This window comes from Myxococcus eversor, assembly GCF_010894455.1.
Lineage (GTDB): Bacteria > Myxococcota > Myxococcia > Myxococcales > Myxococcaceae > Myxococcus > Myxococcus eversor.
In genome coordinates this window covers 115,344-171,912 of record NZ_JAAIXY010000022.1, presented here as the reverse complement: position 1 = coordinate 171,912, position 56,569 = coordinate 115,344, and the positions used below count along the sequence as shown (strand labels likewise).

General features: G+C 68.8%; 45 protein-coding genes. 21 read left to right on the top strand and 24 right to left on the bottom strand.

Going from position 1 to position 56,569, the window contains the following annotated elements; translation table 11 throughout:
- Positions 1–101: 101 nt before the first annotated feature.
- Both G4D83_RS35715 and dacB read right to left on the bottom strand, forming a co-directional pair.
- Complete coding sequence (locus G4D83_RS35715) at positions 102–2,279, bottom strand: prolyl oligopeptidase family serine peptidase (protein WP_163869368.1); 2,178 nt, start codon at positions 2,277–2,279, stop codon at positions 102–104.
- Between the two features lie 160 nt (positions 2,280–2,439).
- On the bottom strand, positions 2,440–3,939 hold the full coding sequence (gene dacB, locus G4D83_RS35710) for a D-alanyl-D-alanine carboxypeptidase/D-alanyl-D-alanine endopeptidase (protein ID WP_163869367.1): 1,500 nt from the start codon (positions 3,937–3,939) through the stop codon (positions 2,440–2,442).
- A 228-nt stretch (positions 3,940–4,167) separates the two neighbouring features.
- On the opposite strand from dacB, the gene G4D83_RS35705 reads away from it, so the two are divergent.
- Positions 4,168–5,115, top strand: a complete 948-nt coding sequence (locus G4D83_RS35705) for an SH3 domain-containing protein (protein WP_163869366.1) — start codon at positions 4,168–4,170, stop codon at positions 5,113–5,115.
- Positions 5,116–5,179: 64 nt separating this feature from the next.
- Here the strand turns inward: G4D83_RS35705 and G4D83_RS35700 are convergent, their stop codons facing one another.
- The 3 genes from G4D83_RS35700 to G4D83_RS35690 all read right to left on the bottom strand — a co-directional run bounded on the left by G4D83_RS35700 (position 5,180) and on the right by G4D83_RS35690 (position 8,593).
- A complete protein-coding gene (locus G4D83_RS35700) occupies positions 5,180–7,213 on the bottom strand; it encodes a DUF4114 domain-containing protein (RefSeq protein WP_163869365.1) in 2,034 nt (677 codons plus the stop codon).
- Between the two features lie 258 nt (positions 7,214–7,471).
- Positions 7,472–8,122 (bottom strand): hypothetical protein, encoded by a 651-nt coding sequence (locus G4D83_RS35695; RefSeq protein WP_163869364.1) that lies wholly within the window; start codon positions 8,120–8,122, stop codon positions 7,472–7,474.
- Positions 8,123–8,290: 168 nt separating this feature from the next.
- Positions 8,291–8,593 carry a hypothetical protein gene (locus tag G4D83_RS35690; RefSeq protein ID WP_163869363.1) on the bottom strand — a complete coding sequence of 101 codons (303 nt, stop codon included), beginning with the start codon at positions 8,591–8,593 and terminating at the stop codon, positions 8,291–8,293.
- Positions 8,594–9,966: 1,373 nt separating this feature from the next.
- Here G4D83_RS35690 and rdgC point away from each other — a divergent pair.
- The 4 genes from rdgC to G4D83_RS35670 all read left to right on the top strand — a co-directional run bounded on the left by rdgC (position 9,967) and on the right by G4D83_RS35670 (position 14,925).
- On the top strand, positions 9,967–10,614 hold the full coding sequence (rdgC, locus tag G4D83_RS35685) for a recombination-associated protein RdgC (RefSeq protein WP_163869362.1): 648 nt from the start codon (positions 9,967–9,969) through the stop codon (positions 10,612–10,614).
- The gene (locus tag G4D83_RS35680) at positions 10,601–11,290 is read left to right on the top strand and encodes a hypothetical protein (RefSeq protein ID WP_163869361.1); all 690 of its coding nucleotides are present in this window, start codon (positions 10,601–10,603) and stop codon (positions 11,288–11,290) included. Before rdgC ends, G4D83_RS35680 begins: the two co-directional genes overlap by 14 nt.
- Before the next feature lie 162 nt (positions 11,291–11,452).
- Positions 11,453–13,879: an ABC transporter permease gene (locus G4D83_RS35675; protein ID WP_163869360.1), complete on the top strand. Its 2,427-nt coding sequence runs from the start codon at positions 11,453–11,455 to the stop codon at positions 13,877–13,879.
- Positions 13,880–13,944: 65 nt separating this feature from the next.
- On the top strand, positions 13,945–14,925 hold the full coding sequence (locus G4D83_RS35670) for a GlxA family transcriptional regulator (protein WP_163869359.1): 981 nt from the start codon (positions 13,945–13,947) through the stop codon (positions 14,923–14,925).
- A 96-nt stretch (positions 14,926–15,021) separates the two neighbouring features.
- On the opposite strand, the gene G4D83_RS47000 is transcribed toward G4D83_RS35670, so the two are convergent.
- From G4D83_RS47000 to G4D83_RS35655, 3 genes are all read right to left on the bottom strand, one after another.
- Entirely contained in the window at positions 15,022–16,218 is a 1,197-nt protein-coding gene (locus tag G4D83_RS47000; protein ID WP_163869358.1) for a M57 family metalloprotease, read from the bottom strand.
- Positions 16,219–16,475: 257 nt separating this feature from the next.
- Positions 16,476–17,342, bottom strand: coding sequence for a hypothetical protein (locus G4D83_RS35660; protein ID WP_163869357.1), 867 nt, complete (start codon positions 17,340–17,342; stop codon positions 16,476–16,478).
- Positions 17,343–17,609: 267 nt separating this feature from the next.
- Positions 17,610–18,050 carry a hypothetical protein gene (locus G4D83_RS35655; protein ID WP_163869356.1) on the bottom strand — a complete coding sequence of 147 codons (441 nt, stop codon included), beginning with the start codon at positions 18,048–18,050 and terminating at the stop codon, positions 17,610–17,612.
- A 220-nt stretch (positions 18,051–18,270) separates the two neighbouring features.
- Here G4D83_RS35655 and G4D83_RS35650 point away from each other — a divergent pair, with 220 nt between their 5' ends.
- Positions 18,271–19,278 (top strand): cupin-like domain-containing protein, encoded by a 1,008-nt coding sequence (locus G4D83_RS35650; protein ID WP_163869355.1) that lies wholly within the window; start codon positions 18,271–18,273, stop codon positions 19,276–19,278.
- An 18-nt stretch (positions 19,279–19,296) separates the two neighbouring features.
- Here the strand turns inward: G4D83_RS35650 and G4D83_RS35645 are convergent, their stop codons facing one another.
- Positions 19,297–19,464, bottom strand: coding sequence for a hypothetical protein (locus G4D83_RS35645; protein WP_163869354.1), 168 nt, complete (start codon positions 19,462–19,464; stop codon positions 19,297–19,299).
- A 57-nt stretch (positions 19,465–19,521) separates the two neighbouring features.
- Between G4D83_RS35645 and G4D83_RS35640 the strand changes: the two genes are divergently transcribed.
- Both G4D83_RS35640 and G4D83_RS35635 read left to right on the top strand, forming a co-directional pair.
- Complete coding sequence (locus G4D83_RS35640) at positions 19,522–20,577, top strand: cupin-like domain-containing protein (RefSeq protein WP_163869353.1); 1,056 nt, start codon at positions 19,522–19,524, stop codon at positions 20,575–20,577.
- Positions 20,574–21,473 carry a hypothetical protein gene (locus G4D83_RS35635; protein WP_163869352.1) on the top strand — a complete coding sequence of 300 codons (900 nt, stop codon included), beginning with the start codon at positions 20,574–20,576 and terminating at the stop codon, positions 21,471–21,473. The genes G4D83_RS35640 and G4D83_RS35635 overlap by 4 nt, the downstream gene beginning before the upstream one ends.
- Here G4D83_RS35635 and G4D83_RS35630 read toward each other — a convergent pair.
- From G4D83_RS35630 to G4D83_RS35620, 3 genes are all read right to left on the bottom strand, one after another.
- Positions 21,442–21,819, bottom strand: coding sequence for a hypothetical protein (locus tag G4D83_RS35630; RefSeq protein ID WP_163869351.1), 378 nt, complete (start codon positions 21,817–21,819; stop codon positions 21,442–21,444). The two genes, G4D83_RS35635 and G4D83_RS35630, sit on opposite strands and share 32 nt — an antisense overlap.
- An 8-nt stretch (positions 21,820–21,827) precedes the next feature.
- The gene (locus tag G4D83_RS35625) at positions 21,828–23,099 is read right to left on the bottom strand and encodes a hypothetical protein (protein WP_163869350.1); all 1,272 of its coding nucleotides are present in this window, start codon (positions 23,097–23,099) and stop codon (positions 21,828–21,830) included.
- Positions 23,100–23,183: 84 nt separating this feature from the next.
- Entirely contained in the window at positions 23,184–25,949 is a 2,766-nt protein-coding gene (locus G4D83_RS35620; protein ID WP_163869349.1) for a CHAT domain-containing protein, read from the bottom strand.
- A 209-nt stretch (positions 25,950–26,158) separates the two neighbouring features.
- Here G4D83_RS35620 and G4D83_RS35615 point away from each other — a divergent pair, with 209 nt between their 5' ends.
- Positions 26,159–27,109 carry an FAD-dependent oxidoreductase gene (locus tag G4D83_RS35615; protein ID WP_163869348.1) on the top strand — a complete coding sequence of 317 codons (951 nt, stop codon included), beginning with the start codon at positions 26,159–26,161 and terminating at the stop codon, positions 27,107–27,109.
- 2 nt (positions 27,110–27,111) lie between these two features.
- On the opposite strand, the gene G4D83_RS35610 is transcribed toward G4D83_RS35615, so the two are convergent.
- Entirely contained in the window at positions 27,112–28,854 is a 1,743-nt protein-coding gene (locus G4D83_RS35610) for an N-acyl-D-amino-acid deacylase family protein (RefSeq protein WP_163869347.1), read from the bottom strand.
- 211 nt (positions 28,855–29,065) lie between these two features.
- Between G4D83_RS35610 and G4D83_RS35605 the strand changes: the two genes are divergently transcribed.
- Positions 29,066–29,398, top strand: coding sequence for a hypothetical protein (locus G4D83_RS35605; RefSeq protein WP_163869346.1), 333 nt, complete (start codon positions 29,066–29,068; stop codon positions 29,396–29,398).
- An 83-nt stretch (positions 29,399–29,481) separates the two neighbouring features.
- Positions 29,482–30,222 carry a peptidoglycan-binding protein gene (locus tag G4D83_RS35600; RefSeq protein ID WP_163869345.1) on the top strand — a complete coding sequence of 247 codons (741 nt, stop codon included), beginning with the start codon at positions 29,482–29,484 and terminating at the stop codon, positions 30,220–30,222.
- Between the two features lie 12 nt (positions 30,223–30,234).
- Here the strand turns inward: G4D83_RS35600 and G4D83_RS35595 are convergent, their stop codons facing one another.
- The gene (locus G4D83_RS35595; RefSeq protein ID WP_163869344.1) at positions 30,235–31,509 is read right to left on the bottom strand and encodes an endonuclease/exonuclease/phosphatase family protein; all 1,275 of its coding nucleotides are present in this window, start codon (positions 31,507–31,509) and stop codon (positions 30,235–30,237) included.
- 256 nt (positions 31,510–31,765) lie between these two features.
- Between G4D83_RS35595 and G4D83_RS35590 the strand changes: the two genes are divergently transcribed.
- The 3 genes from G4D83_RS35590 (at position 31,766) to G4D83_RS35580 (ending at position 34,660) form a co-directional block, all read left to right on the top strand.
- Positions 31,766–32,575: a hypothetical protein gene (locus G4D83_RS35590; protein WP_163869343.1), complete on the top strand. Its 810-nt coding sequence runs from the start codon at positions 31,766–31,768 to the stop codon at positions 32,573–32,575.
- A gap of 277 nt (positions 32,576–32,852) precedes the next feature.
- Positions 32,853–33,674 (top strand): serine aminopeptidase domain-containing protein, encoded by an 822-nt coding sequence (locus G4D83_RS35585; protein ID WP_163869342.1) that lies wholly within the window; start codon positions 32,853–32,855, stop codon positions 33,672–33,674.
- Positions 33,671–34,660, top strand: a complete 990-nt coding sequence (locus tag G4D83_RS35580; RefSeq protein ID WP_163869341.1) for an alpha/beta fold hydrolase — start codon at positions 33,671–33,673, stop codon at positions 34,658–34,660. The genes G4D83_RS35585 and G4D83_RS35580 overlap by 4 nt, the downstream gene beginning before the upstream one ends.
- Before the next feature lie 55 nt (positions 34,661–34,715).
- Here G4D83_RS35580 and G4D83_RS35575 read toward each other — a convergent pair whose 3' ends face one another.
- The 5 genes from G4D83_RS35575 to nth form a co-directional block, all read right to left on the bottom strand.
- The gene (locus G4D83_RS35575; RefSeq protein ID WP_163869340.1) at positions 34,716–35,276 is read right to left on the bottom strand and encodes a hypothetical protein; all 561 of its coding nucleotides are present in this window, start codon (positions 35,274–35,276) and stop codon (positions 34,716–34,718) included.
- 80 nt (positions 35,277–35,356) lie between these two features.
- A complete protein-coding gene (xdhB, locus tag G4D83_RS35570) occupies positions 35,357–39,160 on the bottom strand; it encodes a xanthine dehydrogenase molybdopterin binding subunit (protein WP_205522799.1) in 3,804 nt (1,267 codons plus the stop codon).
- 5 nt (positions 39,161–39,165) lie between these two features.
- Positions 39,166–39,999 (bottom strand): xanthine dehydrogenase accessory protein XdhC, encoded by an 834-nt coding sequence (gene xdhC / locus G4D83_RS35565; RefSeq protein WP_163869338.1) that lies wholly within the window; start codon positions 39,997–39,999, stop codon positions 39,166–39,168.
- A gap of 148 nt (positions 40,000–40,147) precedes the next feature.
- Positions 40,148–41,470: a DUF418 domain-containing protein gene (locus tag G4D83_RS35560; protein WP_163869337.1), complete on the bottom strand. Its 1,323-nt coding sequence runs from the start codon at positions 41,468–41,470 to the stop codon at positions 40,148–40,150.
- 90 nt (positions 41,471–41,560) lie between these two features.
- Positions 41,561–42,193, bottom strand: coding sequence for an endonuclease III (gene nth / locus G4D83_RS35555; RefSeq protein ID WP_163869336.1), 633 nt, complete (start codon positions 42,191–42,193; stop codon positions 41,561–41,563).
- Between the two features lie 428 nt (positions 42,194–42,621).
- Here nth and G4D83_RS35550 point away from each other — a divergent pair, with 428 nt between their 5' ends.
- Complete coding sequence (locus tag G4D83_RS35550; protein ID WP_163869335.1) at positions 42,622–42,930, top strand: hypothetical protein; 309 nt, start codon at positions 42,622–42,624, stop codon at positions 42,928–42,930.
- A gap of 88 nt (positions 42,931–43,018) precedes the next feature.
- Here the strand turns inward: G4D83_RS35550 and G4D83_RS35545 are convergent, their stop codons facing one another.
- The gene (locus G4D83_RS35545) at positions 43,019–44,185 is read right to left on the bottom strand and encodes an acyl-CoA dehydrogenase family protein (RefSeq protein ID WP_163869391.1); all 1,167 of its coding nucleotides are present in this window, start codon (positions 44,183–44,185) and stop codon (positions 43,019–43,021) included.
- 503 nt (positions 44,186–44,688) lie between these two features.
- On the opposite strand from G4D83_RS35545, the gene G4D83_RS35540 reads away from it, so the two are divergent.
- Positions 44,689–46,134 (top strand): ice-binding family protein, encoded by a 1,446-nt coding sequence (locus G4D83_RS35540; RefSeq protein WP_163869334.1) that lies wholly within the window; start codon positions 44,689–44,691, stop codon positions 46,132–46,134.
- Positions 46,135–46,229: 95 nt separating this feature from the next.
- On the opposite strand, the gene G4D83_RS35535 is transcribed toward G4D83_RS35540, so the two are convergent.
- Both G4D83_RS35535 and G4D83_RS35530 read right to left on the bottom strand, forming a co-directional pair.
- Positions 46,230–46,664 (bottom strand): DUF6624 domain-containing protein, encoded by a 435-nt coding sequence (locus G4D83_RS35535; RefSeq protein ID WP_163869333.1) that lies wholly within the window; start codon positions 46,662–46,664, stop codon positions 46,230–46,232.
- A gap of 162 nt (positions 46,665–46,826) precedes the next feature.
- On the bottom strand, positions 46,827–47,372 hold the full coding sequence (locus G4D83_RS35530; protein WP_163869332.1) for a hypothetical protein: 546 nt from the start codon (positions 47,370–47,372) through the stop codon (positions 46,827–46,829).
- A gap of 227 nt (positions 47,373–47,599) precedes the next feature.
- On the opposite strand from G4D83_RS35530, the gene G4D83_RS35525 reads away from it, so the two are divergent.
- Together G4D83_RS35525 and G4D83_RS35520 are read left to right on the top strand one after the other, a co-directional pair.
- Positions 47,600–47,971, top strand: a complete 372-nt coding sequence (locus tag G4D83_RS35525) for a hypothetical protein (protein WP_163869331.1) — start codon at positions 47,600–47,602, stop codon at positions 47,969–47,971.
- Between the two features lie 10 nt (positions 47,972–47,981).
- A complete protein-coding gene (locus G4D83_RS35520; RefSeq protein ID WP_163869330.1) occupies positions 47,982–48,398 on the top strand; it encodes a hypothetical protein in 417 nt (138 codons plus the stop codon).
- A 43-nt stretch (positions 48,399–48,441) separates the two neighbouring features.
- On the opposite strand, the gene G4D83_RS35515 is transcribed toward G4D83_RS35520, so the two are convergent.
- Positions 48,442–49,815 (bottom strand): DUF2314 domain-containing protein, encoded by a 1,374-nt coding sequence (locus tag G4D83_RS35515; protein WP_163869329.1) that lies wholly within the window; start codon positions 49,813–49,815, stop codon positions 48,442–48,444.
- Positions 49,816–50,770: 955 nt separating this feature from the next.
- On the opposite strand from G4D83_RS35515, the gene G4D83_RS35510 reads away from it, so the two are divergent.
- The 3 genes from G4D83_RS35510 to G4D83_RS35500 all read left to right on the top strand — a co-directional run bounded on the left by G4D83_RS35510 (position 50,771) and on the right by G4D83_RS35500 (position 54,655).
- Positions 50,771–52,885 (top strand): hypothetical protein, encoded by a 2,115-nt coding sequence (locus tag G4D83_RS35510; protein ID WP_163869328.1) that lies wholly within the window; start codon positions 50,771–50,773, stop codon positions 52,883–52,885.
- Positions 52,879–53,283, top strand: a complete 405-nt coding sequence (locus G4D83_RS35505) for a hypothetical protein (protein ID WP_163869327.1) — start codon at positions 52,879–52,881, stop codon at positions 53,281–53,283. Before G4D83_RS35510 ends, G4D83_RS35505 begins: the two co-directional genes overlap by 7 nt.
- Positions 53,284–53,389: 106 nt before the next feature.
- Complete coding sequence (locus G4D83_RS35500; protein ID WP_163869326.1) at positions 53,390–54,655, top strand: cytochrome P450; 1,266 nt, start codon at positions 53,390–53,392, stop codon at positions 54,653–54,655.
- Positions 54,656–54,684: 29 nt separating this feature from the next.
- Here G4D83_RS35500 and G4D83_RS35495 read toward each other — a convergent pair whose 3' ends face one another.
- Positions 54,685–56,061, bottom strand: coding sequence for a DUF8189 domain-containing protein (locus G4D83_RS35495; RefSeq protein ID WP_163869325.1), 1,377 nt, complete (start codon positions 56,059–56,061; stop codon positions 54,685–54,687).
- Positions 56,062–56,569: the final 508 nt, after the last annotated feature.

Below are 56,569 nucleotides of genomic sequence, written 5' to 3'. Positions count from 1 at the left end.
GGTGTCCGTGGGCGCCGTTCGACATGACGAGGCCCGCCGAGAGCCCGGAGTATCTCCTCCGGGCCCAGGCGGGCCTCACGACAGCGCGAAGGCGCGGCGCGCTACTGCGGCTTGGGCGCCGCCACCTTCTTCGCGGGCGGCAGGTACTTCACGCCGAGCTGGCTGAAGATGAAGGAGTACGCGTCCACCTCCTCCTCGATGCGGGAGTTGAGCGGGGTGCCGGAGCCGTGGCCCGTCTCCGCGTCGGCGCGCAGGAGGATGGGGTTCTTGGCCGACGTGGCCGTCTGCATCCGGGCGACCATCTTCCGCGAGTGGAACGGGTCCACGCGCGGGTCATTGGCGCCGGAGGTGAAGAGCACGGGCGGGTACTTCACGCCGTCCTTCACGTTGTGGACGGGCGAGTACGCCAAGAGCGCCTTGAACTGCTCGGGGTCCTTCACCGTGCCGTACTCGGTGACGTTGAACTGGCCGTTGGACGTGCGCTCCGAGCGCAGCATGTCGTAGAGGCCCACGCGGGCCACCACGGCGCCGTACGCCTCCGGGTGCTGGGTGACGACGGCGCCCATCAGCAGTCCGCCGTTGCTGCCGCCCTGGATGGCCAGCTTCTTGGGCTGCGTGTACTTCTGGTCCACCAGCAGCTTCGCGCAGGCGTAGAAGTCGTCGAAGACGTTCTGCTTCTTCGTCAGCGAGCCCTCGGCGTGCCACTTCTCGCCGAACTCCGAACCGCCGCGCAGGTTGGCGATGGCGTAGACGCCGCCCTGCTCCAGCCACAGGCCCGCCAGCGGGCTGAAGCCCGGGCTGATGGAGATGTTGAAGCCGCCGTAGCCGGTGAGCAGCGTGGGGTTGTTGCCGTTGAGCTTCGTGCCCTTCTTCTTGAGGATGGTGAGGGGGACCTTGGTGCCGTCCTTCGACGTGGCCTCGGCGCGCACCACCTCCACGTCACTGACGTCCAGCGGCGAGGTCTTGGCCAGGGCCGTCTTGGTCACCTTGCCGTCCGCGGCGGTGAAGCGGTACCAGGCCTGCGGCTGCACGAAGCTGGAGTTGCTGAAGTAGATGTCGTCGCCACCCGCGCTCACCAGTCCGCCCACCGAGGACACCGGCGGGGTGGGGACCAGGCCCAGGTCCTTGCCCTTCAGGTCCACCATGCGCAGCTGCGACGGGCCGCCGAGCTGCTCGCTCACATACAGCCGCGACTTCGTCGGGAAGAAGCCCTGGACGCTGGCCTCACCCTCGGGCAGCAGCACCGTGGCCTTGTCCAGCGTCGGCGTGGCCAGCGCCAGGCGCAGCACCTTGCCGCGCGGCGTGTCCTGCCGGCTGAGCAGGTAGAGGGCGCCGTCGTGGCCGAACCGGGCGCGGATGACCTTGTCCGCGAACTTCGTCACCTGCGTCCACTTCCCGTCGGGGCCGTGGAGGTACAGCATGAACTCGCCGCCGTCGCCGTTGGCGACCATCGCCTTGACGTACTTGCCATCGGGCGACGTCTCCAGCTCCGTCATGGCGATGCGCGGGAAGTCCTTGCCCAGCGCGTACGTGTCCTGCTCCGTGGGCGTGCCCAGCTTGTGGAAGTACACCTGCTGGAAGAAGTCGCGGTCCGCCGCGGGACGCTCCTCGCCGCGCGGATAGCGGGTGTAGAAGTAGCCCGTCCCGTCCGCGTTCCACGCGAGCCCACCGCCCGCCGTGCCGCCGTTGACGCGGGGCACCACCTCGTTCGGCAGCGGCTTGCCCGTGGCCACGTCGTAGACGGAGACGTCACCGCTCTCCGTGCCGTTCTTCGACAGCGACACCGCCAGCTTCTTGCCGTCCAGCGTGGGCTCGATGAAGTCGATGGTGGTGTGACCCGACGGGTCGATGACCATGGGGTCCAGCAGTGAGCGCTCCTTCGACGTGTCGTCCGGGGAGCCGATGACCACCACGTACGGCTGCTGCCGGGGCGGCTGCATCTTGATGCCGACGAGAGTGCCGTTGGCCTCCGTCAGTCCCCCGTAGCCCGGGGACTTCCAGGACAAGAGCTCGGAGACGCGCTGACGGATGCCCTCGCGGCCCGGCAGCTTGTCCAGGATGGCTCGCGTGTGGGCGTTCTGCCCGTCGTTCCACTGCTTCACCTTCGCGTCGTCGGTGGCCTCCAACCACTGGTAGGGGTCCTTCACCTCCGTGCCGTGGTAGGTGTCGACGACCTCCTGCTTCTCGGTGACGGGCGGCTTGGACGCGCCCTTGCCGGCGGCCGGGGACGTGAGTGGCAGCAGCAGTGCCGCCGCGGCCATTGCGGTTGTCAGCTTCATGTTCACCTCGAGGATGGGAAAGCGGGCGCAGCCTGCCACGTCCCATCTCCCATGGCGCTCTTCCCGACAGGGGAATGTCGTGATGGGACGGGTGTTCCCTCGGGTTGCCGCCAGGCGTGCGGTGCGTCAAACCCGCCGGGGAATTCGAGGACGCCCCACGTCAGGGCGCGCGCAGGGGCAGCTCCACCAGCGCGGCGGCGAAGCGGTCGAAGGCCTCATTGGCGGGGAGGGCGGTGCTCTCGTCCATGTTGCCGAGCATCAGGGCGAAGACGACGCGGGGATGCTCGGCGTCGCCGGGTCGGTCCACCACGCCCGCGAAGCACTTCTGGCCGGAGAGCGTGCCCGTCTTGGCGCGGATGCGGCCCGCGGTGAGGGGCGTGACGGGGCGGGTGGCCAGCGTGCCGTCGACGCCGGCCACGGGCAGGCTGTCCACCAGCGCGTCACCGTAAGGCTCTCGCAGGCTGGTGAAGAGCACGCGCGCCAGGCCTCGTGCCGTGGCCAGGTTGTAGCGGGACAGGCCGCTGCCATCGACGGGGCGCAAGTCGCGAGCGGGGATGCCGCGACGGGTGAGCTCGTCCGCGAGCGCGGTGCTCAGCGTGGCGTAGCCCTCCGTGCCGCTTCTCTCGCGAGCGAAGCGCAGGCCCAGGCGCTCCGCGTAGAGGTTGAGGGACTCCTTGTTGGTGGCCTTCACCAGCTCCGACAGGGGCGGGCTGACCAGCGTCACGAGCGGCTCCGGCACGGGCGGACGCAGGGGGCCGGGGGCCTCCAGGGTGGCGGGGAGCCGGGGGATGCCGCGCTTGAGCAGGGCCTCCTCCACGCAGGCGGAGAAGAGGATCTGGGGCTCGTCCACGGAGAGCCTCACGGCGGCGGAGCGGGGGCACTGGTTGACGGGAGAGCGCCACACACAGCGCACGCCCGGGGCGCCGCGCTGGCGCGTGCAGGAGAGGCTGGCGCGCTCCGCGTTCGCGTCCACGCGGACGATGGCGGAGAGGGTGGCGAAGGCGGGGGTGAGCTGCACGGTGGGAGGCAGCGCGCAGTCGGCGCCGTCCGCGCGAGACAGCGCGAGGTCCACCACGTTCTCCCGGAAGACGAAGGGCGTGGGCGCGGCGCTGTACGCATAGGCGGCGTCGTCCCAGGCCCAGCCCGGACCGAAGGCGGCCTCCACGTCGTCGGTCCCGCGCACGCGCACCTGTCCGCGCCACTGCTGGACACCGCGCGCCTGGAGCGCGTCCGCGACCTGCTCGCAGGCCAGCGCCGTCTCCGGAAAGCGCCACGAGCCCAGTGACGGGTCGCCCGACGGGTCCACCACGAGGTCTCCGAGGTAGAGCCCGTTTGTCAGCGTGCCCTCCAGCGTCACCGGCGTCTGGAAGCGGAAGTCCGCCCCGAGCGCGGAGAGCACCGACGCGGTGGAGACGACCTTCATGGTGGACGCGGGCAGCAGGCGGACGTGCTCACGGTGCGCGTACAGCGGCTCACCGGTTCGAGCGTCCAGCACGAAGGCGCTCGCGAGCGCACCCTCGTCCTCCAGGGTGGCGAAGAGGCTGCTCGCCACCGAGCCCACGGTGCGCGCTTCGGGGTGCTGTGCATGGCGACAGCCGGACAGCAGGGAGGAGGCCAGCAACAGGGAGAGGGGCAGGGCGCGGCTGATCACCCGCGCCACGCTAACGCTTCGCGGACGTGGGTGTCATGCGACGCGGTGTCGAAGCGAGGGCGGCAGGCCACCCCGGCCGTCCGGTATGCGACCCCGCCGCTCAGGCTCCGTGGGATGGGGGCGGATGTGCCCCAGGCGAATGCGAGGAATTGGGAATCGGGGGGATGCCTTGATTCGGAGGCGCGGGTTGTCGCAGAAAGGGCCCTGCTCATTCTTGCCCTGGATGGATGGTTTCCGATGACGCCCGGCTTGATGCTGTCGCTGCTCCTGTCGCAGACGCCCGTGCCCGACATCCACTACACCGCCGCGACGGTGGAGGAGGGCGAGCAGCGCACCCTGGAGAGCTACTCCTTCACGGAGTGGGAGCCTTCCGAAATGAAGGAGCCCCTCTACGTGGGCGTGGATGAAGCGAACCTCCGGCAGACCGCCTCGGCTGAAGGCGCGGTGGTCGCCACGCTGCCCCTGGGCGCGGCCGTGCGGGTATTGGAGAAGGGCAAGGAGCGTCTGAAGGTGGGGGAGTACGTCAACCACTGGTACTCGGTGGAGTACGTGGACGCGAAGGGCACGGCCGATGCCGCGGACGACGTGGTCTCCAAGGGCTGGCTCTTCGGCAACACGCTGACGCCGTTCCGCTTCGAGGAGGACTTCGACGGGGACGGGGAGAAGGAGGTCGCCACGGTGGTGATGAGTGGAGACTTCAAGATTCGCGTCCGCGTCCTGGAGCCGAACGTGAAGCCGCCGCGACGGGTGAGCAGCGTGGACGTCTCGCCCTCGGGCGAGGGCTACCTCAGCGTGAGTGGAGGCCGGGCGGAGGTGAAGCTCGTCCCCGCGAAGAAGGCGGGCGTCGTCCTGTTGCAGGTGGATTCGATGCCGGAGGCGTGCGCCGACTTCAGCACCACGTACGTGAGCTACACGGGGCAGGGGAAGAAGAAGGGCGTGCTGGGCAAGGCGAAGGTGGCGCTGGGCCTGGTCGGCCTGTCGGACCCTCCGAACAGCTCCAAGTTCAAGGTCTCCTTCCATGCCGGGAAGAAGCAGGCCACGGTGGTGCGGACCACGGTGGATGACGTGGATGAGGAGACCGGCAAGGAGCAGACGACGAAGGAGCAGACGCGCTATCAGCTCAACGACGGCGTCTATTCCGCAGTGAAGCCCGCGGGCTCCTCCGTGGCGGAATCGAAGCCTTGATGGACGACGAGTCCCGGTACGCAGGGACTCGTCGCCTCATGTCAGTGTTTCGCGAGAGCTGGACTCAGGGCACGAAGTTCAGCTCGTAGCCGATGTTCATGTGGAAGAGCTCCGGCCGGCACGTCGGATCCAGGCTGCGCACGGTGGCCTTCCAGCAGAGCTGGTCCCCCGAGGACGGCGAGAGGTCCAGGATGGTTGAGGACTGTCCCTCGGCGAAGGGAACCGGCATCCACGAGGGCGAGGGGTTTCGCTGGCAGAAGACTCCCGTGCACACCTTGCAGTCGGTGGCGATGGCATAGGAGAACTCGGTGCCCGTCGGCGCCGTCTGGCAACTCTGTAGATTCCCGTCCGCCTTTTCGATGCGCACGCGAGAGATGGCGCAGTGGCCAAGCGCGTTGTCGCTGAGGACATGGGAGCGCACGAGCCCTGTCGTGGAGCTCGCCTTGAGGAGGAACGTCACGTTGTTGAAGTTCCGGTCGCCTCCTCCATTGAGGTCCTCGAAGCCGAGGAGCCACGTTCCAGGAAGCGTGGTCGCCGTCCCAATTTCCAGGTGCGGCATGCTGCCGTGGCTCGCGGCGAGCACGCCGCTGCGCTCCTTGGGCAGGACGATGTTTCCATAGCCAGGTGTCCGGAGCCGGTAGTAGGCCGAATCGTCCAGCCAGCCGCAGAGCCGCTGACTCGACCCGCCCAGTGCGCAGGAGTAGTTGTTGGGGTCCTGGGGGGTGCATCGCTCGTCCGCAATGCAGCCCATGTTGTGCTCGGCCACGGGAGTGGTGCCCACGGAGTCCTGGTCCAGATTCCAGCGTGACTTCGAGAAGAAGACGGACGTGGGGGACCTCAGGTGCAGTGTGCATCGGCCATCCACGGCCTTCTTGAGACACGGGTACACCGTGCCGTCGTCGTTCGGAAGATGGGTGGGGTCGTAGTAGGCGATGAGGAAGAAGACGAGCTCCCGGCCACCCTGGACGAGTCCCAGCTTCACCGTGCGGTCGAACGAAGTGATTCCAGGGTCCGGATTGGTGGCCCGGCGCAAGCCCGAGGGCGTGTATGCGGAGACGTCGTAGTCGGGGATGCCTTCGGACCAATCGTCGCTGTCGTTGACGGGAGCGAGCCGCTTGAAGGTGGTGAAGTTGGAGTCGTCGTCGGTGAGCAGAAAGGGCAGATTCCCCAGTCCCTTGTTTCCGTTCTCGGGCGCGGCGGGCTCGAGCAGGTTGGGAATGCGCGGAAAGAGTCCTCCATCGGAGAATGCGCCGTTGGGGACGTTGGAGGAGAGGAGGGCGCCGACGACATCCACCGGGATGCGCTCCGACGTCCGTCCCGGCCGGGCATCGTCCAGGGTGAGCCGCGAGAAGGCCGTGGAGCAACTCGCGTTCAGCGCGAGGTCCGGCACGCCGTAGTTGAAGCCACCCGAGTAGAACGTCTGGAGGCAGCGGCGCGCCTTGCCAACGTAGGGGCGCGCCTGGGAGCCGTTGAATGGGGCGAGGTTGTAGAGGTCCTCGTGGAAGTCCGTGATGCCGTTGCCGTTGGTGTCCACCAGGGTGTCGTCGGAGGAGTCAGGAGTGCCCTTCGTATCGACATAGCCTCGGGCGACAACGTCGTCGTAGTCCAGCCACCCCATCGAATGAGATGCCACGGAGGTCTGGCTCAGGAACGTGAGCGAGACGTCGTGCTCCGTGGGGAAGACGATGTTCTCGGCGCCCAGTGCGAACGGCTCGGGGTATGGGTTTGGGTACTGGAGCGCCCCGTTCGACGTGAGGACCATGTTCAGGGGCCGCTCGAACTGGCCTGTCGCGAACGGGGCCTGTTGGTTCTCGTAGAGGGTGGGCCCCACGTGGAAGGAGAAGTCCACTTCGGCGGAGAGGCCGTGTGCGTTGGTGACGGTGACCTTCACGGGAGAGGTGCCGGGGATGATGCAGTCCGGAGCGGTCCAGGTGACCTCGCTGATGCCCTCGCCGTGAACCGGCTCGTCGAGCTCTCCCGTCGTGGCTGTCCAGGTGAAGATGAGCCTCCCGCCCTGGGAATCACGCGCCCTCGCCACCAACTGCACGGTGCCGCGTGAGGGCACGACTGACTGGGACTGGCTGATGCTGAGAATCACGGGCGGTGGCGGGTTCCTCGCTGCGGCTGCCCGGGTGCCCGTGGTCAGCAATACAAGCGTGACGACGAAAGCCAAGCAGCTTAGAACTTGAGTTGGAATCAATGACAAGACAATCCCCCTCGGATTGACGGTTGATGGATGCGGCCCCCGGGCTGACTCTAGCCTTTCAAGGGCGCGCTCATCGACGTCGCGCCATCAGCCGACTGACGGTGACGGCTCGTGCCGCGACGCCACGTTTTTCTGAGGGAGTGGGTCGAATCAGAACCGGCCGACGAGTCCCGCGAAACCGCCAGCCCTCGACGCGCCCACGGTGGGGGCGAGCAGGACTCCCTCATCTCGATGCTGGCTTCGCGCGGAGAACCCACCCCCGCTGAATCGGTGTGACAGCTCGTTGAGCAGGAGCGCGCCCGCGGTGGGAATCAGCAGGCTGAGCGCGATGTGGGTGCCTCCCTCGGTCACGAACGGTTCGCCCGGCGCGTTGGTTCCCGTCATCAGGGCCACGACCACCGTGCCGAGCCCTCCACCCAGCACGCTGAGCGCGAAATTGCCGTTGCTCCCGAGGGCCCGGCCCGTGGCGAAGACCCCCACGCCCGAGCCGGCAGACATGCCGATGTAGATGGGAATCAGGCTCTGTCCGCAGTGGATGGTGCCCGGAAAGGAGCCGCAGCTCGTGAGCCTGCCCATGGAGAAGAGTCCTCCGATGGTTCCGCCAGCGGCGGTGCCCGCGGCGCCGCCCAGGAGCGTCCCCGCGAGTCGGACGCGGGTATCGATGGGCGCGGAGGAACCCTCCACTCCGCTCGGGGTGTCTTCGGTCGCCGAGGTGAGGGGAGGGGGGCTGAGTCCCTCCTGGGCGAGGACGGGGAAGGACAGCAACGCGACGACGAACAGCGTCGAGAGACGAGCGGTCATGACAGGCACCCGAAGCTCGTGCGCCCGGCCGGGCACTTCACTTCAGGGTGGGATGTGGGAGTCGCCAGGAATGACATGCGCGAGTGGCCCGGGTCCGCGCATGACTGGCAACCCCACGATAGCTGAAAGCCAGGTGGCCCAGGCAAGGCGTCGGAGGTCATGTCTCGGCTAGAGCTGGCCGGCGACGCCACCCATCCGTCCGCCGTGCGGTGTCACTCCGAAGGTGAACGTGGGCATCGGCGCACCCAGACCGCGTGTCTGGGATAGGCGAGACACCATGGGCGGCTCCGAGCGGGAGAGTTCATAACCCATCACGGCGCCGAGGGGTGGGAGGGCCAGGATGGAGATGATTCCGAAGAGGTCGGCTCCATCCCGGGCGAAGAACCCCAGCACGCCCGCGCCCGTGCCCGCCAGGGTCGCCAGGAGCGAGCCCCGTCCCTTCATCAGCGCACCCGTGTCCCACTTCTCCAACCCGAGCGTGAATCGTGAACCTTGGCCTATTCTTGTCACGGAGAGGTCCGAGCCCGCGCACACGCATGTTCCGGCCAATACCCTCCAGGCGTCCGATGCCGAGCGCCAGTTGGAGGGCCGCGCCGAGGTCCTCGCAGCGGCCCGGCGTTCCCATGCGGAGTTGGAGCTGCTGCTGTCGGGCTGGGGGTGGCGGCGCGCGCTGACACGAAGCCCTGAGTGGGTGCCTGAGCTCGTGGAAGGGGCGGCTGCGCTGACGGAGGCGCTGGAGCGAGTCCATCGCCGCGCGGAACTGGACGCATGGCCCGCGACGATTCCCGTGCTGCGAATGGCGCGGGAGTTGTCGGCGCGGCGTGAGCGGCTCCTGGCCCTCGCGCGGCGCAGGCTGGAGGCGCTGGGTGTGTCGCCGGGGCATGGGTCTCTCGAAGAGACGCTGACGAGACTGGAGGTGCTGGCGCGTCAGTCCGCGAGCTGGGAGTTGGATTCTCGCGAGGTGCTCGTATTCGAGACGGATGCGCGTTGGAGTCGCCAACGGGAGGTCTCTCAGAGGGACTCTGGCCGCATGGCGACCCTGTTCGGGCCGTACGCAACCTGGCGCGGGTGGGTGCCGGGCTCGGGACAAGCGCGGCTCTCCAACGAGCGGTTGATCTGGCGCTCCTCGTTCGGTGGGCCCCGAAGCGTGCGCCTGGATGACCTTCCCGCGGAGGGACTCCGGCTCGACGCGAACACGCGGGAGGTTCGCGCAAGCGGGGATTGGGGCGTGATCGCTCGGCGGAGCGTCGACGCCGTGAACATCGCGGCGTTGGTGGAACTGGTGCGCTGGCCTCGCCTGCGCGACGCGCTCCGCTCCGGCAGGCGGTTGGAGTCAAGAGCCCTCTTTCCCGCGAGGCTCGAGGGCGCGCCGGGACACTGTGTCCTCGGCCTCGAGCACCTGTCCTTCATCTCCGCGGGGCAGGGTCCGCAGACGCTGGGTGCCATCACTGGCAGGACGGCGTCCCTTCCGGCGTTCGACGCGGACCGACTGGTGGAGCTGCTGCGGTGGCTGCCGGAGGCGGAGTTCGATTCAGCCCTGGGCCGCGTGCTGGCTGTCACCGCCAGCCGGCGCTGGAGCCGTGCGCAGGTGGTCCGCATCGAGCAGGAGTACGTGGGGAGACAACCGATGCCCCTGGTGGACTCGCTCCGGTTGGAGTGCGGCGGTGAACGCTTGCTCGGCTTCCCGAAGGATTCCCAGGAGGTGGTGGCGGATGGGCTCCTGCGAAATTTCCCCCGGAGGCAACAAGGACCCTGGGCCCTGAAACGTCCGCCGCCGTCGATCGGCGGGCAGCACCAAGAGTGCCTTGACGCCTTGGCTCGGGCCCCCCATCCTGCCGCGCCCCATGCCTGTCCTTCGTGGTGCCGTCACCTTCTCGCGCTTCCGGGTCGAACCCGCCAAGGAAGCGCCTTCCGACATCAAGCGCTGGCTGACCCGTGGTCTCAAGGCGCACGCGTTCGAGCCCATCGACCGTCGCTCCGAGGATGACCGCGCGGCCGGCTTCGTCGAGCTGGAGAACGCGGACGCCGTCGACTTCTCCGTCGGCCGTGTCTTTTACGGAGAGTACGTCCTCTTCTCCTTCCGCATCGACTCGCTGAAGGTCCCCGCGTCGGCGATGAAGGAGGAGATGGCGAAGTGGTCAACGAACTTCGAGGCGGAGAATGACCGTCCGCCCAGCCGTGGCGAGAAGACGCAGGCCAAGGCGCAGATCAAGCAGATGCTCCGCACGCGCGCCACGCCGCGCACCAACGTGCTGGACGTGAGCTGGAACCAGAAGACGCAGCAGCTTCAAATCTGGGCCGCGTCGCGCAAGGTGGTGGAGGAGATCCTCATCGCGCTGGAGAACGCGCTGGGCCTGAAGCTCGTGGGCTTGACGCCGGCCGCCATCGCCCAGACGTCGGGAATCGACGAAAACGCGCTGGGGCCCACGGCGGAGCTGATTGGCATGGACCTGCCGGCGACGTCGGCGGAGGTGGCACATGGCGAAGCGTGAGCAGGCGCGGGCGGATGCCGCCTTCGCGCGAGGTGATGTGGGCGTCGATGGCGCCGCCACCGAGGAGACCAAGGACGTCGCCGAGGTGGAACGAGGGCAGGCGCGCGAGCAGCTCCTGCGAGGCCGCGCGTACCTGGGCCGCGAGCTCCTGACGTGGATGCTGTGGCGCTCGGAGACGGGCGACGCGCTGGTGGAGCTGGAGGGCACGGGCGTCAACGTGCTCTTCATGGGTCGCATCACCCTGCGCGGCGTGGCTGGCGACGTGACGGAGTTGAGCGCGAAGGGCACGCTGGCGCCGTACTCGGAGCAGGTGAAGCACGCGTTGGACAAGGGCCTCCTGGTGGCCCAGGCGCGCATCCGCTTCACGCACGGCGAGAAGGAGTACGAGGCCACGCTCGACTCCGAGTTCCTCGACGTGCGCGCCGCGAAGCTGCCCGCGCTGATGAGCGAGGAAGAGGACGACCAGCTCAACGAGCGGCTGTTCCTCACCGAGCAGCTCTCCGCGATGATCGACGCGCTGGTGGGCGACTTCCTCAAGATTCGCGTGGGGAAGACCTGGAGCAAGCAGGTGGTGCCGGCGATGAAGGAGTGGATGCGCGGCGACGAGCAGGGCGCCAACGCCCTCTCCAAGGCCGCGCGCGCCCGGGGCCGTGACGCCCGCGCCGCTCGGCACTGAGCAGGCGGGCTCGAGGGTGGACGTCCGGAATCGTCGGGACAACGTCATTGTCCCGGTCCGGGCGTCCGCCTATCCCTGAGCCTTCGGTGGTCGCTGCTCGCGCACTTCAGTGAGAGGAGACCACCCCGTGGTCCGGGTACTGCCCGGAACAGGAGGCAGGTGGTGCTCGAATCCCTCTGGCAGGACCTTCGCTACGGCACGCGCATCCTCGTCCGCAGCCCGGGCTTCACCGTGGCCATCCTGGTGACGCTGGCGCTGGGCATTGGTGCGAACACCGCCATCTTCAGCGTCATCCATGGCGTGCTGCTGAGGCCGCTTCCGTATCCGGACGGAGAGCGGTTGGTGCACCTGGAGCAGCCGGTGGCGCGGCAGGGAGGCGAGAGCGCGGGCTTCTCGCCGCTCGAGCTGGAGGACTACCGGCAGCGCCTCACGGGCATCCAGCGGCTGGTGGAGTACCACTCCATGCCGTTCAACATCGTGGGGCAGGGTGAGCCACGGCGGGTGCAGACGGCCGTGGTGTCCTCCGGCTTCTTCGACACGCTGGGCGTCCGCCCACTGCTCGGTCGCACGTTCCTGCCCGACGAGGAGAAGCCTGGCGCCGCGCCCGTGCTCATCCTCAGCCATGCGTACTGGCAGCGCGAGCTCGGTGGGGACCCGACCATCGTCGGAAAGACCTTCACCATGAACGGGCGCACGCACACGGTCATCGGTGTGCTGCCACCCGTGCCCCAGTACCCGGGGGAGAACGACGTGTACATGCCCGTCTCCGCATGTCCGTTCCGCTCGGGTGAGCACTGGGCGCATGCCCGCACCAGCCGGGGGCTCACCGTCCTCGGGAGGCTGGCGCCCGGCGTGTCGATTGTGGAGGCACGCGCCGAACTGGAGAGGGCCGCCGCGAGCCTTCATCAGGCCTGGCCCGAGGCCTATCCAGAGGCCCAGGGATTCACCGCCACCGCTTCACGCATCCAGGACAGGCTCGTGGCCCGTGCGCGTCCCACGCTGCTGCTCCTGTTCGTCACCGCTGTCTTCCTGCTGCTCATCGTCTGCGCCAACGTGGCCAACCTCACGCTGGCTCGGCTGGCGCGCCGCGAACATGAGCTCGCGGTTCGGGTCGCCGTGGGCGCGGGCCAGGGTCGGCTCGCGAGGCAGTTGCTGACGGAGCATCTGTTGCTGTCGTTCCTGGGCGGACTGCTCGGGCTCGTGGTGGCCGTCGCCGGGATGGAGCTGCTGGTGGCGTTCGTCGCTCGCTACACGTCCCGCGCCGTCGAAGTGGAGGTGGGCGCGCCCATGCTCCTCATCAACCTGGGGTTGTCGCTCGGCACGGGGCTGGTGCTCTCGCTGCTGCCGGCGCTTCCCGCCCGCACGCTGTTCGGCGCGGTGGCCAAGAACGGTTCCAGTGGTTCACGGGTGAGCCCGCGGTTGCGAGGTTTCTTCATCGTCTCGCAGGTGGCCCTCTCTTGCGTGCTGTTGGTGGGCGCGGGGTTGATGTTGCGCAGCATGGTGAGGCTGCATCGGGTGGACCCGGGGTTCGACCCGGAGAACGTGCTCACCGCGCGGGTGGACCTCGGGTGGGACCGCTATCGGGAGGATGACAAGGTCCGTGCCTTCGCCGAGCAGTTGGTGCCACGCCTGGAGGGGCTGCCGGGTGTGACGGTGGTTGGCCTCGCCAACGAGCTCCCGCTCGGAGGCAGCGAGCCGTGGACGATGGCGTTGCAGGTAGAGGGCGAGGAGGTCTCCGCCGGACAGGTGCGTCCGCGAGCGGACCTGCGCAGCGCGACCAGTGGCTACTTTCACGCCCTCGGAGTGCCCTTGTTGAAGGGTCGCCTCTTCGAGCCTGGAGACCGTCCGGACACTGCTCCCGTCGTCGTGGTGAACCAGGCCTTCGCGCGCACCTATCTCGCGGGCGGGGAGCCGCTGGGGCGGCGCATCTCGTTCGATGAGGGGCGCAACTGGGTCACGGTGGTGGGGGTGGTGGGAGATGTGCGGGAGCGCGGGCTCGGAGAGGATCCACCGCGCGAGGTGTATCTCCCCTTCGCGCTGCAGCCCTTGCGGGACATCCGGGTGCTCGTGCGCACGAGCGGAGCTCCGATGGCGCTCGCGCCACACGTGCGTGAGCTGGTGCACGAGCTGGACTCCGTGCAGCCGGTGACGGACGTGCGCACCCTGTCGAGTCTGCGGAGCGAGTCGCTCGCGGCGCCGCGCCTGATGACGTTGCTCCTCGGCTTCTTCGCGGTGCTGGCGTTGGTGCTGACCTGCACGGGATTGACGGGCGTGGTGGCGTTCTCCGTGAGCCAGCGGGTGCGAGAGCTCGGTATCCGTCTGGCGCTCGGAGCCGAGCCCTCCAGTGTGCTGAGCCTGGTGCTGCGTCAGGGCATGAGCCTGGTGCTTGCCGGCCTGCTGATGGGGACGGCCGGCGCACTGGGGCTGTCGTGGCTGATGGAGGGGCTGCTGTTCGGAGTGGAACCCACGGACCCTGTGACTCTCGTGGGAGTGGTGTTGTTGCTGGGCGGTACGGGAGCGGTGGCTTGCCTGCTGCCCGCCTTGCGTGCCGCCCGGACGGACCCGGCCATCGCCCTGCGGAGCACATGATGCCCATGGTGTAGGTGCCCCATGGCCCGGCGGGCGGGATTACGATGCCGGGTCTCGAGGTGCACATGGCATCGGCGGTGCGGCGTGTGGGCATTGTTTGCTACGAGGCTCTGGAGGCCTTGGACCTCGTCGGGCCGCTGGAAGCGTTCTCGAAGGTCCAGACCGACGGACAGCGCCACTATGAGGTGGTGCTGGCGGGCCTTCACCTGGGGGAGTTCCGGTCCGAGTCAGGGCTCGCCTTCAAGCCGCATGTCCTGCTGGAAGAAGCCAAGGGGCTGGACACGCTCATCATTCCAGGAGGCGCGGGACTCCGGAGACCCGAAGTCAGGGCACCGGTGGTCCGTTGGCTCAGGGCTCATGGACATACGCTCAGGCGAGTCGTCTCTGTCTGCACGGGCGTCTACGCACTCGCGGACTCGGGCCTGCTCGACGGTCGGCGGGTGACCACGCATTGGCAGTTCGCGGAGGACGTGGCGGCTCGCTTCCCGAAGGTCCGTGTCGAGCCAGATGCCCTGTTCATCAAGGACGGTGCGTTCTACACGTCCGCGGGAATCACCGCGGGCATCGACCTGGCGCTCGCGTTGATTGAAGAGGACCACGGTCCACGTGCGGCCCTCTCCGTGGCGCGTGAGCTGGTGATGTACCTCAAGCGCCCGGGAGGTCAGGCCCAGTACTCGGAGCCACTGCGCTTCCAGGAGGAGGGCGGTGGGCGCTTCGGAGACCTGACGAGCTGGATGGTGGTCAACCTCGCCGGAGACCTGTCCGTGGAGGTGCTGGCACGCCGTGCGTGTCTGAGCCCACGACACTTCGCCCGGCAGTTCCGGACCGTGTTCGGGCAGACGCCCGCTGCCTATGTGGAACGGCTTCGTCTGGAGGAGGCGCGTCGCAGGCTGGTGGATGGAGATGGCGGCATCGAGCAGGTGGCCCTCTCCGTGGGGTTCCAGAGCGCGGATGTCTTTCGCAGGGCCTTCGAGCGCCGCTTCGGTGTAGCTCCGAGCACCTACCGTCGAGGCTTCGGCACCCCTGCGTTCCTGTCAGTGGAGTGACCGCGAACAGTGCTGTCCGTCGAGGTGGCAATGCCCAGATGGAGCCATCCATCTGGGACATCAAGACATGGTTGAGGCCAGCGCCGTGCGGAGACGTCACTGCATGAAGAGGACGAACGTCTCCCAAGCGCCGACCGCGGGGCGGTCGGCGTTCACCGCGCCCGAGTAACCGCCGCCGCCGCCGTTCTCGGCCACCACGTATTGTCCATTGGAGGCTTGCAGGGCCACGCGGTCTCCGGTCTGGAAGCGGCTCCGCCCTTCGATGTTGACGAGGCGGAAGGACTCCCAGCCCTGGGCGACGGGGCGGTTGGCGTTGACCACACCGCCGCCACCGTTTTCGGCCGTGACGAACTGGCCGTTGAAGGCGCGCAGGTTGATGAGGTCATTGTTGAGCAACTCGCCGCCGTTCAAGTCGACGTAGCCGAAGCTCTCCCAGGTGCTGATGGCCAGACGGTCAGCGCCCACGAACGAGCCGCCGCCGTTCTCCGCGACCAGGAAGTGGCCCGTGGCGGTACGGAAGGCCAGGGTCGCTCCGCTCCGGGGATACATCGCGAGCAGCGCGGTGACATCGCTGCCCGTGAACTCTCCGGTCTCCGACGAGCGGAAGCATGCATTCATGATCGAACCCCCGACCACCGCGTTGGTCGGCGTGCCGGGAATGTGGATGGCACCGACGCCCGCGGTGCCCTCGTTACCGCCAGTGCCGCAGCTGATGGTGCGGTTGTAGTAGTCCGAGTGACGGAAGCCGATGGTGTGGCCGAGCTCGTGAGTGATGACATGCTCGATGACGTCGACGCCGTACTGGCTGAGCAGGCCGCCAATGGTGATGGACCCGAACGGCAGGCCATTGGCGGGGAATCCCGCCACGCCGCCGTTCATGTTCGGGTCGATGTTGGCGTTGATGGTGAAGCTGCAGCCGGTGCTCGGCGTGCGCGCCATCGAGAATCGGAGCGACCGCTCCGAGTAGTTCTGGATGGCCAGGTTGAGGGCCGTGCTGAACACCCCGGTGAAGGCAGCGCCATTGACGCAGATCTTCGTCACTGCCGGGCCGACGAGGTTGGTCGTGCGGTATTGCTCCTCGGAGGTGGGGGCCTCCAGCATCTCGCGAGAGGCCTCCAGGCTGACCTCCGCGTCCCTGCCGACATAGACGGTCTCTCCCGCGACCTGGATGTCATTGGCCGGGAAACCGGCCTGTATCAGATTGTCGACAATCTCCTGTGTCTGTGCGGGCTGCTCTCCGCAGCCGACGACCAATGCGCTGCTCGCGACGAATGCGAGAATGAAGCCCTTCAAGGTCCTGGGGGTGTGGTTCACAGACAATCCGGTCGTGAAGGCTGGGCGGATGAGACATCGCCTGCTCGAGCCTTCTCGCGAGCAGGTTGGCCACTGCCCTATCGACCTTCATGTTCAGCGGCGACGAATTCGCGGGTGCTCCGCGCCCGTGTGTCGTCTGGAACTTCACGGCGTCATCGCGGGACGCAATTGTGTTCCTCAAAGACACACTGTCGTTGTCGCGGCGCGCGGCTCGTGGGTTGTCGGCGCCTGCGGGCTCACGGTGCGGGAGGAGAGAGCGCCCGGAATCCCTCCGCGAGCGCGAGGCCGATGTTGCCCATCAGGTCCTGTCGCGCGTTGACTACATAGAGATGGGGCGTCAGCGCCCACACCTCTCGGACGATGCGGCGCGGAGGGGGAGGGGGCTGAGTGCTCAGCTCCGCCTGGAGCAGCGGCAACACCTTGTCGGACAGCCGCAGTGCCGTATCCATCACGAAGACCGCCACGTGCGGACGCAGCGCACGCACGCGCCGGAAGAAGGCTCCTACTTCATCTGGCGCAAGGTGCTTGGGTGGCGAGGACTTCATCTCCAGATAGACGAGCCGTCCCTCCGCCGCGCCCACGACGTCCAGGTCTCCGCCGACGTCGGGCGCGTGGAACTTCACGCCCGCAGCCACGTCGAAGCCGAACCGGCCTCGCAGCTCGTGCGCGACGTACCACTCCAGCGTGCCGCCGAAGCTCGCGGCTGGGTACACGAGTTGGTATCGGCCATCCGCCTCGCGCGTGGCCAGGTCCAGGGACACCAGGTCCTCGGCGAAGGCGGTGGCGCCGGCCTCCTCCAGATATCGCGTGGCCTCCACGGGCGTGAAGCTGCCGTGTCGCAGGATGGCGCCGCGCAGGAAGAGGCGGAACGCATAGTGGCCCAATCGCTCCACGAGCCGCTCCGCCCGCGCGCCGCTCACGTCAGCGGGGAAGGGCAGGTCCAGCGGCGCGACGGTGGCCTGGAACCCCCGGCGCGCCAGCATCGCGAGGGGCTCGTTGCCGGGTGCCAACAACAGGCGCGGCGTGGGCGATGCGCTGGCCTCGCCCAGCTCCAGCTCACGCGCCGTGGGAAGGTCCTCCTCGGGGGGCGGCTGCTCCGTCATGGCCTCACCCTAACCCGGGGCGCGACAACGTGCGCCACTTGGGGCAGGACGTCAGACGATTCGCGTGCTCCATCGAATGACACCACCTCGACCATGTCGCATGCTCCGCGCACGACCTTCGAGTTATCGCGCGACGTTCCATGGTTCGCCCAGGTCGACCCTCGGCTCACGCTGAAAGGTGAGGTCGACGCTTACGAGCTGTCGCGCAACGCTCCGTCGTCCAACACGGAGCGATGCCTGGCTCACGATGAAAGAGGAGGTCGACGCTCACTGCACGTAGACAGGGCAGTAGCGCAGGAACTCCGTCACGGGAGGCTGGCAGAGCTGGAGGATGCGCGAGTCGTCACCGAAGCTCTTGCTGCGTGCCTGGAGGTAGCAAGCCGCTGGGTCATCGTCGTTCGTCGCGAACTGACAGAGCTGGAGCGCCTGTGCCTGGGTCAATGAGCCCTCGTCCTGGACGCGCAGGAAGCACTTCGCGGGAGCATTGGAGCGGGCGCCGCGACAGAGCTGGGTGGCCACGTAATCGTCGCTGAGGCCTCCCTGGCTGGCGGCCGAGTAGCAGGAGACCTGGGGGGCGAGCGCCACCTCGCCGTCATCGTCGTCCTGCGCGAGCCCGCTTGCCGGAGCGACGAGCAGGAGCAACGCACCCAACCCTCCCGTGCTGGCGAGCGACAGGCACGACCGGAACCTCAAGCTGGATGATTTCATCGCGGGCCTCGTCCGGAGAATCTAGGACTCCGTCCGCCCACGGGACTCGCGGCCCGTGCAGTCGCCCCCCGTCGGGACAGGCGGGAAGGCGCCACCCGGGCCTCGTGCCGCCTACCGCACGGAAGAAAACGCACACCCGCTGAAACCGTCTGTCCCCTGGCCTGCCCAGGATGACCGAGCGCCTTGTACAGTGCCCGGCGCGCAGGGCAGCGGAGGGGACATGGCCAACGTGGCATCCAGCCTGGGCTCGGAGTGGCGGGCATGGCTGGCGGAGAACGTGGTGCGAGGCGTGTCCTCGGCGCGACTCGTCGACACGCTGGTGTCGGCGGGCATGCCGCTCGCGAACGCTCACGCGGAAATCGAAGCCACCCGTGCGCACCCGGCCGTGGCGGCGGGTCTACGTCGCATGGGTCCCCACGAGGACATGCTCTCGCTGCTCGACACCCGCGTCGCGCTGCACCGTCACTCCGGACGCCACCAGCGCCTGGAGCGCCAGGAACACCTGGCCGTGCCCACGCTGATGGAGCGCTACTACCTGGCGCACGAGCCCGTGCTGCTCGCGGGCTTCATGCGGGACTGGCCTCTCATGGCGAACTGGCGGCCAGAGGCGCTCTCACGTCGCTACGGAGACGTGGAGGTGGAGGTCATGGCGGGCAGGGAGTCCCGCGCGGACCACGACGTGGAGCCGGATGCCTGTCGCGCGGTGATGCGCCTGGGCGAGTTCCTCCGCAGGCTGGAGGAGGGCGGCCCCACCAATGACCTCTATCTCACGGCCCGCAACTTCGCCCTGGAGCGAGAGGAGCTGCGCGGGCTGCTCGACGACGTGCGCTATCCACCGGGCCTGTTGCGCGCTTCGGCGCGGGCCGGCGCCGTGAAGCTCTGGGTGGGTCCCGCGGGCACGCGGACGGAGCTGCATCACGACCTGGGCACCGTCCTCTTCGGACAGGTCTTCGGCCGCAAGCGCTTCCGACTCATCCCCTCGTTCCACACCCACCACGTCTACAGCCACCTCGAGGTGTGGAGCCAGGTCGACGCCGACCGTCCCGACCTCACGCGCTTCCCCGCATACCGCGAGGCGGACGTCCTCGAAGTCATCGTCGAGCCCGGAGACATGCTGCTGATTCCCGCGGGGTGGTGGCACTGGGTGCACGCGCTCGACGTCAGCGTGTCCGTCACCTTCCAGGAGTTCGACGTCCCGGAGGGCAATACGTGGTGGAAGCTGGGATGATGCCCATGCTCCGCGCCGTCATTTCTCCAGCGGCGGCGTGGTGGGCGGCGGGGTGGGAACGGCGCGCTCCTCGGGCGGCGCGGAATGACCTCCCGGGTTGGGGACGATGCGCGGCGCTATCCGCGTGGCCGGGTTGGGTGGCGGGTTCGGGACGATTTTTGGAGCAGGATCCTTTGAAGTCGTCATGCGGTCCCCAATGCAACGGTGTGGCCTACCCGAGTGGTATATCGCACCGCGCGAACCATGACTCCTGACGAGCGCGAGAGCCTGCCGCCCCCGGTGCGTTCCTGGCTCGCTGAAAACTTGACCGCGGGCGTGGACCCCTCACGGCTCGTCCAGGCGCTCCAGGCCCGTGGCCTGTCCGAACCACAGGCGCGTGAAGCGGTGGACGCCGTGGCCTCGCACCCCGCGGTGCGTCACGGCCAACAGGCCCATTTCCGGCGCCGGGAGCTGGAGGGGCTGCTGGAGACGCGGGCCCGACTCCATGCCCAGCGCCACCCTGGCACCCCTCCAGTCGGCGTGGAGCGACAACGCCACCTGGCCCCCAAGGACTTCTTCGAGCGCTATTACGTCACCAACCAGCCCGTCATCCTGGAGGGATTGCTGGACGACTGGCCGGCGCTGACGCGCTGGAGTCCGGAGTGGCTGGCCGAGCGCTTCGGTGACGAGGAGGTGGAGGTCATGGCGGGCCGCGACGCGGAGCCGGACCCGGACTTCCATGCGGAGCGCCTGCGCCGGACGCTGCCCCTGCGCGAGCTGGTGTCCCACGTGCGCGACACGGGTGTGTCGGACGACGTGTACCTGGTGGCACGCAACAGCCTGTTGCTGCGCGCCGCGTTCCGTCCGTTGCTCGACGACCTGACTCCACCCAGGGGCTTCATCCATCCGGACCTGAGCGCCCCGGACAGCGTGCACCTGTGGTTCGGCCCCGCGGGGACGGTGTCGAACCTCCACCACGACCACCTCAACGTCCTCTTCTGCCAGGTGCTGGGCCGCAAGCGCTTCTGGTTGGCGCCGCCCTGCGAGACGCCTCGGCTCTACAACGACAGGGGCCTCTACAGCGCGGTGGACATCCTCGCGCCGGACCTGGGCCGCTTCCCGGACTTCGCGCGCGTCACGCTGCACTCCTGCGTGGTGGGGCCGGGTGACGCGCTGCTGATTCCGGTGGGGTGGTGGCACGCGGTGCAGGCGCTCGACGTGAGCCTGTCGGTGACGTTCGTCAGCTTCGACCGGCCGGAGCGCAACGTGGAGTGGCGCGACTATTGGATTGGCCCCAGGCCAGAGAAGGTCCACCGATGACGGATGCGGACACGCGCGCTCCTGGAGCGCGAACGACGGGCTCGCTGGCGCCGGAGTGGCGGCGCTGGGTGGTGGAGAACCTGCTGCGCGGCGCGGAGCATGACGACCTCGTGGCTGTCCTGGAGCGCTCGGGCGTCGACGCGTCGCTCGCTCGCGCGGCCGTGCGGGCCGAGGCCGAGGACCCCTGCTACCTGGGCGCCGCGCGCGCCGTCGCGATGCAGCGCAAGCTGGAGGGGCTGCTGGACCTCTACGCCGACCTCCATCGCCAGTCGGCGGGCCCGACGCACGTCGCACGCCACGACGCCTTGTCGCCCGAGGACTTCTTCGAGCGCTACTACTTCCAGAACCTCCCCGTGCTGGCCCCTGCCACGGTGCTCATGGACGCGGTCTCGGAGGACATGGGTTCGCGGCTGGCCACGCTCGCGAGCGGAGCCAACGCCACGAGCGAGGCACCCGGCGCCTTCGTCGTGCCTCCGGGCTCCAGCGAGCTGTCGCGCATCTCGGTGATTGCGCCCCCGGGCCTGGTGACGGCGGAGGCCCCCGCGGGCCTGTGGTGGGACGAGCCGGGCGCGGAGGTGCCCCTGCGGCCCTCGCGCCGCAACACCCTGGTGTGTCAGGTGCGAGGGCACCGCGGGCTCCAACTCGTGCCCGCCCATGCGTTGCATCGCGTGCTGGGCGCCACCTCGGTGCCGGACGGCGTGCCGCGCCTGGAGGTGGAGCTGTCGCCCGGTGAGCTGCTGCTGCTTCCCGTGGGGTGGTGGTTCTCGCATCGCTCGCCAGAGGGCGGCGCAGCGATTGTCTTCGAGTCCTTCGCCGCGCCCGAGCCCAACGTGTCGTGGACACCCCGGCCGGAGTCCCGCGAGCCTACGCCTCCTCCTCGCTCTCCAATCGACTGAGGAGTTGTCGGGCCAGCTCCCGCAGCGCGGGAGCGGAGGGCTCGCGCTCCAGTCGCACCAGGTCCTCTCGGATGAGGGCGAGCCGTCCCGCCTGCGCGAGAATCTTCAGCGCTCGCGACTGCACCAGCTCCTCGGGGGGCATGGAGTGGGGGACGGGCGGTTGTCCTCTCAAGGGGACACGGCCTCGCTGCGCCAGCAGCTCCACCAGCACTCCCACGTCGGCGTCCTCCAGGGGGCCGACCTCCATCTGCTCCAGGGCCCCCATCAGCTCCCCCCAGGCGAAGCCGCGGGACGGAGGTTTTCGCTCCGCCACCATCCGCCTGAGCTGTTCGCGTGTCGTCGGCATGACAACTCCTAGCGTGTCCACATGATGTCTATCTCCGGGACCTGCTCCGTCCCGACGGTGATGCCGAACTCGTTGCGCCCCAGGTCCACCTCCCAGAGTCTTCCGTTCGCGCGCAGCGTCCCCATGAGGAAGGGCAGCGTCGGATGCAGGTAGCGGCGTCGGAAGGAGGACTCCGCGCCCAGTCTGACGGGGCGGCCATCCGCCGAGGGCAGCGGCATGTCCAGCTCCACCGCCTCTGTCCGGAAGCAGGCGTCGTAGAGATACAGCCGCCCTGAATCCTCCAGGAAGTTGAGGCAATGGCCGTCGTCCCAGCCAGCCATGAAGACATACCGGGACTCCACGCGGCCCAGCAGCTCCACGGGTTCGTCCGGCGCGAAGGGATAGCGCACGCAGTCATGGAAGCGCCCCTGCAGGCGCGTCAGGCGGCTGGGCTCGAGCTGGTTGATGCCCGGCGCCACCGCCACCATCGCCTCCCAGCGCACCTCGTCCGTGCGCGGGTCGTCCTTGGGCACCAGGTGCAGCGTGCGGCCCTCCAGCGTCACGCCCTGACAGTTGGCCAGCTGCTGGAAGAGCTGATACCAGCCGCCGCACATGCCGCCGCCCACCGTCAGCATGTGGCGCACCGTCCACGCGGGCACGCCGTAGCGAAGCCCCGTCTCCGGCAGGCCTCGCAGCAGCGCGTCGCAGATGTCCTTGCGCGACTCCAGCCCCGCGCACCAGCGGGAGGACCAGCGCACCAGCGGCACATAGGCCCCGGAGGGCGGCGCACCCGCGCCTCCTTCGCGCATGGGCGCGCCGGTGGTGAACAGCTCATGTCGGCTGTTGCCCAGGAAGAGCTGGCGCGCGCTGCCGTCCGCGTCCGTCCACTCGGCCACCCACTGGAGCTCCAGCGAGTGCGTGCCGATGTGGTTGGGCAGCGGCCGGTTGAAGGGCACCGGCTCCGCGAGCGTGCTCCAGCCCGCCGTGCGCTCCAGCGTCACCGGGTGCGGCCCGAGCCAGCGGATGGGCGTGTCCGGGCCATGGGCCGGGGACAGAGAGCGGCCGAAGGCGCTCAGCTCGAACGACGCGGGGACGAAGTGGTTCGCGAGCAGGGAGACCTGGACGGAGGGCCGCGCGCCGCGCACGTAGGCGATGGGCTCGGCGCGGTGGTCCCGAATCCACTCCGGCTGTTCTCCCAATCGGGTGTCGGTGATGGGGCTCCACAAGGCAACCGTGCCGCTGTCCGCGTCTCCTCGGTCGAAGTGCAGGCTGTAGATGGCCAGCGGTTCCGCGATGTGCATGTCCACCCCCCCCTTGCCCGTGCCGGAGGGGCACGGACACTGCGTCACGGCCTCCGGCGACACCCCCACGGGCCGCCGGTGGTCCTACTCATACAACAAGACGCGCGTCACCCACGGCGCGCCCTTCACCTCGCGCAGCCAGCGCAGCCGCTCCGCGCGCAATGCCACCGCCGGTGTCGCCCCCGCGTGGATGCGCTCCCGGACGCCCTGGAAGAAGCGGCCCGCCGAGTCCGGGATATCCACCGTCGCCGCGAACACCGCGCGTGCCCCCGCGCCGACGAAGGCCTGGGGCAGTGATGACGTCTGATGCAACAGGGGCGGCAGCCGCGCCGCGCTGCAAGCGCCCAGCAGCACCACCGGCGAACCCTCCAGGCGCACCTGCTTCAGCGCCTCCGAGGTCAACGCGTAGCGCCCGTCATATTCGGGAGCCAGGGCGATGACGGGGGCTTCGGACAGGCTGCGGTCCACCACTCCGTGCGCGTGGAACTCGATGTCGGTGGCCCGCGCCATCGCCTCCAGCACGCGCGAGGGCGTGGCCTGCGCGCCGGACAGCTCCATCGACTGGCCGATGGGCGCGGGCGTGGACTCCCACGAGGACAGTCGCGCCAGCCCCAGTCCCGAGGGCGTCTCCACGTTGGCCACCACCAGGTGCAAGGGCGGGGGCGGCTTCGTCTTCGGCTCCGCCGCGACGCCCGTGGCCACGCGGTAGCTCCACGCCATCTCCGGCGGGAGCAGTCCGGCCCGGCTGTCCAGCGGAGGCGCCGCGAGCACGTCCACCCGAGGGCACGTGCGCAACAGCGTCAAGAGCTTCTCCGGCACCAGCCCGGACAGGTCTTCTCCCAGCGGCTCCTTGCGGGAGGCGTCATGGTGACCGAGCACCTGGCCCCGGGGCCCGAGCGCGACCACCACGGTGCGCTCGGCTTCCGTCGCGGCGATGAGCGCGCACTGCTTGGGACTGGTGACGCCCAGGTGCCTGGCCACGACGCCCGGTACCTCGGAGAATGCGCCCGCCTCGCCAGCCGTGACGGCCATCGTCTGGTAGGCCACCGCCACCGCGTCGCGCGCGTCCGCGTCCGTCGCCAGCAACGGCGCGGCCTGCTTGATGAGGGCGGCGAGCCGCTCATTGCCCTGCTTCCGGTCCTTCAGCAGCTCGAAGCGCGCCCGCACCAGTTGGGCGAGCATGCGGCGACCGGGAGTCTCCCGTTTCGCCTCGGCCCGGGCCAGCTCCGCGCTGATCTGCGCCGCGTCCTCGGGCCGAGGGTCCATCCGCATCAGGTCGGTGAGGGTCCAGGCGCCGATGAGGTCCACGGACGTGGCGCACTCCTGCGCGAGCACCATGGCGCGGCGGGCCTCCTTGGGCCTCAGCCGCATCAGCTCCAGGGACGCCAGGTTGCGGTGGACGTAGTTCTTCACGCCGCAGGAGTCCGGATCTCTCGCCAGATACTCCAACAGGTATGCGCGCGCGGAGGCCACGCGGAACTGGAAGCGGGCCGCCTGGGCGAGCGCGCGCAGGGCCGCGGACTCCAGCCCCCACTCGCCCATCGCCTGGGCTTCGCGCCAGCTCGCCAGGGCCGTCTCCTCGGCTTCCGACAGCCGGTTGGCGGACGTGGCGCTGTGGCTCATCTTGCGCAGCAGGTCCGAGCAACGCGGGCGCAGCCGCTTCTCGCGACAGAACGTCAGCGCGGCCTTGAGGCGCTGGTCCGCCCGCCACGACTCGCCCGCGAAGCCCTCCTGCCGCGCGAGCTCGTCCTGCACCAGCAGGTGGATCCACGGGTCATCCCACTCGCGGGCCAGCTTCTCCAGCTCCTCGGGCGGGCTCTGGGCCTCCGGCGACAGCAGGCGCGCGCCGAGCAGCAGGTCCTGTTCACCCGCGCCGCGCAGGCGGGTGAGGAACTCCGCCGAGGCGGGCTGGCGCTCGCGCACGAGTCGCGCGTACTCGGCGGCCAGTGGCGCGCGGCGCGTGAAGTCCCGTGTGGCCACGGCGCGCGTGTGGTCCGCCAGGGCGGTGCCACCGTGGATGCGGTCCAACAGCTCCGCGAGAGGCAGGAGCGCCAGCACCCGGGCGGACGTGGGCGCGGTGCGCACGGCGTCGTAGAAGAGGCCGCGAGAGATGCCGGGATGCTGGCGGGCCTCTTCCAGAGGAATGGGGAGCGTGGGGTCCTGGGCCAGCTTCGTGAGCGCGGCCAGCGTGCGCTTCCAGGACGTGTCCCGCTGACTCACGGACGCCCGCAGCGAGGCGGCGTGCTCACGGGCCTCCGTGCTCCAGCCGGGCTCACCCAGGGCGGCGACCTGGTCGAAGACGGAGGCCGCGAGCAGGTGCAGCCCCATCTCCCGCAGCACGAGCGCCCGGTTCCACAAGGCCTGCGGATGACGGGGCGAGGTCTCCAGGATTCCGTCGAGCGAGGTCAGCGCCTCGTCATGGCGCTTGAGCAGGAAGGCGGCGACGGCCTGGTCGTTGTCGCGATTGAGCGACGGCGGCGCGTGCGCGAGGTGCGCGAGGCCTTGCTGTGGATCTCCATGAAGGAGGTAGGACGCGGCGATGCCCGCGCGGTCTCCGCTCTCCTCCAGTCGGGCCAGCTCCCTCAGGGGCACGGCGATGGAGGGACGCTCCTCGCGGGGCCGGACATAGGGGCGGTGCACATCCGCGGCGGGGACGCTGAGTCGGGGCTCCAGCGGACGGGTGCGGGTGTCGGTGAGCCACAGCAGCTCGTCGCGACGGTCTGTCAGCGGCCCGGAGCGAGCGATGAGGAGGGCGGGGAAGACCAGCAGGGGCAGCAAATGCCACGCACGCAGGCGCGGGGCGCGTCGCCCGCGAGTGGACTTCCCTGGTGCATCCAGCTCTGCCGCCATTCGCTGGACCCTCCCCGTCGCTCCACGTCCCATGGCGTGGAGCCGTCACTGAGACTCCGAGTCTTAAGCCATAACGTATGAGGGGAACAAATCGTGGCGGAAATCGTGTCAGTGAAATGCGCGCCGGGTTGGAGTTGACGGCCTGAGTCAAGACGACCCGGGTGTGCGTTGGCGAAGCCCGAGGGGCCTCCCGGAGCTAGGGTGACGCCATGTTCATCGTCATCCTCGGCGGTGGTGTGTCGGGCCTGTCGTGCGGCATCCGGTTGCTGGAGGCCGGGCACTCGGTGGAGGTGTGGGCGCGAGAGCTGACGCCGCACACGACGTCGGATGTCGCCGCGGCCGTCTGGTATCCCTACCGGGCGTGGCCGCAGGAGCGCGTCAATGCGTGGGCGAAGCGGACATATACCGTGCTGGAGTCGCTCTCGCGCGAGCAGCCCTCCGCGGGCATCCTGAGCGTCCCCGGCGTGGAGGTGTTCCGGCGTCACGTCGAGGACCCGTGGTGGCGCGACAGCGTGCCGGACTTCCGTCGGGCGCGCGCGGATGAGCTGCCGCCGGGTGTGTTGGAGGGTTATCACTTCACCGCGCCTGTCATCGAGATGCCGCGCTACCTGCCGTTCCTCATGGGGCGCCTGCGCGAGCTGGGGGGCCACGTCGTCCAGCGAGAGGTGCGCTCGCTGGAGGAGGCATGGGCGCGCGCGTCCCTCGTGGTGAACTGTACGGGCCTGGGGGCGCGCGAACTCGTGGGTGACGAGACGCTGTTTCCGGTGCGGGGTGAGGTGCTGCGGGTGACGCCGCCTCCCACGGACCGCTTCATCTTCGACGACGAGTGCGAGCACGGCATCGCCTACGTCATTCCCCGCGCCCACGACTGCATCCTCGGCGGCACGGTGGAGGAGGGGAACGCGTCACTCGTCCCCGACGCGGAGGCGGCCCGGGGCATCCTGGAGCGCAACGCGCCGCTCCTGCCTCCGGGCGCGCCGCTGAACGTCGTGGAGCACAAGGTGGGGCTGCGCCCCGGCCGTCCCACCGTGCGACTGGAGGCGGAGGTCTTCGGGGAGCGCGTCGTGGTGCATGACTACGGCCACGGCGGCGCGGGTGTGACGCTGTCGTGGGGGTGCGCGGAGGAGGTCGTCCAACTCGTCTCCGCGCACGCCCGCTGAAGTCATGCCCTCGCGCGGAGCACCTGTCCGAAGCCGCGCTCCTGGCCCAGGGCCGGTGACACCGCGCCTTCCGTCACCGCCTCGCGTCCGGAGATGAGCACCGCCTTCACCGCGGCGTCATTGCGGCGCACCAGCCGGACGAAGCCGCCGAAGTTCTCCATGGGCGCCTCCGCGATTTCGTCGAGCTTCGCGTCCAGGCCCTCGGGGTTGATGACGACGAGGTCCGCGCGGCTGCCCTCCGCGAGCACGCCCGCGTCCAGACCGAACCACTCGCCAATCTCGCCGGTGAGCCGGTGCACCGCGCGCTCCACCGTCATGAAGGGCTCGCCGCGCTTCTGGGCCTCGCGCACCAGCCGCAAGAGGCGCAGCGGGAAGTTGTAGTGCGCCATGTTGCGCAGGTGCGCTCCCGCGTCGGAGAAGCCGACGAGGATGTCCGGGTGCTGGCAGATGAACTCCAGCTCCTCGCGCCTGTCGTTGGCCATGACGGTGTACCAGCGCAGCGCGTCCCCATGCGTGGCCACCAGGTCCAGGAACACGTCCACCGCGTCGCGGCCCTGCTCCTGGGCCACCTGCGCGAAGGACTTGTCCACCATGCTGGCGTCCGGGCACGCGAGGATGCGCGACTGGTTGAAGTCGCGGTGGAAGGCGCGCGGCAGGAAGCGGTTGGTCCACTGGCTCCGGAAGCGCGAGCGATACTCCGGGTCCTTCAAGAGCCCCGCGCGCGAGGCCGCGTCCTGAAGGTGCAGGGCCGCCGCGCCCGCGCCGAACTCCTCGAAGACGACCAGGTCGATGCCGTCCGCCCACAAGTCGAACACCTCCGGCAGGGCCTGCCAGCGGAAGTTCGCGCCGAACAGCGTGTTGGCCGCGCGCGACAGGACTCCGATGAGCCGGTGGATGCCCCGGCTGGCGCGCGGGTCCATCATCGAGATGACCGTCGTCTTCAGCGTCTTGCGGAACAGGCCCATGCTCTCCAGCAGGAACAGCACCACGTTCACCTTGGTGCTGATGTTGGGCACGCCCTGGAAGACGCGGCCCCGCTCGCGCAGCAGCTTCGTCAGTCGGCGGTACTCGCTCCAGCGCGCGTAGGTGGAGGGCAGGGGCCTGCTGCGGACATCGCGCGAGCCGCCCATCTTGTCCCACTTGAGCGTCATGATGGACATGCCCAGGTAGCCCAGGTCCAAGCCCTCGGTGACCATCGCCTCCATGCGGCGCAGCTCGTCCTCGGTGGGACGCAGCCCCGGCTCCAGGCTGCGATGCAGGCCCATGGCGTGCGCACGCAGCGCGGAGTGTCCCAGCATGGACGCGACGTTGGGTCCCAGCGGGAGCGTCTCCAGGTGTTCCAGGTAGCCGCCCAGCGTGTCCCACGTCTTTCGCTCCTCCAGGAGCGTGCGGACGGCGTCGTAGGGGATGGCCTCCACGCGGCAGAACATGTCCGCCAGGTCCTCGGGCTTTCCCACCGCGAGGCTGAGCGAGCAGCTCCCCACCACCACGGTGGTGACGCCGTGGCGCACCGACTCGGAGAGCGATGGAGCCAGCTCCACCTCGGCGTCGTAGTGGGTGTGCAGGTCGATGAAGCCGGGCGTCACCCAGTGGCCGGCGGCGTCGATGACGCGCGTGTTCGGCCCGCGCTCAATCGGCCCTTCCGTGAGGGCGGCGACCGTGCCTCCGCGGATGCCCACGTTCAGCTTGCGCGGTGCGTTGCCCAGACCATCGAATACGAGTCCGTTCTCGACGATGAGGTCCATGCGCCGAGCCTAGGCCCGTCGTTCTGTCCACTTCCACCCGGAAGCCTCCGACACGAGGGCCACCGGACAGTCGGGCGCGGTGCGTCATTTCGAGACGGGCGCTCCCGCGACGAGAGGAGGGGCGCCTGCTCGCAGGGCCGCTCTCACGTGCTCCCATGCCTACCTTGGCGTCCTGACCACACGCACGCGACACGAGCGCGGGAGGCGAGAGATGGCACGGACACGCTGGCAGTGGCTCACGCTTGTGGGCCTGGGGACGTCACTGGTGGCCTTCACGGGCTGCGATGACACGAAGGTGCGCGACAACTCCCGTGAGGTTGGCCGCGAGGTGGGGAACGCGGCGAGGGAGGTGCGCGACGGCACGCGCGAGGCGGCGAAGGACATGAAGACCGCCGCGGAGGAGGCCTCGCAAGGTTTCAAGGAAGGCATTGGCGGTTCGGGCGCGGCGAGCGACGCGGCCACGCCGGTGCCGAACCACACGGAAGAGGACCGGGAACGTTCGGTGGATGACCGCGATGTGCCGGGTGAAGCACCTCCGCGCTGAGGTCGGGGCGGCCCTCCTGGCGCGGTGACTCGACGCGGTGCCAGGATGGTGCGCGCGGCCATGCAGCGGCTGGCGGGGGCCCCATGAGCGAGCTGGAGCTGGACAAGGTGTATCGCCGGGGTGAGGAGTCCTCCGGCGTGCGGCGCATCCAGGAGTGGCTGTCCCTGAATGGCTTCGCGGTCGCCGTCGACGGTGAATTCGGCGCCGCCACGGAGGCGGCCCTCAAGCGCTTCCAGGCGCGCGCGGGGCTGCCCGTCTCCGGTGTCGCCGATGCCGCGACTTTCGAACGTCTGGTGTCACCGCTGCGCGCCGCGCTCACCGGAGTTCCCGTGTCGGGCCGCTCCCTGGGCTCGCTGACGGTGGCGTACGCGGCGCAGCACCTGCGTCAGCTCCCCCGGGAAGTCGGTGGACGCAACCGCGGGCCGTGGGTGCGGCTGTACCTGGATGGCAATGAGGGCTCGTCCTGGTGCTGGTCCGCCGGCTTCGCGACGTACTGTCTCCATCAAGCGGCGAGGACGCTGGGCGTGCCCATGCCGCTGGAGCGGACCTTCTCCAGTGACCTGCTGGCGGCGCAGGGGCGCGCGCGGGCGAGCTTCCTCTCCACGATGAGCGCGCCGCCGGACCGCACGCGCATCCGCCCGGGCAGCCTCTTCCTGCGGCGGCGCACGCCCGGAGACTGGGCCCACGCGGGCATCGTCACCGAGGTGGATGAAGAGACGTTCCAGACCATCGAAGCCAACACCAACGACGACGGCGCGCACGAAGGCTACGAGGTCTGCGCGCGCACCCGGGGCTTCAAGAACGTGGACTTCGTCCTCTTGTAACGCCGCCGCGCCTCACGTGGGCTTGCCAGGCGTCGGCTTGCCGTCGCGAGTCTTCGCTGGCTTCAGCGTGTAGTGCGCCAGGACGGGCTGATGGTCCGAGGACTCGGTGCTCCGGTCCACCTCGAAGAGGACGGGCTCCAGCTCCGGGCTGGCATAGAGGTTGTCGAAGCGCTTGCCCGTGGCGGGCACGACGCCCGCCGCGTCCGGCAGCGAGGTGAGCGTGGCGCTGTCGGCGATGTCCTGGAGCCGCAGCCAGTGCTCACTCCCGCGCGGCACCTTCCCCGAGCGCAGCTCCGCGCACGCCTGCTTCGGCGTCATCATCGCCCCCTCTGCGAGGCGCACGCGCGCCACGGCGGCGTGGGCGATGGTCTCTGGCAGGCCCTGCTCCATCACGTGCAATTCGTGGCGCAGCCGAGGGTCCGCGATGTTGCCCACGCCCTTGTCGCCGACACTCGCGTGAGGCTCGCCGTAGCGCACGGCGTACTCCTCCACCGTGTCCGTGTCGTCGTACGTGATCAGGTGGGCCATCAGCCAGGAGCCCCCGCGCTTGATGGCGGTGTTGGCGTTGAAGTCACCCAGCGCCACGGCGTGGGGGACCTCCCGGTGGCGCAGCAGCGAGTTGAGCTGCCGCATGTTGTGCGCGTTGATGGCGGAGTCCCCCAGCGTGTGGTGCACGTTGTAGAGGACGACGGGCAGTCCGCCGACCTCCAGGCGGACGTACAGCGCGCCCCGGTCCTCCGGCAGCTCGCAGACGTCCCCACCCCGGCGCTGGATGGCGGCGGCGCGCTCCGCGTCGGAGAGGGAGTAGGTGAAGTGGGCCGCGTCCACCAGCGGATGTCGCGTGAGGAACGCCTTGCCGTTGATGAGGCGCGCGCCGTTGCCTCCGTCATGGCCGAAGTACGCCAGGTGGAAGCCATAGCGTGCCGACAGCAACACGGAGATGGGGACGTTGGCCTCCTGCAGCCCGATGACGTCCGGCATGCGGCCTTCTGCCTCCAGCCCGTCGAAGTACGCCAGCAGCGCCGCGCGACGCTCGCCTCCGAGCAGGATGTTGTAGCTCATCACCGACAGGCCGGGGCCCGTGGGAGGTCTGACTTCCGGGTTGCGAACGATGAGCGTGCGACCGTCCCCGAGCTGCCGGGCCGTCGTCGGCAGCTTGAAGGCGTCGAGGCTCGGCAGGGTGAGGGTGGGGTCCCTGCGAGGATGGGGCTCCTCGGGGCTGGTCGCCATGCGGCCGAGCAGCGGGCCCACGCCCGGCAGGTGCTCGAGGACCTCGGGCACCTTCATACGGGCTCCTGGGACAGACCCCTCTCGAGAGGGGCGTGAAGCAGCGAGTCGTGCTGGCGAGCGACGTTGTCCACCAATCCTCCTGGGTGTCCTCAAGTTCGATGCGGATCCTCCGACTCGCCAGGGGGCAGGCCCCTTGGAAAGCGTGATTCGGCCATTCTCGCCGGGACGGAAAGCGGGCAGGCGGCGGGGCCATGGCCTCCTCCCCAGCAGGTCGAGAGGCGGAGCGGGGGGACCTCGTGGTTGAATACCGGACATGACGCGGCTGTGGTTGCTGGTGATGAGTGCGGTGGGAGTGACGGCGTGCGCGACCACGCCCCGAGCGGACTCGGCGACTCCTTCTTGTGAGCAGGGTGCGGTGCTGCCCTGTCCGGAGTGGGGCGCCAAGCTGCTGCGCGAGGGCGACCGTCCCCGCGCCATCGAGGCCTTCGCGAAGTCGTGCGCGGAAGGCGACCTGTCGAGCTGCATGACGGAGGGCCAGTTGCGCAAGGAGTCCGGCGACCTCGTGGGCGCCGAGCGGACCCTCACCAAGGTCTACGACACGGGAGACGAGAAGGCCGCCCTGGCACTGGCGGACGTGCACGAGGCCAAGGGGAAGCCCGTGGACCTGCGGGCCGCGGCCCGGTTGCGTCGCGAGGCCCCCGCGATGAACAAGCCCGCCACGGAGGTGGTCTTCGCCATGCGGACGGGCAGCGAGATGGGCACGGGCCTGGAGCTGTCCTTCAACCTCCAGCCGATGGCCTTCATGGAACGCCGGCTGGGCTTCGGCGCGAACATGGTAGTGGGCGGGGAAGACGGGCTGGTGGAGGCCAACGGCTTCGCCGCCTATCAGCACTACCTCACGCCCTTCGTGGTCCCCTATGCGCGGGCCATGGTGGGAGGCATGGGCTCGGGGCAGGAGACCTTGCTGAACGTGGGCGGTGAGGCGGGGGTGAAGCTGTGCCTGGAGGACGTGGGCCACCTGAACGTGGCCGCCGGCGTCTCGCGCGGCAGCGGGGGGTATCTCTCGGTGGGCCTGGGGCTCAATGGCCTCATCGTCCTCGCCATCCTGTTGCAGGTTCGCTAGCGCCGACACCCGTCCGCCAATCCCTCTCCGGAGGCAGTGTCTCCTTCGCCGGGGTGGCGCTTCCGCCGGGAGCACGTGCCAGCTTCACTGTGATTCCGCCGGTGTGCTCCGCGCGTCTGGGTCCTTGGGGACCGACCTTGCGTGCGTGCTGTCTGGCGTCAGGGCTTGTCACGGGTGACTGCGTGGTGGGTTGCAGATGTGACAACGACTGTTTGACTCGCTTGGCGACGCGTTCCTAGCATCGCGTGACATCAAGGCGGGGGGACTCACCACTCACATGCCGGCATTGACTGAGTCACCCGGGTATCTCTCCCAGGGCGAGGACTCGCTCTATTTCGTTCACCACCGGGCGCGGACGGAGCGTCGGGCGGCGGTGCTGCTCGCGGGGCCGTTGGGGCTGGAGCGTGCGCACGGCTACGTCGTGTGGGTGAGGTGGGCGCGCTTCCTCGCGGCCCGGGGCGTGGAGGTGCTGCGGCTGGACTACCGGGGCTCCGGCGAGAGCACGGGGCGCTTCGACGAGATGACGTTTCCTCGCTGGGAAGAAGACCTGCGCACGGGCCTGGAGCACCTGCGGCGACTGAGTCCCGGTGTGCCATTGATGGTGCATGGGCTTCGACTCGGCGCGTTGCTCGCGGCGCGGGTGTTCCGGACGGAGCGGGTGGATGGACTCCTGATGTGGGAGCCGCCGGAGTCAGGGCGGGCGCATCTGATGGAGGTGCTGCGCCGGAAGGTGGCGGCGGACAACCTGGAGGGGACGGGAGGGGAGGCGCGCTCGCGCGAGGACTACGTGACGCAGTTGGAGGCGGGGCGGCACGTGGAGGTGGAGGGGTTGCCCTGGTCTCGCGGCCTGTGGCGCAGCTCGGAGGGGTATGGGCTGGCTGTGCCGGAGAAGGACGAGGCGCGGCCGTGGCGGGTGGTGCATTTGGATGGACGTCCCGCGGAGCGCTTCCTGGCGCCGGGGAAGAGTCGGTCGGTGCGGGCACCTCGGCCGTTCTTCTGGTCGACGAGCAACCGGCTTTTGCCGGAGCTGGTGGACCTCTATGAGGATGGGCTGGGGTTCATCGCCGGGTCGGGGGCGGGCCAGGAGGCGCGGTCATGAGGGAGCTGATCCAGCTCGAGGTGATGGGCCATCGGCTGTGGGGGACGTTCCATCCTCCGTCACCGTCCGCGCCCCGGCGCTCCGTGGGAGTGCTCTTCCTGAACCCGGGGCATGTGCCGCGCTCGGGTCATGGAGGGCTGTCGGTGCTCGCGGCGGACCAGCTCTCCGCGCAGGGCTTCCCGTGCTTCCGTGTGGACCTGCCGGGGTTGGGGGACTCGGATGGGCCGCTGCCGGAGATGACGTCGGAGCTGTACCAGCTTGTGTGCAAGGGCGGCTTCGTGGACGTGGCGAGCGCCGTGCGGGAGGAACTCCAGCGGAGGCATGGGCTGGAGGGGATGTTGATGGGCGGGCTGTGTGGGGCGGCGACTACGGCGCTGTATCTGGCGGACCGTGAGCCGGAAGGCGTGCACGGCCTGTTCATGTTCGAGCCGGAGTTCTATCTGTCGGAGCAGGAAGCGGCGGCGGTGGGGGGGGAGGGGACGGCGGTGGAGGCGGAGCACCCGCGACTGTCATTGAAGCGGGTGACGTCGAAGTTGTTTTCGTACTGGGGATGGATGCGAATGCTGACGCGGGAGAACGAGTACGCGCGGCTGTTCAAGTACGTGCCATTCCCCCGGCAGCGGTTGTTGGACTTGTTGATGGACTGGGATTCATTGCCGGCGGTGGCGAACGTTCCGCTGGTGCGGGCGTGGCAGCGTGTGGTGGAGCGCGGGCTGCCGGTGCTGGTGCTGACGGCGGAGGGGAAGTTGAGGGATGTGTTCTTCGACCGCATCCACCGTTCGGCGCTGGCGGACCTGCCGCACCCGAACCTGTCGCGGATTCGGCTCAAGGGCACCAATCACATCTTCACGACCGGCGGAGCGATTGAGGCGTCGGTGGACCACCTGTCACAGTGGGCCTCGGAGCGCTTTCCGAGCTCCAACACAACGCATCTGCCCATTCCGCCCGACGCTATGCGTCCGGGTTCCGAGCGGGTGGTGAGCTGAGAAGAGTAGCCGTCCGACCGCGCGGCGTCTGGGGCCCGGCTTGATACAATGACTCTCAGACCCGCAGGAAGAGCTTCATTCCGTAACCATCGCACTCCGTGTCCTCGTCGGACAGGCCCAGCATGGGCGCGAGAATGGCGAACTCCTTCTCGCCCATGAGCCGGCGGATGGCATCGGGGTCTCCCTCCTGAAGCTCGACGAAATTCGAGAAGCGCCCAGAGACCTCGTAGTGCTCGTCATCACACTCCCATTCATGGTCGCCGATGAGACCGAGCTTCGCGGTGGCCCGTCCGTAGACCTGCGAATTGCCCGCGGCGTAGAAGCCGAAGAGGGCGCCTCGGAGCGCAACGTCCATATGCACCCGCAGGTCGCCTTCCAGATAGAGATGGCGGGCATCGATTCGACCCGTGACGACGAGCTTGCCGCTCTCGTCCGTCCCGACGGCATCGCTGACCCTCAGATTTCCCAGAATCAGCAACGCCCCCCGCTTCACCTCAAGCTCCCCTTCGAGCGCCAGGTCTCCCTCGTGGACCCAGGTGTCACCGTTGAGGAACGTCGCGTGCTCCTCGAGCACGAGTTCCGCGATGTCTCTGGCCCTCCGAAGCCGAGGCTTCAACGACTCCAGTGTATGTGTCGTCACATTGCTCGTGCTCTCGTGTGGTGAAAGGCGCCTCGTGGGAACGAGGCGCCCAGAGGCTACGCCGCGACCAGCCCGGTTTCCGCCTTGCTCCGAGCCTCACGCTTCTGGATGGCCAGGAACAACGCCTCGTGCGTGGCAGGGGAGGCCAGCTCCACCTCTCCGCCCGGAGCCCCGAACGCGCCCACCGCGTCCCGCAGCGCCTCGCGCACCGACAGCGCCAACATCAGCGGCGGCTCTCCCACGGCCTTGCTGCCGTGAATCGTGTTGTGCTGCCGCGCCCGCTCCATCAGTCGCACGCGGAAGTCCACTGGCGCATCGCTGAACGCAGGCACCGGATACGTGCTGGCCGAGTGCGTGAGCAGCCGTCCCTTCGCGTCCCAGCGCAGGTCCTCGCCCGTCAGCCAGCCCGTGCCCTGGACGAAGCCGCCTTCAATCTGGCCCCGGTCCACGCCCGGATTGAGCGAGTCGCCCACGTCCTCCAGCAGGTCCACGCGCAGTACCCGCTTCATGCCCGTGTGGCCGTCCACCTCCACCTCCGTCACCGCCGCGCCATACGCGAAGTAGAGGAACGGCTTCCCCCGGCCCTTCGCCTTGTCGTAGCCGATGCCCGGCGTCTGGTAGTAGCCCGTCACCGAGAGCCCTACGCGCGCCATATATGCCGCATCCACCACCTCCGCGAAGGACACGGACGCATCCTTCACCCCGACGCGCCCGTCGTGGAACTCCAACGCCTCCGGCGCCACGGTGCGCCCATGTCGCTCCGCCAGCAGCTTCACGGCCACCGGCGCCAGCCGCCCCCGCAAGGTGACGCACGCCTCGCGCACCGCCGCGCCATTCAGGTCCGAGCCCGAGGAAGCCGCCGTGGCAGATGTGTTGGGCACCTTGTCCGTCACCGTCTTCGCCACCCGGATGGCTTCCGCCGGCAATCCCAGCTCGCGCATGGCCACGCCCTGAATCTTCGTGTGCAGGCCCTGGCCCATCTCCGTGCCGCCGTGCGACAGCATCACCGAGCCGTCCCGATACACATGCAGCAGCGCGCCCGCCTGATTCAGGAATGTCGCCGTGAAGGAGATGCCGAACTTCATGGGCGTCATCGCCAGCCCGCGCTTGATGCGCGGTGAGCCCGCGTTGAACTCCTCCACCTCCCGACGCCGACGCGCGAAGTCCGACGAGTCCTTCAGCTCACGCCACAGGTGCGGAAGCCGCTCGTCCTCAATCTCCTGCCCGTAGTGCGTCGTGTTCGTCTCACCGGTGCCCCGGTAGAAGTTCCGCTCGCGCACCTCCTCCGGCGGCAAACCCAACGTGCGCGCCACGCGGTCGAGGACCTCTTCGCCCACGAGCATGCCCTGCGGTCCACCGAAGCCGCGGAAGGCCGTGTTGGACACCAGATGCGTCTTCGCCACGCGGCCCGTGTAGCTCATGGCCGGGACGTAATAGGCGTTGTCCAGGTGGAAGAGGGCGCGGTCCGTAATCGACTCGGACAAGTCCAGCGACCAGCCCGCGTTCGACACGAGCTGCGCGCGCAGGGCGAGCAGCTTGCCCTGCTCGTTGAAGCCCACGTCGAACGTCGCATGGAACGGATGACGCTTGCCCGTCACCATCATGTCCACGTCCCGGTCCATCATCCACCGCACCGGTCTGCCCGTGAGCCACGCGGCCAGCGCGACAATGGCCGCCGGCGAGTTGCCCTGCGTCTCCTTGCCACCGAAGCCGCCGCCCATGCGCGGGGACTGCACCACCACTCGGCTGCGCGGCAGGTGCAGCACGTGGGAAATCACCGCCTGCACCTCGGAAGGGTGCTGCGTGGAGGAGACCACCGTGACGTCGCCGTCATCGCCCTTCTCGGCGTAGGCCGCCTGGGTCTCCAGGTAGAAGTGCTCCTGTCCGCCCATCGTCACCGTGCCCGACAGCCGGCGCGGGCTCGCCGCGAGCGCCGCGTCCACGTCGCCGCGCCGGATGACGTGCGGCTCGGTGTGGTAGCTGCCCTGCGCGATGGCGTCTTCCACGGTGAGGACGGCCGGCAGCGGCTCGTACTCCACCACCACCTGCTTCGCGGCCTCGCGGCACGCGTCGATGCTCTCGCCCACCACCACGGCGACAATCTGCCCGTGGAACAGCACCTCGTCCTTCGCCAGGAGCGGCTCGTCGTGGCGGATGGGTCCCGTGTCGTTCATCCCCGGGATGTCCTCCGCGAGCAGCACCGTCACCACGCCCGGAAGGGCCCGTGCGGCCGTCGCGTCCCTGCGCAGGATTCGCGCGTGCGCATGCGGCGAGCACACCGGCCACACCTCCAGCATGGGCCGCGACTGAGCCACATCATCCACGTACTTCGCGGCCCCCGTCACATGGCCCAGCGCGCTCTCGTGCCGCAGCACACGGCTGGCGTCCGCGGGCGCCTCGGCGTGCCCGGAGATGAAGCCCGGTGCCGCGTCCAGCGAGGGACTCTGCTCCCCCGAGTAGAACTTCTCGAACAGGCTCACGATGAGCCCGCGTCGATACTCCGCGCTCCCGCGCAAGTCGCTGATGGGGGACAGCTCGCCCGCGAGCACCGGCAGCGCCTTGTCCACCGTCTCCCGCGTCCACGGCTGTCCTACGAGCATCTCCTCGGTGCGCCGCGCACGAATCGGAGTGGCCGCCACACCGCCGTAGCCGAGCCGCGCCGCGCGCACCACACCGCCCGCATCCAGCTCCACGCAGAAACCCGCGGCGACGATGCTGATGTCCAGCTCCCGCCGCTTGGACACCTTGAACGAGTCGGATACCCGCTTGAGCCCGCTGTCCGCCGAAGGCCCATGTGGAATCACGATGAAGCGCACCACCTCGTCCACCTGGAGCGCCGTCTTCCGGTACGCGAGGAAGAAGTCCGACAGCGCCACCGTCCGCTCGCCCTTCACCGACGACAGCACCATCCGCGCATCCAGCGCGAGCAGCACCGGCGCCAGATCGCCAATCGGCGACGCCGTCACCAGGTTGCCGGACAGGGTGGCCCGCTGGCGAATCTGGCGCGAGGCGAAGACGTTGAGCATCTTCCCCACCTCGGGAACGTCCTTGCCGAGCGCGTCCTCCAGCTCCACGAGCGATGCCGCGCCTCCCACGTACCAACCGTCTGCTTCACGGCGGATGGCGCGCAGCGACTCCACGCCCTCGGTGGAGATGAGGAACGGATAGCGCCGGGCCTTCTTGGTGATGTCCACGCCCAGCTCCGTGGCGCCCGCCACGAGCAGCGCCTCCGGGTGCGCGGCCTTCAGCGCGAGCAGCTCCTCCCACGACGTGGGCCGCAGGAACTTCTGGCCGCCGGCCTCATAGCTCAACGCCGACACCGGAGAAGCAGGGCCCCCGAGCGGCGTGCCCGGCAACGGCTGCAAGCCCACCGCCGCGTCACGCGCCGCGAGCGCCTCCATCATCGCGTCGCGGATGGGCCGGTAGCCGGTGCAGCGGCAGATGTTTCCACAGAGCTGGTCCGCCACGGCCTCGGGAGTACAGACCTCCGGCCGCGAGTACGCCTCCGCCATGGAGACGATGAAGCCCGGCGTGCAGAAGCCACACTGCGAACCGTAGTGCTTCACCATCGCCTGCTGCACGGGGTGCGGCTTCTCTTTCGAGCCCACGCCCTCCACCGTCACCACCTCGCGCCCGGCCACCATGGGCACCAGGGTGATGCAGCTGTTGAACGCGCGCAGGCAGCGGTTGCCCTGGGCGTCGCGGTCCACCATCGCCACGGTGCACGCGCCACAGTCTCCCTCGGCGCAGCCCTGCTTCGTCCCCGTGGCGCCCCTGGCGCGCAGGAAGTCGAGCAGCGTGGTGTTGGGCGACACGTCCGCGACGCGGACCAGGCTCCCGTTGAGCCGGAACTCGAACATGGTGCTCATTCTCCAGACGAAACCCCGCGCAGGCGGGGCGGCTCCGAGGCGGATGGCTCGGGGCGGGTTTCAACGAAAGGGTGGTGGTGGAGCTGGAGCAGTCCCGCGGCGATGCTCACCGCGACCTCCTGGGGCGACTTGCCCCCCAGCTCCAGCCCCATGGGGCACTGCACCCGGCTCAAGAGCGACGTGGGCACGCCTCGCGCTTCCAGTCGCTGCCGGAAGCGCGCCCACTTCGTCTTGCTGCCGATGAGGCCGATGTACCGCGCCGGCTTCTCCAGCGCGGCGGCGATGATGTCCTGGTCCAGGTCATGCCGGTGCGTCATCACCGCGACATACGTCCGGCGCGCGTCCCACACGGCCCCCGCCACGAAGTCCTCCCAGGACTCCTCATGGCGAGCCACCGCCGAGGGCACGCGCTCGCCATGGAGCCACTCGGGGCGCTCGTCCACCAGGTGCACGCGGAAGGGCGTCCCCTCCAGGATGCGGCACACCGCCTGGCCCACGTGCCCGGCTCCGAAGAGGTACAGGCGAGGCCCGTGGTTGACGGGCTCCACGAAGACGTCCACCACGCCCCCACAGCACTGGCCGAGCTTCGCGCCCAGCGGATATCGATAGGTGCGGGACTCGCCGCGCTCCAGACAGGCCCGCGCGTCGGCGAGCACGAGCTGCTCCAGGTGTCCGCCGCCCACCGTGCCGTGAAACGCACCGTCCCCACGCACCAGCAGCTTCGCGCCGGGCTCGGCGGGGGTGCTTCCCTGACACGCTGTAACGGTGGCCACGGCGAAGGGCGCATCCTCGCGCGCCCACTCGCCCAGCTGGCGGACCCAATCCCACATGGTCCCTGTGAGTCTGCCACACCCGGAGTCCGCCGGGGGATGCTCCCGTCCTGGAGTCCGAGGGCTGGACGGCGGCTCGGTGTCCGAGCCACCCCCTCCAGAGGTGCGGAGGGGCCATCCCCAGAGGGAAGACGCCCCTGTCAGGGGCTCAGCTCGTCGCCACCGCCCCGCCAGCCGCCTCGGTGCTCCGGCGCATGGGCTGGGCCTTGCCGTACGTCAGCGAGCGCCACACCCACTCCATGGGCCCGAAGCGGAAGCGCGCGAGCCACAGGTGGCTCGCCACGATCTGCACGGAGAAGACCCCCAGGCAATAGAGGATGGACAGGCTGGGCGTCAGCTTGGCGACGAGCCCCAGGCCGTAGCCGTAGAACACGAGGATGCTGATGACGGACTGGCTCAGGTAGTTCGTGAGCGCCATGCGACCCACCGGCGCGAGCACGGACAGCAGCCGCTGCCACGTCGCGCGCTGGAAGAGCAGGGTGATGCCCGACACGTAGGTGGCGGCCATGCCCAGCTCGCCCATGGCCCGCACCGGCGCCAGCGCCATGGGCACCCACACCGGCAGCGTCTCCGGGGTGATGACCTTGCGCAGCACGAGTTGCTGGAGCACCACGCCCACGCTGCTGCCGAGCAGCCCCAGCCCCAGCCCCCAGAAGAACAGGCGGCGGAAGAAGGCCAGGTGCTGGGGTGCGTCATGGAACAGGCGCTTGCGGCCCGCATAGAAGCCCAGGAGGAAGCGGCCCAGCAGCGCCAGCGCGTTGACGCTCATCATGAGCAGGAACTCGCGGCGCCAGAAGTACAGGCCGGCCTTCGCCACCGCCCACCAGTTCCCGTTCTGGAAGACCGACAGGGTGTCCGCCTTGAGGGCCGCGCCGCGCTCCATCTCCACCTTCGCCAGCTCGGCGGCGGCCTCCGGCGAGGCGGCCATCAGCTGCGGCAGCTTGAAGAGGACCGCGCTGACGATGGGCCACACGAAGAGCAGCACCGCCGCCACCTTGAGAATCGTCCGGTCCTCCCGACGCCGGAACCACAGCAGCGACAACCCAATCAGGGCGTAGTTGCTGAGGATGTCCCCGTACCAGATGAGCGTCAGGTGGGTGAGCCCCAGGAGGAGCATCACCGCCAGCCGACGGACGTACACGCGGGTAATCGGCGAGCCCCGCGCCTCGGCCCGCCCCAACTGCACCGCGAAGCCGAGCCCGAAGAGGAACGAGAAGATGGTGATGAACCGCCCGCTCACCAGCGTCGTGACGACGGGCAGCAGAATCTTGTCGAGCAGCGTCCCATTTGCGAACAGCGCCTCCAACTGCTCGCGGGGGACGAAGGCCCGTCCGCTGAACCACATGAAGGTATTGGAGATGAACACGCCGCAGAGCGCGAAGCCGCGCAGCGTGTCGAGCAACACCAGACGCTCGCCCGAGTCGACCGGACGTGCCTCCGGGGTGGTCACCGCGGATGGTGCAGGAGTCATGGGTTCGGAAAGAACGTCCGAACCCGCGTTTCATTGCCGGTATTCCACGGCAGCGGTGGATTGCGAGCCCTTCCCGAGGAGCAGGTGGGTCTACACGCCGATGCGTGGGCAGACATCCTTCACGATGCACTCGTCGCACTTGGGCTTCTTGGCGGTGCAGGTGTAGCGACCGTGCAGGACGGTGGCGGGGCCGAAGAAGGTCCACGCGTCCTGGGGCACCAGCTTCATCAGGTCCTCTTCAATCGCCTCCGGCTTGTCGTGCTTCGTCAACCCAAGGCGCTGGCTGACGCGGGCGACGTGGGTATCGACGATGATGCCGGACGCCAGGTTGAAGGCGGTGTTGAGGACCACGTTGGCCGTCTTGCGCGCCACGCCGGGCAGCGTCACCAGCTCGTCCACGGTGCGGGGGACCTCGCCGCCGAAGTCCGCGAGCAGCGCGCGGCTCATGGCCTGGACGGACTTGGTCTTCTGCTTGAAGAATCCGGTGGGCTTGAGGTCTTCCTCCAGCTCCGCGGTGTCGGCGTCCGCGAAGGCCTGGGGGCCGGGGTACTTGGGGAACACGGTGGCGGTGACGCGGTTGACGCGCTCGTCGGTGCACTGCGCCGCGAGGATGGTGGCGACGAGCAGCTCGAACGGCGTGGACCAGTTGAGCTCGTAGCGCGCGTCAGGGTGCTTCTCACGCAGGCGCTCGAGGAGGAGGGCGGCTTTCTCAGCGGGTTTCATGGGGTGGGGAGGACATCCTACCCGGGATGTCTGACAGACACGGCCCCGGAAGTGGTGGCGCGGTGCACGCCGGAGAGCGCGCACTCCACTTGACTCCTCGAAATGTCGGTGCAGGGCCGCGCTCATCCCCAAGCGCTGGCGTGTCGCCGGCGAGCGGGGTGAGGGGGGACCTGGACTTCATGGGCGGCGGATTCCATGTCCCTGGGATGACGACGCGTGGTGGCAAGCAGCATCCAGGGTGCCCCGCGGTTCAATGTTCCGCCTGGCTTGGAGATGCGGTTGGCGCGGGGAGGCGAGGCGCCCAAGTGTTATGTGCCATTCCATGCTGCGTGCGGGCGGTTGAGTGGAGAGGGATTCTCGGGCAGTGTGGGTTTGGATTCCGCCGCGAGGAAGTCCGAATCGATTGCATGTGAATGCAAGGAGGCGCCATGGCTGGAATGTCGATTGCTGTGATGTTTTCGATGGGTGTGTTGTTGGGCGCGGGAGAAGGTGTGGTCGAGCCAGCCTCGTCGGCTGAGCCGCGGGTTTCGGGCGACGACACGGACTTCCGCTGCACCGAGAGCTACTGGGTCTACTATTACAGTGACTCGACCTATGTGACGCTCGTGGGAGAAGGATACTGTCAGTGCAATCGTATCGCTGTGCTCGTCAGCGGGAGGACGAGCCAGTATACGCAGTACTCCGCGTATGAGACGTGTCTGGATTCGGCTCGGGACTATGTGACGCCGAGAGAGTGAGGGGCTCGAATTTGAGGTCGTGCTGCTCGTACTGCCGCCGGAGCACGACCTTCTCGATGCCCACCCGCGTGGTCCCCCGTTGGTCTCCTCAGCCGCGCGACTTGCGAGGCAGGGTGCCCATGGACTTGGAGATGATTCCGAGCATCACCTCGTCGGCGCCGCCACCGATGGAGCCCAGGCGCAGGTCGCGATACGCGCGCGCCAGCGGGTTGTCCCAGGTGAAGCCCATGCCACCCCAGTACTGGAGGCAGCCGTCGACCAGCTCGCGAGCGAGCCGGCCCGACTTGAGCTTGCACATCGAGGCGAGCTTCACCACCTCCGGGTCGTCCTTGTTCTCGATGTACAGGTCCACCGTCCGGTAGATGAGCGCGCGCAGCGCCTCGACCTCCGTCTGCAACTCCGCGAGCCGGAAGTGCACCGACTGGTTGTCCAGAATCGACTGTCCGAAGGCCTTGCGCTGGCGCGCGTACTCGGCCGTCTGCGCGATGAGCCGGTCGAAGGTGACCAGGTTGCTCGCCGACACGAAGAGCCGCTCCTCCTGGAACTGCTGCATCTGCATCGCGAAGCCGCGCCCCTCCTCGCCGATACGGAAGCGCGCCGGCACGCGCACGCCGTCGAAGAAGAGCTGCGCGGTGTCGGACGCCCACATGCCCAGCTTGCGAATCTTCGAGCGGGTGATGCCCGGACGGTCCATGGGCACGATGATGAGCGACTTGTTCGCGTGCGCGGGTCCGTCCCCCGTGTTGGCGAGCAGGCAGACCCAGTCCGCCTGCATCCCGTTCGTAATCCACATCTTGCCGCCGTCGATGACGTAGTCGTCACCGTCCCGGCGCGCGGTGGTCGTCACGCTCGCCACGTCGGAGCCCGCCCCGGCCTCGCTCACCGCGATGGAGCACACGCGGTCCCCGGCGAGCGTGGGCGTGAGGAACTCCTGTCGCAGCGCGTCGCTCCCGAAGCGGGCGAGCGCGGGCGTGGCCATGTCGGTGACGACCCCAATCGCCATCGGCAGCGCGCCGCAGGTGCAGTGGCCGAGCTCCTCCGCGAAGGCGACGGAGAACGACGCATCCAGCCCCAGCCCGCCGAACTCCGGGGGCTTGGTGATTCCGAGCAGCCCCAACTCACCGAGCTTCTTGAACACCTCTCGCGCCGGGAAGAGCTCCGCGGCCTCCCAGGCGTCCACGTGCGGGTTCAGCTCCTGCTCGACGAACTTGCGGACCGTCTGACGGATGGCGCGGTGTTCCTGGGTCTGCGGCATGAACTTCCTCGGGGGCTGGGGAGCGTCCATCGCACCTCCCACGCCAGTGGGTCCCGAGTCTGTATCTCCCATCCCCGGGAAAGCAAGCGCGACTGCTTGTTTAGGGGGCACGGCGCCATCCCCGCGCGAGCCGCGGAGAGGGACGTCCGCCTTGGAGGTGTGCTTGAGGCGGTCTGCATCCAGGTCTTTGCCGTGGGATTGGGGCACGTTTAAGTGAGACCGCCACGCGCTTTCCCGTCACGAGAGACCGCATTCTTGTACCCGTCGCACTGGCTTTCGGCGCCACGTCGCATAAAGGCTTCGTGGGGGGCGCCATCGGTCGCCGCTGCCCTCTTGTGTCGAGCACCCATCTGCCTTGACGTGAGCGTTTGCTGTCTTAGCTTGGGAGCAGAACCTTCCCTGGCGAGACTCGCTCGGGGCAAAGGCTTCATCCCCCACGAACCCGCCTGAACTGGAAGCGCATCACCGCGCTTCGTCCCGGTGGGTCCCCCCTCGGAGCCTTCTTGACTTCCTTTCTCTCCACTTCGCGCCACCCGTCCATTCAAAGCAGCCTCGCGACCCGGCTTGGCATCGTCCTGCTGACGCTCGCCATCACCGCCTGCGGCGGGACGGATGACCCCGCGCCGATGCCGGTGCCGAGTCTCACCGCGACCACTCCCGTGGACAGTGCGACCAGCGTTCCGCTCAACGCGACGCTCTCCGCCTCCTTCGACCTGGCCATGGAGGCCCTCACCGGGACGACCTTCACGCTGAAGCAGGGGACGACCGGCGTCACGGGAACCGTGGCGACCAGCGCCGATGGAAAGACGGCGACCTTCTCGCCCTCCAGCAGTCTGACCGCGAGCAGCGTCTACACCGCCACCATCACCACCGGAGCGAAGTCCGCGGAAGGCACCCGCCTCGCGGCGGCCCGCTCCTGGAGCTTCACGACGGGCGTGGCGGCGGACACCGCCCCACCGCAGGTCAGCTCGACGACCCCTGCCGCCGAGAGCGCCGGTGTGGCCATCAACCGGAAGGTCACGGTGAGCTTCAACGAGGCGATGGACCCGCTCACCTTCACCTCCGCCACCTTCACCGTCCGGCAGGGCGACACGCAGGTGCCCGGCACCGTGGTCTACGGCCCCGGTACCACCGCGACGTTCACCCCTGGGAGCGCGCTGGCCTCCAGCGCCATCCTCACGGCCTCGGTGAGTACGGACGTCAAGGGCCTGAACGGCAATCGACTGGCGAGTGCCTTCACGTGGAGCTTCACGACGGGCGCCTCGGCCGCCATGGGCCCCATGCCAGTGTCGCTGGGGACGGCCGGCAACTACGCCATCCTGGCCAAGTCGGGCGTCTCGACGGTTCCTGCTTCCTCGGTGACGGGCGACATCGGGCTCGGCCCGGCCGCCGCGAGCTACCTCACCGGCTTCTCGCTGGTCGCGGACGCCACGAACATCTTCGCGTCCTCCCCGCAGCTTGTCGGCAGGGCCTACGCCGCCAACTACGCGGTGCCGACGCCCTCCAACCTGACCACGGCGGTGGGCAACATGGAGGGGGCCTACACCGATGCCGCCAGCCGGCCGACGCCCGACTTCCTCGAGCTGGGTACGGGCGACATCGGCGGGAGGACCCTGGCGCCGGGGCTCTACAAGTGGACGAGCACGGTGACCCTCCCGACGAACGTGACGATTTCCGGCGGCGCGAATGACGTGTGGATCTTCCAGACCACGGGAGACCTCACGGTGGGCGCGGCCCAGCGCATCACCCTGAGCGGCGGCGCGCAGGCGAAGAACATCTTCTGGCAGGTGGCCGGCCGGACGACGATGGGCGCCGGCTCGCACTTCGAGGGCGTCCTGCTCTGCAAGACCGACGTCACGCTGGAGACGGGCGCGACGATGAACGGCCGCATCCTGTCGCAGACGCAGGTGGCCCTTCAGAAGGCCACTGTCACAGAGCCTCCCCGCTAGCGCCGGGACGCTGAACTTCGGGGGCAGGTCCACGTCACGGACCACCAGGCCGACGGGCCTGGTGGCGGTCTTCGTTTCGGGGCTCTTCGCGCGAGCTACTTCGGGCGCGCGTTCATCGTCTCGACCTTCTTCCGCGCCTCTTCCAGCGGGGGTACGTTCCACTTCGCGCGCTCCTCGTCGGTGATGGAGGGGTCCACGGCGTGCAGCTCCCACTTGCCTTCCACGACGCGGAACTGCGTCCCGTACAGCTGGGGCTTGCCGAGATGCATCAGCTCGCGGTCCTTCGAGGCCGCCGCGAGCCAGCGCGCGTGCTTGAGCGTCGGGTCCAGCTCCGCGGCCTTCACCGCGAGCGCGTGGGAGCGCTGGTAGTTGGCCACCTCCATGCCGTGTTGGAACACCATGGCCGCGTGGAAGTAGTCGAGCCCGACCTTCGCGCCGCCCGCATCCAGGATCTGCTGTACGCGCGCGCGGCGCGCCTCGTCCCGAGCGCTGACGGTCTTCCAGTCGAGCTTCGTGAGGTCCGGGCCCATCCGGTCGGCCTGGTCCGCCCGGTCGGCCTCGCCGAGCAGCCGCGCGCATTCGACAGCACTCGGCGCGCACTCATTCGTGTCGCCGGCCCTATCGCCATCAGTCCGCACGCGACGCGGGCACCCACTCCATGGCCACGGAGGGAGACTCCTCCTGGGGCTGAGCTAGTTCCAGGGATAGGACGGCTCGTAGGTGCTGCGGTCGCTCAGCTCGAAGGGGAGCTTTCCTGTCAGGACGAGCCCCACCTCACGGCCTCGCCGGACGCGGCCGGGGGCTCCGTCCGGGCCGAGTCCTCCGCCCTTGTCGCTCAGGGGGATGCCGATGCGCACGCCCAGGGACGCGTAGATGCCCGTGATGAAAGGGGTGATCTGCAGCCCCGTGGTGGGCAGGTGCTCCTGGGTTCCGGTGTGGTGGTAGACGCCCAGCTCCAGTCCGGCGAAGACAAGCGTGCCTTGGACGCCGCCGGCGAGGCGGGCGTGTCCCTGGGGCATCCACTGGGCCTGGGCGAAGGCCCCCACGCTGTGGACGTCGTTCAACCAGTTGAGGGTGGTCTCCAGCCCCAGTCCGAAGCGGGGTTGGTCCGTGAGGTCGTTGACGCTCACGAGTGGGCCGACGGTGAGCCAGGTTTCATCCTTGGGGAAGGAGACCTGGGCCCGCGACGCGAAGGGGAGGAGGACGAGGAGGAGGGCGGGGAGGAGACGTGGGGACATGGTGTGCTGGAGTTGCAACGCGCGGACCCCGAAAAAGGCTTGGCGGAGATGGGGCTGGGGCGTGTGCGGGGACGCGCCGAGGCGCTGGGCTGTGCAGTCGCGTTTACATCTGCATCAGGACTGTGCAAGGAGTTGCTCGCTCTCGAGACGGAGGCGTTCCTCGGCGGATGAGCGACGCTGGCCGGCGAGGGGACATGGGTATGACAGTCGAGCTACCGTGCGGCCCCATGAGCGAAGCGGTCGCGAGTGAATCGTCCCCCCAGGTCTCCCAGCGCGGAGGCGGTTTCATCACCGGTGCGGCCATCATGCAGGCCCTGGTGGTCCCCTACCTGCTGCTCGCGGGACTCATGGCCGCCGAGATGTCCGCGCTGCTGTCCACGGCGCTGCTGGCCCACGGAGTCGTGGTGGCCGTCGCGGCTGGGTTCCTGTTCCGCCGCAGACTCTGGGCCTGGCGCCTGTCGGTGGCCCTCGCGACCCTGGCCTTCATCGTGGGCGCGGGCGTGACGTTGATGCCGCCAGCCTGGGTAGGGGCAATCCATGCAGCGGGCGCAGCCGCGCTCCTGGGCCTCCTGCTCGCGGGCCGCCCCGCCGTCGCCTGAGTCACCGCGCATGACGGAGCATCCTCACGAACTCGACCTGACGAAGCTTCCCCAGCTCCGCTCGGAGGAGGTGAAGCTTCTCTGGGTCTCCGACTACTGGGATGGCCCCCTCGAGGGCATGGCTGAGTACCGCGGCGAGCGATGCTTCTATGTCGTCGCGGAGCCAGACCTCATCGGCGCGCGCGATGAGACGCGGCGGTGGGTGCTGTACCGACTGACTCCGGAGCAGCTCCGGGAGGAGGAGCGCTGGCAGGCCCTCTTCGTTCTACACGTCGGCGCTCATTGGGATTTCACGGGGACCCCGGCGCCTGAAGGAACGCATCCTCATCCAGAGCGGTTCTACGAGCCCTATCGAGCCGAGTACCACCCGCCTCTCCTGGGGCCAGGGCAGGCGCTGGGGTGGGTTGAGTCCTTCGCCTCCTCGTGACAGCCAGTCCTACGCCGGGCGGTGATGGATGTTTCCGCGTGGATCAGCGCGCCTTGCCCGCGCGCTCCAGGAGGAGGCGCTGTGTCTCGTTGCCCTCGGTGCCTCCTTCGCGCTCCAGGATGTAGTCGAAGAGCGAGTCCTCGCCCACCGTCACGGGCGAGCCCGCCTTCAGCTCCGGCACGGCCTCCGGCTCACTGTTCAACACGCCATGGAGCGCGCTGCCCTCCCACCGCGTGACGTGGACCCACATCCACTCGATGCCCCCGTCATGGGTGGTGAAGCGGGCCTTCACGAGCAGCTTCGACTCCAACTCCAGTCCCTCCTGGAAGCGCGGCTTGATGCGCGTGAGCAGGTCCTCCACGGCGCGACGGCTCGCGGCCAGCAGCTCCGGGTCCTCCTCGACATGGACAATCTCGGCTTGCGTGCCGAAGACCTCGGCGATGGCGGCATAGGGGCGCTCCGAGGGGTTGTCACCAGGCCGCGCCTTGAAGATGACCTCCAGCAGCGGGTTCTCACCTTCCACGTCGCTCGGGTCCACGGGGAGCAGGCCAATCAAGGTGCGCCGGGGCGCCTCGGGCGGCACCTGCTCCAGCAGGGCCTCGCGATAGGAGGCGAGCTTCAGCGCCTCCACGGAGATGGGGAAGACCCCATCCTTACGGATGGCGGTGCCTTCGAGCATGAGCTGGGCGACGAGGTTCAAGAACGTGCCCACGGTGTGCGCGAGCGGCGCTGGGACCTGCTGCACTCCCAGGTCCGGGAGACCGAAGGTGCCCAGGCCCACGGTCATGAGCCGGGCGGTGCCGTCCCATTCCGAGTAGACACGGGTGTTGAAGTGGCGTTGCGCTATCGGCTCGCCGCCGTTCCAGTCCGCGAGCCTGCGCTCGTGCCAGCCCTCCACGGAGAAGAACTCCCCGGCGTGCTCGTCCCACAGCAGCCCGCCGCTGGCGCGGGCCAGCTCCAGCGCCAGCGCGTGCGCCTGCCGCACCGCCTCGAACGCCGGGGGCTCGGTGGTGAACTCCAGGACGGTGACGCGCTCGGAGGCCGCGAGCCGCGCCTGTTCCTGGGGCGAGAGGCCGCGCGCGGCGATCTCCAGCATCCCCTGTTCGGGAAGCGGGTGGTCCTTCAGGGCCCGCTCCGAGGCGCGCACGGAGGGCAGGGGCGCGCCTTCCCCGGCGAGCCGCAGCGCGGTGAAGCGCTCGCGCACCAGCTCCTCCACCTTCGGGAGGACTGGGACGCTGGGCTTCGGCGTGTGGATGACGGCGAAGCGAAACGTGGCGCGCGGGGAGAAGAGCGGGCCTGGAGGCAGCGGCGGGGGAATCGGCCGAGGCGTCGCCGCCCGGGTTGCACAGCCCGAGAGTACGAGCGCACAGACCACCGCGCCCCAGAACCCCAACCGCCTGGCGGTCACACCGCGCATGCTCATCCTCACGCCCTGTTCGAAGAAGGTAGGTGACGGCAACCTACCACCCGGGGGCGACAGGCAGCGCCGTTCCAGTCCCCGCTTCGTCATGGCGGAGTCGGCACCGTGCGCGCCGACCGGGCGTCCAGGAATGGGGCAATCAGATGCCAGGGTTTTGCATGAAAGGGGTTGACCTGGATTAGGCTCCAGTCCCGCCATGGCCCTGCACTCATTGCGTCTCTGGACATGCGCACTGCTCGCGCTGTGCGCATGTGTCGCGGTTCGTCCTGCCCAACCCACCGTGGCCACTTCCACCTTGCGTGAGCAGTGCCGCACGAACCTGCAAGCCTGCCTGGACCTGGAGGAGCGTCCCTTGTCCGAGGAGGAGGCGGGATGCGAGCGTGGCGATGCCACTGGCTGCTTCCTGCTCGGGCTGAACCTTGTCTCCACGGGCGAGGCCCGGGGATACCCACTGCTCGGCAGGGCCTGCCAGGAGAAGCACTTCACGGCCTGTGAGCAGTTGTTCAGGGGACAACTCTCAGGGAAGGGAGGCCACCCGGAATTCGCGGCGGCGCGCCTCATGCTGGAGCAGTCCTGCGCGGATGACGAGCCGATGGGCTGCTTTCTGCTCGGTGAAATCCATTCGCACCTCGGTGCGGGAGAACTCGACGACGCGCGGGCACTTACTTTCTACGAGAAAGCGTGTGAGCGCGGAGTGGTGCGGGGCTGCACGAGCCTGGGAAGCGCACTGATTGTCGACATGAAATTCTCGGGGGAGGTCTCACAGGCGGACCGTGCGAGGGCGGAGGCGCTGTTCAGTCGCGCGTGCGACGGAGGTGACGGGGAAGGTTGCTTTGGCCTGGGGCGGCTGGCCCTGGGGCCGCGGGGGAGGGGTCCGGTGCCGGCCGCATGCGAAGCCTTCAAGAAGGGGGGTGAGGCGGATAGCGAAATTGCCTGCGATGGCCATGGATCCGTGTGCGACTTCGACTTCAGTCGTGACCACACCTTCCTGCGTGATTCGGAGCAGGGCTGTAAGGAGGGAAGCAGCGAGGACTGCGAGGAGGCGGGCCTGGCCCATGAGGAGGGGACGGGCACGAGAAAGTCACTCCGTCGCGGGGCGAAGCACTACGCGCGCGGCTGCGAGCTCGGCTCTTTCCTGTCGTGCGAGCGGCTCGCGAGCCTCGAAGGCAGTGGCTTCGACGGTGCGTCCCCCCAGCCGGAGAAGGCGCGTCAGCGCCTGCTCGGGGCTTGCGAGCGCAAGCTGCCGCGCGCGTGCGTTTCCGTGGGAGGGGCCCTGCGCGAGGGGCGGCCCTGGCTCCCCAAGGACCTGAAGGCCTCCTCCGGTTACTATGCGCGCGCCTGCGAGGAGGGGGACGTGGAGGGGTGTGAGGCCCTCGCCCTGGCCTACCGGGAGGGGCGCGGCGTGGACCAGAGCCACGAGCGGGCCTTCGAGCACTTCCTCGTGGCGTGCGGACCGGGCCGCGTGGAGTCTTGTGTCAACGCGGGCGCTAGCGCGGAGGCCTTGAAGAGACGCGAGGATGCCGTGCGAGCCTACCAACGGGGCTGCTTCTGGGGCACGGCGGCTGGGTGCCAGGCCCTGACCCGACTGGGTGAGGCCACCACGCTCGTCGAGCGCTCGCAGCGGGTGGAGTTGCTCGGGGCTCGCGACCCAAGGGAGAAGAGGCCCGACCTGCTCCTCCTTCCGGACTCCCCGCTGCTGCTGGCCTCCGGCCGGGGGGGGCGACTTCAACTCATCGATACCGCACGGGGCGAGGCCGTGGGGGCGCCGGTGGACCTCTCCAGCGAGGAGGTTCGATGGAAGTCCCCATTCGGGCAGGAGAGTCTTGTCCGCAAGCCCGACAGCCTCACGCTGAGCTGGGATGCTCGCGCGCGGGAGCCCTTCGGCTTCTTCGAGGACTCCCCGCGAGGGATGCGGCTCTGGCGGCCGGGCCGCGCGCATCCGCTCTCTCCAAATCCAGAGGAGAAGGCCCAGCAGTGCCTGCCGCTTGCGTACCATCCCTCCGGGCACAGAGTGCTCATGAAGCTCGCCTCCATGGGCGACTGCGGCAAAGGCTCGTCCGAAGTGCAGCAGTTCGACGTGGAGACAGGCCAGCCCGTGGGCCAGCGCGTGCAGCTTGGGGGCTCAGTGGAGTTGCTCGCGTCTTCGGCCGACGGCTCCCGGTATGCCGCGGCGCTCGAGGGCGGAGCGGTGCGGCTCATCGACGCGGTGACGGGTGAGGTCACCGAGCTCCCCGGTGGGCACGCGAAGCACGTCGACTCGCTCTCCTTCCATCCCACGAGGTCGCTGGTGGCCGCGGCGTCTCGTGAAGAGGGCATCGTGCGACTGTGGGACCTCTCCGGAAGCACGTCGGAGCCGGTGACGATTCGCGAGCGCGCGACGCAGGTTCGCTTCAGTCCGGATGGGACGCTGCTGGCCGCGGCGGAGGGTGACAGGGAGCTCCTGCTGGTCGATGCGCGCACGGGCCAGCGGGCTTCGCCCCCCATTCCGCTCTCCAGCGGCGTGTCCCACCCGCTCATCGTGTTCAGCCCGGACGGCAGGCGCCTCGCGGTGGCGGACTCGGGGGAGGGTGTGCTCCTGTTGACGCTCCGGGGGGCCGCTCCGAGCGGGAGCGTCGCGTCCGTGCCGCCATGGTTCACGCGGATCCGCCGGCTCGAGCCGCATGCGATTCCGAAGCCGCCACCCATCCTGATGGGAGGCCGGATCGAAGGGTCGGTGAAGTTCGAGGGCAAGCCCATCCCCGGCGCGGTGGTGGTGTTGACGCCCGGTTGGGAGTGGGGCGATGCCCAGGCGCTGGGCACGAGGCGCTACCCGGTGAGGCCGGATGGAACCTTCGTGCTGACGAACGTGCCGCGCATCGAGTGGCGTCTCTCGGTCGAGGCGCCGGGGATGATGGAGTGGTCACGGACCATCAGAGGGCGCGGGCAGGCGCGGCACACGGGCATCGACGCCCAACTCGGGCGCTCGGCCACGTTGCGAGGCCGGGTGCTCTCACCCGCGCGGCGGCCCGTGGCTGGCGTGAAGGTGGCCTGGCGGGTGAAGGGGTTGGGCGAGGTCTCCTCGTGGTGACGGACGCGCGCGGGCGGTTCGTGCTCGATCATCTGCGGCCTGGCTCCTACTTCCTGAAGATGAGTGTCTCCAATGGAGACCTCCTCAGCCAGCAGGTGACGCTCGACAAGCCAGCGCCTCGAGACGTGGAGCTGGTCCTCCGCCAGCGCAGCGACCCCGCGGTGCTTCGGCTCCGTGTCCTCACGGCGAGTGGCAAGCCCGTCGCCGGCGCGGAGCTCCTCTTGGCACGCGGCGTGAGCGGCGTCACGGACGCGCAGGGCCGCTGGCACACCGACGAGGTGTCTGCCGCCGAACCCGTTGCCCACTGGAAGGGACGCATGTACAGGCCCACCCCAGAGTCGGTGTCGATTCCCTATGCGGAAGAGGTGGTCATCACCATCCCGGACGCGGAGTTCTGAGCGACGGATGGCAAGCCGCTCCACCTCGCGTTGATGCCCAGCCACCAGCACGAGTCCACGAAGGCCTGGGTGCCTGTCGCGGCCATCTCAACGAGGGTCAGCACGCATGTTCAAGGACAGCGCCGCTTCAGGACTCGGGTCCGAGTACCACCCGCTCGACTCTCCCCAGCTCGAGAATCCCCACCCGTTCCTCGCGCGTGCGCGTCGGGAGGAGCCGGTGTTCTTCAGTCCGGCGCTGGGGGCGTGGGTGGTGACGCGCCATGCGGACATCAGCGCGGTGGTCGCCGATACCGCGCGCTTCTCGTCCGCCGAGTCAATCACGGTCGGTGCCGCGACGACGCCTCCGGAGGTGGTCGCCGCGCTGATGGACGGCTATCCGCTGGTCCCCAGCCTCGTCGACAATGACCCGCCAGCGCATTCGCGCTTCCGGAGCCTCGTCAGCAAGGCCTTCACCGGGCGGCGCCTCACGGAGAAGGAGCCCTTCATCCGCGCCCTCGTGGACGAGCTCATCGACTCCTTCCGGAACGAGGGGAAGGCGGACCTGTTCCTCCGGTTCGCCCACCCGCTGTCGGCCAGCATCATCGCGGAGATTCTCGGCATCCCTCGCTCGGACATCCACAGGTTCCGGCGCTGGTCCGACGAGCTGTCCACGGTCCTCGCGGCGCATGGCCCGCTTGAGCACCAGGTCGCATGCGCGCGAGGCGTGGTCGACTTCCAGCGCTACCTCGCCGCGGCGCTCGAGGAACGCAAGACTTCTCCCCGGGAAGATCTCCTGAGCGACATCGTCACCGGCTCTCAGGGGATGACGCCGCCCCTGAGCATGGCGGAGCTCGTGAGCATGCTGATGCAGGTGCACTTCGCGGGGCACGAGACGACCGCGGGCCTCATCGTGGGCGCGGTGGAGCTGCTGCTCGAGCATCCGGAAGCGCTGCGGGCCCTTCGGGACGACCCGGGCCTCATCGCGGGCGCCGTCGAAGAGGCGGTGCGGATGACCTCCCCCGTGCATGCCATGTTCCGGACCGCGCTGGAGGCGGTGGAGCTTGGGGGTGTTTCCATTCCCAAGGGAGCCCACATCCGGATTGTCTACGCGTCGGCCAACCGCGACGAGGCCCGGTTCCACGAGCCTGAGCGCTTCGACATCCGGCGGGCTGACGTCAAGAAGCACCTCGCCTTCGGGCAGGGCATCCATTTCTGCATTGGCGCGCCGCTCGCGCGGCTGGAGGCACGTCTGGCGCTGGAGGCCCTGCTCCGGAGTCTCCCGGGGCTCCGGCTCGTGCCAGGGCAGACGCCTGGCTTCTTGAGGAGCGTCACCGTCAGGAGGCACGAGAGCCTCCAGGTCGCGTGGGATGCCCACGCGACCCAGGCTCGCTGACGACGGGCCTTCGGCGTCAACTCAACCGTCTACCACCCGTTCCGATAGACGGATTGTCGCACCGCTCCATCAGGGGCGGTGTAGAAGACATCGAGATGTCCAGATGCCTTGCTCACGGCGCCTGGCGCGAAGGACAGCTCACCGCCGAGCCACGTCCAACCGCTCCAACTCGCGCCATTCCAGCTGTTGATCCACAGGCTGTTGTCCGCGCTTCGGGCGAACACATCCAGCAGGTTGGCCCCTCGGGAAGCCACTGCGGGGGACGAAACGAAGTTGCCGCCCAGGGATGACCAACCCGTCCATGTGGTTCCATTCCAGGACTTCCGGATGATGGAGTTGTCTGTCCCCCGGGCGAACACGTCGATTCGGTTGGCGCCCCAACTCACCGCCGCTGGTTCCGACGCCAGGGTACCGTCGAGCGAGCCCCACGGGCTCCAAATGGATCCATTCCAGTAGGACTGCCACAGCTTGTTGTCGGGCCCCCTGACGAACAGGTCCATCCGGTTCGAGCCCCACGCGGCCACGGTGGGTCCCGAGGTGAAGTTACCACCCAGCGTAGACCAGTTCGTCCACGTGGTCCCTGTCCAGGACTTCTGCTGGATGGTGTTGTCGTTTGCCAGGGCGAACACGTCGATGGTGACTGAGTCCTTGCTCACCGCCACGGGGGCTGACGACAGGGAGATGCCGCCGAGCGAGCCCCACGTGCTCCACGCTCCATCCCAGTACCGCTGCCACAATTGGTTGTCGGCCCCTCGGGCGAATACGTCCAACCGGTTCGTGCCGCGAGCGGCCACCGTGGGCCCGGAGGTGAGATTGCCTCCCAGAGAGCCCCAGGGAACGCCATACGTCTGCTGCACTCCTCGTTGGTCCGTGACGCTGAGGTTGCCATCCCCATTCCACTGCGGATTGCAGTAGTTCATCACCGAGCTCAGGTCCCACGCGCCGATGGTCAGGTCACCATTGGAGCCTTGCGGGGGCTCGGTACAAGAGCCTGGAGTGTCCGCGCGGTTCTGCTCGTGGGCGTAGCCCAGGGCGTGGCCGAACTCATGCACGGCAATCGTTTCGATGCAGTATTGGAGTGTGTTCTGGCAGCTTGGGCCCCAGTTGATGAACGTGAAGTTCAGCACCACACCCGCGGAGACGCCGTTGAGAGTGTTTCCCAGACCCTTCGCATGCGGGCCGACGTCGCTGATGTTGAGGCGGATGCCCAGGGTCCCTGCCGCGCAAGTGCCCCAGCCGGTGAATCGAATCCCGGAGCGGGCTTCCCACGTACGTGTTACCGCGTCGCGCACCCACTGCCGCTGCGTGGCGCTTCCCGCTCCTGGGTTCTCCCAGCATACGGACACGCTCATCGGCCGCCACAACCGCGCGGAGGCCACATAGAGGTCCGCCTCGCTATTGCGCATGTCCCCTGCGGGCGCAGTGCCGGGCTCCGCTGCCTCAGGTGCTTCCGTGGCGCTGCCACAGCCGAGCAAGGTTCCCAACCCCAATGCAGCGAGCAACACCGCCCCCCGGCGGGATGCGATTCCAATCAGCATGGCGTCCGTCTCCACTCTTCTTTACCAGACGGGCCAGGAATGGTCCTTTCGTCTTGGCAAGGAAGTGGGACGACTCTTTGACAGGTCTGTCTGACATGCTGTTAGTGAATAGTGCGTGCCGGCGCCGATCTGGTTGCGGCGGATGTTTCCTGTCTTGTTGTTGCGCACAGGCGCGCTGGGGAGACGAGAGAGAATGCGGAAAGGCAAGCTGGGTGAGCGGGCTTGCCCGCACGAGCCACTTCCATGGCCCGCACGCATTTGACAGCAGCAACCCCACGCCCTGCTGTGACTTCCGAGGACCGAGGCACCTTGAACGGACGCGGATGCATTCCTGGCAGGGCTCTTGTCCTGAAATCGCTGGGTGATGTTGGACCAT

What these genes read in the sequence shown, in the direction of transcription:
- G4D83_RS35715 (WP_163869368.1), bottom strand. Translation starts at nt 2,279, where the DNA reads ATGAAGCTGACAACCGCAATGGCCGCGGCGGCACTGCTGCTGCCACTC.
- G4D83_RS35705 (WP_163869366.1), top strand. Translation starts at nt 4,168, where the DNA reads ATGACGCCCGGCTTGATGCTGTCGCTGCTCCTGTCGCAGACGCCCGTG.
- G4D83_RS35695 (WP_163869364.1), bottom strand. Translation starts at nt 8,122, where the DNA reads ATGACCGCTCGTCTCTCGACGCTGTTCGTCGTCGCGTTGCTGTCCTTC.
- rdgC (WP_163869362.1), top strand. Translation starts at nt 9,967, where the DNA reads ATGCCTGTCCTTCGTGGTGCCGTCACCTTCTCGCGCTTCCGGGTCGAA.
- G4D83_RS35680 (WP_163869361.1), top strand. Translation starts at nt 10,601, where the DNA reads ATGGCGAAGCGTGAGCAGGCGCGGGCGGATGCCGCCTTCGCGCGAGGT.
- G4D83_RS35670 (WP_163869359.1), top strand. Translation starts at nt 13,945, where the DNA reads ATGGCATCGGCGGTGCGGCGTGTGGGCATTGTTTGCTACGAGGCTCTG.
- G4D83_RS35660 (WP_163869357.1), bottom strand. Translation starts at nt 17,342, where the DNA reads ATGACGGAGCAGCCGCCCCCCGAGGAGGACCTTCCCACGGCGCGTGAG.
- G4D83_RS35655 (WP_163869356.1), bottom strand. Translation starts at nt 18,050, where the DNA reads ATGAAATCATCCAGCTTGAGGTTCCGGTCGTGCCTGTCGCTCGCCAGC.
- G4D83_RS35650 (WP_163869355.1), top strand. Translation starts at nt 18,271, where the DNA reads ATGGCCAACGTGGCATCCAGCCTGGGCTCGGAGTGGCGGGCATGGCTG.
- G4D83_RS35645 (WP_163869354.1), bottom strand. Translation starts at nt 19,464, where the DNA reads ATGACGACTTCAAAGGATCCTGCTCCAAAAATCGTCCCGAACCCGCCA.
- G4D83_RS35640 (WP_163869353.1), top strand. Translation starts at nt 19,522, where the DNA reads ATGACTCCTGACGAGCGCGAGAGCCTGCCGCCCCCGGTGCGTTCCTGG.
- G4D83_RS35635 (WP_163869352.1), top strand. Translation starts at nt 20,574, where the DNA reads ATGACGGATGCGGACACGCGCGCTCCTGGAGCGCGAACGACGGGCTCG.
- G4D83_RS35630 (WP_163869351.1), bottom strand. Translation starts at nt 21,819, where the DNA reads ATGCCGACGACACGCGAACAGCTCAGGCGGATGGTGGCGGAGCGAAAA.
- G4D83_RS35625 (WP_163869350.1), bottom strand. Translation starts at nt 23,099, where the DNA reads ATGCACATCGCGGAACCGCTGGCCATCTACAGCCTGCACTTCGACCGA.
- G4D83_RS35620 (WP_163869349.1), bottom strand. Translation starts at nt 25,949, where the DNA reads ATGGCGGCAGAGCTGGATGCACCAGGGAAGTCCACTCGCGGGCGACGC.
- G4D83_RS35615 (WP_163869348.1), top strand. Translation starts at nt 26,159, where the DNA reads ATGTTCATCGTCATCCTCGGCGGTGGTGTGTCGGGCCTGTCGTGCGGC.
- G4D83_RS35610 (WP_163869347.1), bottom strand. Translation starts at nt 28,854, where the DNA reads ATGGACCTCATCGTCGAGAACGGACTCGTATTCGATGGTCTGGGCAAC.
- G4D83_RS35605 (WP_163869346.1), top strand. Translation starts at nt 29,066, where the DNA reads ATGGCACGGACACGCTGGCAGTGGCTCACGCTTGTGGGCCTGGGGACG.
- G4D83_RS35600 (WP_163869345.1), top strand. Translation starts at nt 29,482, where the DNA reads ATGAGCGAGCTGGAGCTGGACAAGGTGTATCGCCGGGGTGAGGAGTCC.
- G4D83_RS35595 (WP_163869344.1), bottom strand. Translation starts at nt 31,509, where the DNA reads ATGAAGGTGCCCGAGGTCCTCGAGCACCTGCCGGGCGTGGGCCCGCTG.
- G4D83_RS35590 (WP_163869343.1), top strand. Translation starts at nt 31,766, where the DNA reads ATGACGCGGCTGTGGTTGCTGGTGATGAGTGCGGTGGGAGTGACGGCG.
- G4D83_RS35585 (WP_163869342.1), top strand. Translation starts at nt 32,853, where the DNA reads ATGCCGGCATTGACTGAGTCACCCGGGTATCTCTCCCAGGGCGAGGAC.
- G4D83_RS35580 (WP_163869341.1), top strand. Translation starts at nt 33,671, where the DNA reads ATGAGGGAGCTGATCCAGCTCGAGGTGATGGGCCATCGGCTGTGGGGG.
- xdhB (WP_205522799.1), bottom strand. Translation starts at nt 39,160, where the DNA reads ATGTTCGAGTTCCGGCTCAACGGGAGCCTGGTCCGCGTCGCGGACGTG.
- xdhC (WP_163869338.1), bottom strand. Translation starts at nt 39,999, where the DNA reads ATGTGGGATTGGGTCCGCCAGCTGGGCGAGTGGGCGCGCGAGGATGCG.
- G4D83_RS35560 (WP_163869337.1), bottom strand. Translation starts at nt 41,470, where the DNA reads ATGACTCCTGCACCATCCGCGGTGACCACCCCGGAGGCACGTCCGGTC.
- nth (WP_163869336.1), bottom strand. Translation starts at nt 42,193, where the DNA reads ATGAAACCCGCTGAGAAAGCCGCCCTCCTCCTCGAGCGCCTGCGTGAG.
- G4D83_RS35550 (WP_163869335.1), top strand. Translation starts at nt 42,622, where the DNA reads ATGGCTGGAATGTCGATTGCTGTGATGTTTTCGATGGGTGTGTTGTTG.
- G4D83_RS35545 (WP_163869391.1), bottom strand. Translation starts at nt 44,185, where the DNA reads ATGCCGCAGACCCAGGAACACCGCGCCATCCGTCAGACGGTCCGCAAG.
- G4D83_RS35535 (WP_163869333.1), bottom strand. Translation starts at nt 46,664, where the DNA reads ATGGGCCCGGACCTCACGAAGCTCGACTGGAAGACCGTCAGCGCTCGG.
- G4D83_RS35530 (WP_163869332.1), bottom strand. Translation starts at nt 47,372, where the DNA reads ATGTCCCCACGTCTCCTCCCCGCCCTCCTCCTCGTCCTCCTCCCCTTC.
- G4D83_RS35525 (WP_163869331.1), top strand. Translation starts at nt 47,600, where the DNA reads ATGAGCGAAGCGGTCGCGAGTGAATCGTCCCCCCAGGTCTCCCAGCGC.
- G4D83_RS35520 (WP_163869330.1), top strand. Translation starts at nt 47,982, where the DNA reads ATGACGGAGCATCCTCACGAACTCGACCTGACGAAGCTTCCCCAGCTC.
- G4D83_RS35515 (WP_163869329.1), bottom strand. Translation starts at nt 49,815, where the DNA reads ATGCGCGGTGTGACCGCCAGGCGGTTGGGGTTCTGGGGCGCGGTGGTC.
- G4D83_RS35500 (WP_163869326.1), top strand. Translation starts at nt 53,390, where the DNA reads ATGTTCAAGGACAGCGCCGCTTCAGGACTCGGGTCCGAGTACCACCCG.
- G4D83_RS35495 (WP_163869325.1), bottom strand. Translation starts at nt 56,061, where the DNA reads ATGCGCAATAGCGAGGCGGACCTCTATGTGGCCTCCGCGCGGTTGTGG.